Annotated in this window: 33 protein-coding genes (1 of these 33 cut by a window edge); 16 read left to right on the top strand and 17 right to left on the bottom strand. The window is 70.2% G+C overall.

The annotated features are described in order from the left end of the window. The 7 genes in view from ACFW16_RS17090 to ACFW16_RS17120 are tightly spaced (at most 15 nt apart) and all read left to right on the top strand, a layout consistent with a single transcriptional unit that may run on beyond the window. Nucleotides 1-479 carry the end of a sugar ABC transporter ATP-binding protein gene (locus ACFW16_RS17090; RefSeq protein WP_380307061.1) on the top strand. Its footprint begins 1048 nt before the window's first position, so the window shows 479 of its 1527 coding nt (coding positions 1049-1527); the start codon falls outside the window, past its left edge; its stop codon occupies nucleotides 477-479. Then, entirely contained in the window at nucleotides 476-1462 is a 987-nt protein-coding gene (locus tag ACFW16_RS17095; protein WP_380307063.1) for an ABC transporter permease, read from the top strand. The genes ACFW16_RS17090 and ACFW16_RS17095 overlap by 4 nt, the downstream gene beginning before the upstream one ends. 2 nt (nucleotides 1463-1464) lie before the next feature. Beyond that, nucleotides 1465-2184, top strand: a complete 720-nt coding sequence (locus ACFW16_RS17100) for a FadR/GntR family transcriptional regulator (RefSeq protein WP_380307065.1) — start codon at nucleotides 1465-1467, stop codon at nucleotides 2182-2184. Continuing rightward, nucleotides 2181-3227 (top strand): Gfo/Idh/MocA family protein, encoded by a 1047-nt coding sequence (locus ACFW16_RS17105; protein WP_380307067.1) that lies wholly within the window; start codon nucleotides 2181-2183, stop codon nucleotides 3225-3227. The genes ACFW16_RS17100 and ACFW16_RS17105 overlap by 4 nt, the downstream gene beginning before the upstream one ends. A gap of 2 nt (nucleotides 3228-3229) precedes the next feature. After that, the gene (locus ACFW16_RS17110) at nucleotides 3230-4042 is read left to right on the top strand and encodes a sugar phosphate isomerase/epimerase family protein (protein ID WP_380307069.1); all 813 of its coding nucleotides are present in this window, start codon (nucleotides 3230-3232) and stop codon (nucleotides 4040-4042) included. Further along, nucleotides 4039-4803, top strand: coding sequence for an acetoacetate decarboxylase (locus ACFW16_RS17115; protein ID WP_380307071.1), 765 nt, complete (start codon nucleotides 4039-4041; stop codon nucleotides 4801-4803). The genes ACFW16_RS17110 and ACFW16_RS17115 overlap by 4 nt, the downstream gene beginning before the upstream one ends. 15 nt (nucleotides 4804-4818) lie before the next feature. Then, nucleotides 4819-5133, top strand: coding sequence for an L-rhamnose mutarotase (locus tag ACFW16_RS17120; protein ID WP_380307073.1), 315 nt, complete (start codon nucleotides 4819-4821; stop codon nucleotides 5131-5133). Between the two features lie 95 nt (nucleotides 5134-5228). Here ACFW16_RS17120 and ACFW16_RS17125 read toward each other — a convergent pair whose 3' ends face one another. Continuing rightward, complete coding sequence (locus ACFW16_RS17125) at nucleotides 5229-6722, bottom strand: substrate-binding domain-containing protein (RefSeq protein ID WP_380307075.1); 1494 nt, start codon at nucleotides 6720-6722, stop codon at nucleotides 5229-5231. A gap of 38 nt (nucleotides 6723-6760) precedes the next feature. Here ACFW16_RS17125 and ACFW16_RS17130 point away from each other — a divergent pair, with 38 nt between their 5' ends. Further along, a complete protein-coding gene (locus ACFW16_RS17130) occupies nucleotides 6761-6964 on the top strand; it encodes a hypothetical protein (protein WP_380307077.1) in 204 nt (67 codons plus the stop codon). A gap of 120 nt (nucleotides 6965-7084) precedes the next feature. On the opposite strand, the gene ACFW16_RS17135 is transcribed toward ACFW16_RS17130, so the two are convergent. The 14 genes from ACFW16_RS17135 to ACFW16_RS17200 form a co-directional block, all read right to left on the bottom strand. Next, nucleotides 7085-7945, bottom strand: a complete 861-nt coding sequence (locus ACFW16_RS17135; protein ID WP_380307079.1) for a calcium-binding protein — start codon at nucleotides 7943-7945, stop codon at nucleotides 7085-7087. Nucleotides 7946-8199: 254 nt separating this feature from the next. Beyond that, a complete protein-coding gene (locus ACFW16_RS17140; RefSeq protein ID WP_380307081.1) occupies nucleotides 8200-10080 on the bottom strand; it encodes a Gldg family protein in 1881 nt (626 codons plus the stop codon). Nucleotides 10081-10085: 5 nt separating this feature from the next. Then, on the bottom strand, nucleotides 10086-10820 hold the full coding sequence (locus tag ACFW16_RS17145) for an ABC transporter permease subunit (RefSeq protein WP_380307083.1): 735 nt from the start codon (nucleotides 10818-10820) through the stop codon (nucleotides 10086-10088). 1 nt (nucleotide 10821) lies between these two features. Beyond that, nucleotides 10822-11580, bottom strand: coding sequence for an ABC transporter ATP-binding protein (locus ACFW16_RS17150; RefSeq protein ID WP_380307084.1), 759 nt, complete (start codon nucleotides 11578-11580; stop codon nucleotides 10822-10824). A gap of 10 nt (nucleotides 11581-11590) precedes the next feature. Then, a complete protein-coding gene (locus ACFW16_RS17155) occupies nucleotides 11591-11911 on the bottom strand; it encodes a hypothetical protein (RefSeq protein WP_380307086.1) in 321 nt (106 codons plus the stop codon). A 26-nt stretch (nucleotides 11912-11937) separates the two neighbouring features. Further along, nucleotides 11938-12861, bottom strand: a complete 924-nt coding sequence (locus ACFW16_RS17160) for a peptidylprolyl isomerase (RefSeq protein ID WP_380307088.1) — start codon at nucleotides 12859-12861, stop codon at nucleotides 11938-11940. Next, the gene (locus tag ACFW16_RS17165; RefSeq protein ID WP_380307090.1) at nucleotides 12858-13505 is read right to left on the bottom strand and encodes a hypothetical protein; all 648 of its coding nucleotides are present in this window, start codon (nucleotides 13503-13505) and stop codon (nucleotides 12858-12860) included. The genes ACFW16_RS17160 and ACFW16_RS17165 overlap by 4 nt, the downstream gene beginning before the upstream one ends. 11 nt (nucleotides 13506-13516) lie before the next feature. Then, the gene (locus ACFW16_RS17170; RefSeq protein WP_380307091.1) at nucleotides 13517-15127 is read right to left on the bottom strand and encodes a putative porin; all 1611 of its coding nucleotides are present in this window, start codon (nucleotides 15125-15127) and stop codon (nucleotides 13517-13519) included. Nucleotides 15128-15135: 8 nt separating this feature from the next. After that, the gene (locus ACFW16_RS17175; RefSeq protein ID WP_380307093.1) at nucleotides 15136-15873 is read right to left on the bottom strand and encodes an energy transducer TonB; all 738 of its coding nucleotides are present in this window, start codon (nucleotides 15871-15873) and stop codon (nucleotides 15136-15138) included. Nucleotides 15874-15882: 9 nt separating this feature from the next. Next, entirely contained in the window at nucleotides 15883-16290 is a 408-nt protein-coding gene (locus tag ACFW16_RS17180) for an ExbD/TolR family protein (RefSeq protein WP_380307095.1), read from the bottom strand. Between the two features lie 9 nt (nucleotides 16291-16299). After that, nucleotides 16300-18285, bottom strand: a complete 1986-nt coding sequence (locus ACFW16_RS17185; protein ID WP_380307097.1) for a DUF2341 domain-containing protein — start codon at nucleotides 18283-18285, stop codon at nucleotides 16300-16302. A gap of 18 nt (nucleotides 18286-18303) precedes the next feature. Continuing rightward, nucleotides 18304-19941, bottom strand: coding sequence for a ShlB/FhaC/HecB family hemolysin secretion/activation protein (locus ACFW16_RS17190; protein WP_380307098.1), 1638 nt, complete (start codon nucleotides 19939-19941; stop codon nucleotides 18304-18306). A gap of 341 nt (nucleotides 19942-20282) precedes the next feature. Next, nucleotides 20283-21788 (bottom strand): substrate-binding domain-containing protein, encoded by a 1506-nt coding sequence (locus tag ACFW16_RS17195; protein ID WP_380307100.1) that lies wholly within the window; start codon nucleotides 21786-21788, stop codon nucleotides 20283-20285. A 196-nt stretch (nucleotides 21789-21984) separates the two neighbouring features. Then, on the bottom strand, nucleotides 21985-32556 hold the full coding sequence (locus ACFW16_RS17200) for a filamentous haemagglutinin family protein (protein ID WP_380307102.1): 10572 nt from the start codon (nucleotides 32554-32556) through the stop codon (nucleotides 21985-21987). Nucleotides 32557-32905: 349 nt separating this feature from the next. Between ACFW16_RS17200 and ACFW16_RS17205 the strand changes: the two genes are divergently transcribed. Next, entirely contained in the window at nucleotides 32906-37210 is a 4305-nt protein-coding gene (locus ACFW16_RS17205; protein WP_380307104.1) for an Ig-like domain-containing protein, read from the top strand. A 61-nt stretch (nucleotides 37211-37271) separates the two neighbouring features. Here the strand turns inward: ACFW16_RS17205 and ACFW16_RS17210 are convergent, their stop codons facing one another. After that, nucleotides 37272-38159: a LysR family transcriptional regulator gene (locus ACFW16_RS17210; protein ID WP_380307106.1), complete on the bottom strand. Its 888-nt coding sequence runs from the start codon at nucleotides 38157-38159 to the stop codon at nucleotides 37272-37274. Between the two features lie 92 nt (nucleotides 38160-38251). On the opposite strand from ACFW16_RS17210, the gene ACFW16_RS17215 reads away from it, so the two are divergent. Next, nucleotides 38252-39751 (top strand): CoA-acylating methylmalonate-semialdehyde dehydrogenase, encoded by a 1500-nt coding sequence (locus ACFW16_RS17215; protein ID WP_380307108.1) that lies wholly within the window; start codon nucleotides 38252-38254, stop codon nucleotides 39749-39751. 191 nt (nucleotides 39752-39942) lie between these two features. Here the strand turns inward: ACFW16_RS17215 and ACFW16_RS17220 are convergent, their stop codons facing one another. Continuing rightward, a complete protein-coding gene (locus tag ACFW16_RS17220; protein ID WP_380307110.1) occupies nucleotides 39943-40884 on the bottom strand; it encodes a ribose-phosphate diphosphokinase in 942 nt (313 codons plus the stop codon). Between the two features lie 352 nt (nucleotides 40885-41236). Here ACFW16_RS17220 and ACFW16_RS17225 point away from each other — a divergent pair, with 352 nt between their 5' ends. The 6 genes from ACFW16_RS17225 (at nucleotide 41237) to ACFW16_RS17250 (ending at nucleotide 47569) form a co-directional block, all read left to right on the top strand. Then, a complete protein-coding gene (locus ACFW16_RS17225) occupies nucleotides 41237-41635 on the top strand; it encodes a RidA family protein (protein ID WP_380307112.1) in 399 nt (132 codons plus the stop codon). 363 nt (nucleotides 41636-41998) lie between these two features. Beyond that, entirely contained in the window at nucleotides 41999-43024 is a 1026-nt protein-coding gene (locus ACFW16_RS17230; RefSeq protein ID WP_380307114.1) for a substrate-binding domain-containing protein, read from the top strand. A 64-nt stretch (nucleotides 43025-43088) separates the two neighbouring features. Continuing rightward, on the top strand, nucleotides 43089-44639 hold the full coding sequence (locus ACFW16_RS17235; RefSeq protein ID WP_380307116.1) for a sugar ABC transporter ATP-binding protein: 1551 nt from the start codon (nucleotides 43089-43091) through the stop codon (nucleotides 44637-44639). Beyond that, on the top strand, nucleotides 44636-45607 hold the full coding sequence (locus tag ACFW16_RS17240; RefSeq protein ID WP_380307118.1) for an ABC transporter permease: 972 nt from the start codon (nucleotides 44636-44638) through the stop codon (nucleotides 45605-45607). Before ACFW16_RS17235 ends, ACFW16_RS17240 begins: the two co-directional genes overlap by 4 nt. Nucleotides 45608-45612: 5 nt before the next feature. Then, complete coding sequence (locus tag ACFW16_RS17245; protein ID WP_380307120.1) at nucleotides 45613-46593, top strand: sugar-binding transcriptional regulator; 981 nt, start codon at nucleotides 45613-45615, stop codon at nucleotides 46591-46593. Further along, nucleotides 46577-47569: an aldo/keto reductase gene (locus ACFW16_RS17250; RefSeq protein ID WP_380307122.1), complete on the top strand. Its 993-nt coding sequence runs from the start codon at nucleotides 46577-46579 to the stop codon at nucleotides 47567-47569. Before ACFW16_RS17245 ends, ACFW16_RS17250 begins: the two co-directional genes overlap by 17 nt. The last annotated feature ends 172 nt before the right edge of the window (nucleotides 47570-47741 follow it).

A 47741-nucleotide genomic window follows, 5' to 3' on the forward strand; every position in this document is an offset into this window, starting at 1 on the left:
TCGCCGAGCTGACGGTGCGCGAGAACATCGCTTTGCCGTTCCTGGAGCGCTTCCGCGCCGGCCCGTTCATGGATGTGGCGGCGGAGCGGCGGCACGCCGAGGGCTGGATCGATCAGCTCGGCATCCGCACGCGGGGCAGCGAGCAGCGCCTGCGCACCCTGTCCGGCGGCAACCAGCAGAAGGTCTGCATCGCCCGCTGGCTGGTCGACGGCATGCGCCTGCTGATCCTGGAGGAGCCGACCCGGGGCGTCGATGTCGGCGCCCGGCGCGAGATCTATGCCGAGCTGCGGCGGCTGGCCGATGCCGGCCGGGCGATCCTGATCCTGTCCTCCGATGTCGAGGAGGTGGCGGGCCTGTGCGACCGCGCCATCGTGCTCGACCGCGGCCGGGCGGTGGCGGAATTTTCGCGCGGCCGCGAGCCGGCGGAGCTGATGGCTGCGGCCAGCGCGCCAACAGCGGAAGGGGAGCTGAGGGCATGACGACGATCGACACTCCCCGCCGCTCCCGGGGCTTTGCCCGCGGTGCGCTCGGCCGGTCCTGGTCCGGCGTGGTGGTGCTGCTGCTGTTCTACGTGGCGCTGCTGGTCGCCTTCTCGCTGCTGTCGCCCTGGTTCCTGTCCTTCAACAACATGATGAGCATCGGCTCCAACGTCGCCTTCATCGGGCTGATGGCGGCGACCGGCACGCCGCTGATCATCGCCGGCGGGCTCGACCTCTCGGTCGCCGCGGTGGCCGGGCTGACCGGGGTGGTGCTGGCCCTGCTGCACGGGGCTGGGCTCGACATCTGGGGGGCGGCCGTGGCGGCGGTGCTGTGCGGCGCCGCGATCGGCCTGGTCAACGGCATCTTCACCACCGGGCTGCGGCTGAACCCCCTGATCGTCACCCTGGCGACCATGAGCATCATCACCGGCAGCGCCCTGGTGATGACCGGCGGCCTGACCCGGCCGCTGATGGTGCCCGGCTTCAACTGGATCGGCAGCGGCCGGCTGTTCGGCATCCCGGTGCCGCTGATCCTGATGCTGCTGTGCTACGGCGTGCTCTGGGTGGTGCTGGCGAAGTCCCGCTTCGGCCGCTTCGTCTACGCCTCCGGCGGCAATCCGGAGGCGAGCCGCCTGGTCGGCGTGCCGGTGGCGCGCACCCAGATCACGCTCTATGTCCTGTCCGGCATCAGCGGCGCCGTCGCCGGGCTGGTGCTGGCGGCGATGCTGGGTGCGGCGGCGCCGGATGCGGCGGGCAAGCACCTGCTGACCGTGATCGCCGCCATCATCCTCGGCGGCACCAGCCTGTTCGGCGGCCGCGGCAGCGTCTGGGGCACCCTCCTGGCCGTGCTGATCCTGGGCACGCTGAACAACGGGCTGACCCTGCTCGACGTCTCCAGCTTCTGGCAGGACGTGACCCGCGGCATCGTGCTGCTGCTCGCCGTCAGCCTCGACCAGATCCGCAGCCGCGCGGCGGGAGACTGAAGATGGTCGCCGGCCTCGACACTGTCGCCCCGATCGAGCGCCAGTCGGTCGCCGAGCAGGTGGCGAAGAAGCTCATGGAGCTGGTGCGCACCGGCAGCCTGAAGCCGGGCGACCAGCTGCCGCCGGAGCGCGAGCTGGCGCAGATCCTGCAGGTCAGCCGGCCCAGCGTGCGCGAGGCGCTGCGCGGCCTGCAGATCCTCGGCGTGGTCAAGATGCGGCAGGGTGGCGGCGTCTATGTCACGGCGCTGGAGGCGTCGGATCTGCTGGCGCCGCTGCAATTCCTGCTGGAGCTGAATGCGCCGACGGTCGATGCGCTGCACGAGGCGCGGATCCTGGTCGAGGGCACCATCGCCGGGCTGGCGGCGGAGCGGATCGACGCCGCCTCGCGGACCCGGCTGCATGCGCTGCTGGCGGTGCAGCGCGGCCTGCTGCGCGACCCGGTCGGCTTCCGCGTCTCGGACATGGAGTTCCACCGCGTCATCTACACCGCCTCGGGCAACCCGTTCCTGGAGCGGGTCGGCGGCTCGTTCTTCGTGCTGGGCATGGAATACCGCCGCATCGCCTCGGAGACACCGGGCGTGCTGGAGCGCAGCTTCGCCGACCACGAGGCGATCCTGGCGGCGCTCGACGCCCGCGACGCCGTAGCAGCAAGTGAGGCGATGCGGCGCCACATGACCAGCGTCTACGAGACCACGCTGGCGGCGATGGAGAAGGTGCGATGAGCAGGAAGGCACGGATCGCCGTGGTCGGCGCCGGCTGGTGGGCGGCGCAGAACCACATCCCGGTGCTGCAGCGGAATCCCGATTGCGAGCTGGTCGGGGTGAACCGGCTGGGCACGGCGGATCTGGCGGCGCTGCAGCAGCGCTTTGCCATCCCGGAGGGTTCCGAGGATGCCCTCGAGCTTCTGGATCGGGTGAGGCCGGACGGGGTGGTGGTGGCCTCGCCGCATGTGCTGCACCACGAGCACGCCGCCGCGGCGCTCGACCGCGGCTGCCATGTGCTGGTGGAGAAGCCGCTGGCGACCCGCGCCGAGGACGCCCGGGATCTGGTCGCCCGGGCCCGCCGCACCGGCCGCGCCATCCTGGTGCCCTATGGCTGGAACTTCAGCCGCTGGGCGCGCGAGGCCCGGCGGCTGGTCGGGGCAGGGCAGATCGGCAGGGTCGAGCATGTCGTGCTGCAGATGGGCTCGGCGTTGGAGGACCTGTTCGCCGGCCAGCCGATGGCCGAGACCCATGGCCACATGTTCCGGCCGCCGCCGTCGACCTGGGCCGACCCGAAGCGCGCCGGCGGCTATGGCTGGGGCCAGCTGGTGCATGCGCTGGGCCTCTTGTTCCGCATCGCCGATCTGGCGCCGCGCGAGGTCTTCGCCATGACCGGGGCCTCGCCGGCCGGCGTCGACTATTACGACGCCGCCACGGTGCGGTTCGAGGGCGGCGCCACCGCCGCTTTGTCCGGCGCCTCCACCGTGCCGAAGCATCGCGGGCCGCATATCGACCTCAGGATCTACGGCTCCGAAGGCCTGCTGCTGCTCGACATCGAGCGCGAGCGGCTGGAGGTGCGGCGCCGCGACGGCCGCGACACCACCGTGCCGATGGCGCTGGGTGAGGGCGACTACGGCTGCGAACGGCCGGTCGATGTCTTCGTCGACCTCTGCCTCGGCCGCGATGTCGAGAACGACGCGCCGGGCGAGGTCGGCATGCGCGCGGTCGAGGTGCTCGATGCCATGTACCGCTCCGCCACCAGCGGCCACGTCGAGAGGGTGTGACCATGCAGCTTTCGCTCACCTCCTGGTCCCTGCGCGCCTGCTCGCTGCAGGAGGCGGCCGGCATCGCCCGGGCGCTCGGCATCGGTGCGCTCGACCTCGGCTATTTCTACGGCCCGGCCCTCGACAAGGCGGCGCTGCTGGCCGATCCGGACGGGATGGCGGAGACGGTGCGGGCGCTCGGCATCCATGTGCCGAGCTTCTACCACCTGTTCGGCGACAGCCTGTCCGACCGCAACCTGGCCGACCCGCGCCACCGCGACCGCAACATCGCGGATTTTCGCAAGGCGGTGCAGTTCTGCGCACGGGCCGGGATCGACACCATCTTCATCCTGCCCGGCGTGTGCAACCCGGGGCAGGGGCGGGCGCAGGCGCTGGCGGAATCGGCCCGCTCGCTCAACGCCCTGGTGCCGATCGCGCATGACGCGGGGGTGGTGCCGACGATCGAGCCGCATGTCCACTCCTTCCTCGAAACCCCGGCCCTGGTCGAGGAACTGCTGGGCCGGGTCCAGGGGCTGAGGCTGACGCTCGACTACGCCCATTTCGTCTGCCTCGGCTACCGGCAGGAGGAGATCGACCCGCTGGCCGGCCACGCCGCGCATGTCCATCTGCGCCAGGCCCGGCCCGGGGCGCTGCAGGCCAAGGGCTACGAGGGCACGATCAACATCGAGGCCCAGCTGGCCACCCTGCGCGATGCCGGCTTCAAGGGACATCTCGCGCTCGAATACGTGCATCAGGACTACATGGCGACGCTCTACGACGACGTGCTGACCGAGACGATCCGGATGCGCGACCAGGTGCGGGGGTGGCTGGCATGACCGGGCGCCGGCTGACGGTCGAGGAGATCCTGCAAAGCGGCTTCTCGACCCCCTGGGACGCGCCGATGGTGCCGCCCTTTCCGTTCAGCTTCCGCGACGTCGAGGTGCTGACGCTGACCTGGCGCACCGACCCGGAGGCGGTCGAGCGGCTGCTGCCGCCGCCGCTGGAACCGACCAGCGACGTGGTGCTGGCGCATATCTACCGGATGAACGACACCGACTGGCTCGGCCCCTATGGCGAGTCCAACATCATGGTCGGCTGCCGGCTGCCCGGGACCGGCGAGGCCGGGTCCTACTCGCCCTATCTGTTCCTGTCCTCCGACATCGGCGTCGCCCATGGCCGCGAGGTGCACGGCCAGCCGAAGAAATCCGGCATCCCGACCCTGGAGGCGCGCGGCGACGCCTGGGTCGGCACCGTCGCCCGCAACGGCATCGACGTGATCACCGGCACGCTGGCCTACAAGCAGCGGCGCGACCGGATCGAAAGCCTGGCCGCGCATTTCGACTTCGCCACCAACATCAACCTCAAGGCGATCGACCATATCGACGGCCGGCCGGCGATCCGCCAGCTCACCGCCCGCCGCCTGGCCGAGGTGGCGGTGCATGAATGCTGGAGCGGCCCCTGCACGGTCGAGCTGCGGCCCAACATCCAGGCGCCGGTCTACCGGTTGCCGGTCAGGGAGATGCTCGACGGCTTCTACTGGCGTGCCGATTTCACCTTGGCGCCCGGCCGCATCCTGCACGACTACCTCGCCGCCTGACGACGGAGACAGCGAATGACGCAGCACGCCTGGATCCTGGAGATCCGCCCCGGCTATGAGGAGGAGTACAAGCGCCGCCACGACGAGATCTGGCCGGAGATGGTGGCTGCGCTGCAGGCGGCCGGGATCCGCAACTACTCGATCTTCAAGCACGGCCTGACCCTGTTCGGCCATTTCGAGACCGACGACCTCGACCGCACCATCGCCGCCCTGCGGGACGACCCGGTGAACAGGCGCTGGGGCGAATACATGGCGCCGATCATGAAGGTCGAGATCGACAGCCGCACCGGCTTCCCCTTCCTGCTGCCGCTGCAGTGGCACATGGACTGAGGTTCGCCTCGACGAAAAAACCCGCCCCCGTTTGCAGGGGACGGGCCGGGAAGACCGGGGCCGGACCGAAGTCCAGCCCCGCAGGATCAGGTGTATTACGTGCCGGACGCGATGGTGCAGGTGCCGGAGATCGGACCGGTCCGCATGCCGCGAGAGGCGTTGTTGATCCAGTTCCAGACCGCGTCGCTCTGCGTCTGGGTGAGCGCGACGAAGCCGTTATCCTCCGCGAGCTCGTCGGCCTCGGCGCGGGTGATCGTCGCGTGATGGCCGGTGATCCAGGAGACGAACTCCTTGATCACAGCGGTCTCGTTCGCCGGGAAGTAGCAGGTGTAGAAGTCGAGCATGGTGAAGCCGACCATCGGGTAGGCGGACGTGCCCGTCGGATTACGCAGCGCCGCGCTGTCGAGCGCAGTGCTCCAGGCGGAAGCGGTCTGGCCGGCAACGGTGGCGGGCGGCGCCGTGAAGCTCACGATGCCGGCCCGGGTGTTGGTGATCGACGGCTGGGCCCCCGTGTGAGTGGCAGAGGCGAACCTGGCCTGATTCTGCAGGACGGCCACCTGCGGGTTCGCGACGGCGGCATGCGTCACCGGGTCTTCCAGCGGCACCGGATTCGCGATCATGAGGGTGAAGTCCGGGCTGACGTAGCCGATGGCGCCGACCGTCTGGGAGACGACGCGGGCGACACCCTCGCTGCCAGCGGCCGAGACGAAGGTGCCCGTGGTCGGCCAGGTCACGGTGGTGGCGGCGCCGCCGGTCCAGTCGGCGAGGTTGCCGGCAGCAGTGCCGGTGTGGTTGTTGTTGCTGGAGGCACCGTCGAACCCGCCGTTGCAGACCTGCTCCAGATGGCGCGAGAGCAGGAAGGTCGTGCCGCTGCTGTCGGAACGGCGAACGACCGTGATCGGCCGGTTGGCGTGGTACTGCACGCCGTTGTTGTCCTGGGTCAGGACCGGGTCGTTCCAGTTGGTGATGGTGCCGGTGAAGATGCCGCAATAGGCCTTGCGCGACAGATAGACGCCGGAGGCGCCGCCGGCCGGATCCGCCCGGCTGATGGTGAGGCCGGTGGTGTTGACCGGGATCGTGACCGGGGTGCCGACGCTCGGGACCTGGATGGCCGGGCCGCGGGCGGCCAGCGCGCCGGTCGTGGTGTTGGCGTAACCGCCGGTCCCGGTGCCGAGATTCGCGGCGGTCAGCGTCCCGTCACTGCCCGAGAAATCCCAGAAGTTGGGGCCCGTGCCGTAGCCGGTGGTGCCCTCGGCGTAGGGGATGCTGGCGGTCTCGTACGGCGTGCTGCTCGGCGTGGCGGTCACCGAGGTCTGGCCGATCAGAGCGTTGACGCCGGCGCCGCTGCCCACCGGGGCGTAGGCGATGACATCCGCGCCGTCGGCCGGATAGCCCTTGGCCGCGGTGCAGGTCGCGGGGCGCGGGCCCACCAGCGGGGCGTAGAAGCAGTCGAACCACTGGCGGTAGAGCTGGAACGGCAGGGTCGCGCCGCCGGAGTAGATGGTCTCGGCCGAGGCCGGGGCGGCGGCAAGGAACATGCCGCCCGCGACGAGCGCGAGCAGGCTGCAAGACTTCAGACGGATAGACAAGAGTCGTCTCCTTCCTGACGTGTGGACGAGTCAAGGCTATGGCCGCCGGAACGGCGGTCACGCCGAAGGGAAAGGGACGAAGCCCGGCTCAGACCCATCCCCCTTCCGATTTCTTCCGTTCTGGAAGATCAAAGGTGGGTTATGACCAAAAAGGCTTTCTCCCCTCTTCCGAAGAGATAATCGCAGATGTTTCTGATGAATCGATTATTGATTCATTTAATATTCGTGAACTTCAATATTGAAACAATTTGGGATAAATATTGAATCTGTACATAAATTAAAACTTGTCGAGACGGGGCATGGATATTCGCGCTCCCGTCTCGACAGAACTGAAGGTCTTTATCAGAAGAACTGAGATCTCGTTAGAGAACGAAGTCGCCGGCGACCAGGGTCAGCGACTCGATCCCGTGCACCTCGATCACGAAATCCGCAGTGCGGTCGCCGTTCACATCCGCCTGGACCAGCACCGTCGCGGCATCGACCTGTTCGGCCCGCAACTGCCCGGCATGGCCCGAGAAGGCGTCGGCGCCGATGAAGGCGAAGGTCTGGTTGCCGCCCTTCGTGGTGTTGGCGTCGATGCACGACAGGTCGATGAGGTCGTGGTCCGCCGAGGTGAAGTCGGTCACGACGTCGGGCAGGGCCGGCGCGCTCTCCGAGGTGCTGGTGAAGGCGAAGACGTCCGCGCCGGCGCCGCCGGTGATGGTGTCGAACCCGGCGCCGCCGCTGAGGACGTCGTCGCCGTCGCCCCCGTCGATCTGGTCGTCATCGTTGCCCGCGGCGATCATGTCGTTGCCGTCCTCGCCGAGCAGCAAATCGGCGCCGGCGCCGCCGATCACGACATCGTTGCCGGAATTGGCGGTGATGATGTCGCCGCCATCGTTGCCGATCAGCAGGTCGTCGTTTCCGCCGGCGCTGATGAAATCGTCGCCCGCGCCGCCGTCGGCCGTGTTGGAACCGTCGCCGGTGTTGATCGTGTCGTCCCCGGCGCCGCCAAGCAGGATATCGTCACCCGCGTTGCCATAGATCGTGTCGTTGCCGGCGTTACCCTGCACGAGATCATTGCCGTTCCCGGCAGTGATCTGATCGTCGCCGTCGCCCGCCGTCACCAAGTCGTTGCCATCCCCGGCAACGATCTCGTCATTGCCTGCGAGGCCGTTGATGAAATCGCTGCCCGTGGTGCCGGCCAGGACGTCGTCACCCGTGGTTCCAGTGATCAAGCTCATGATTTTTCCCCCGGTTGAGGTTTGGAGTGTGCCTGCCGGGACGACCCCGACGGTCTGGCGAAGCCTGATGGGTCGCCCATTCCGCCTTGTGGAAATGCCAAGCAGATGCCGAGATATTACAGAAAATCTATTGCAGTCATGAGACTCTGTTGTGAATAAATCAAGCTATCATCAGTTTTTATATTTAAAAACACAACGAATCTCGTGAACTTGATTCGCGAGTCGCGAGATAAGCAAGAGTCAATACTGTGGCCTTATCGCGGCATGCGAAACCTCCTTCGGAATGGTCGGATGGCCATGATCATGAAGGTGAGGAGAAGGATTGTGGCTGGGATGGCCGCGACATTGAGCCAGATCAAGGCTCTCTCGATCGTCTCGACATCGGCGCGCAGCGCCTGCCGGACCTCGCGCAGCTCCTGCCGGGTGCCGACCACCTTGGCGCGCAGATCTTCGATCGCCTGGAGCGACGGCTCGGCGCCGCCCTCGGCGCCCTGGGCCGCAGCCATGTCGCGCTGGAACCAGGCCAGCCGCTCGGTCAGTGCCGCCTCGCTGTCCTGCAGCCGCGCCGCCGCGGCACGGCCGATCTCGGCGATCCGGGTGAAAGGCCGTGCGCCGGCGGCCCGGTTGCGCAGGGCCGACAGGTCCTGCGTCCCGGACAGCTCCTCCAGCAGCGCCAGCAGGAAGTCGCCATTGGCGGCGAAAGCCCGGGCCGGCTGCCCGGGCTGGCCGCGGGCGACCCAGAAGCGGTCGTCGAGGATGTCGGTGTCCGCGATCACCACGAGATCGAGCGCGTCGGTCTCGACCTTCCGCGTCGCGGCAGCGTCGGCCGGCACGCCGTCCGGCGGCTGGTCGGCGAAGGCGCTGCGGGCATGGCCGCCGACCCGCGCCGCCAGCACCAGCCGCTCGTTGCCGGACGTGTGGGCGGCCCACAGCGCCTGCGGATCGGCGCGCGGTACGATCTCGCCGACATCGACCGGCGTGCCGTGGTCGCTGGTGAACAGCAGCGGCGAGAAGCTCGTGGTCGCACCCATCAGCGGCCGCAGGATGCCGGCGGTGCCGACCGTGATCGGGCCCAGCCCGGCGAAGGCCGGATCCGCGGCGTCGCGGTTCCGCTCGCCGAGCGTCAGCCACACCAGGTGCTGCAGCTGCAGCGGCCGGCCGTCGTCCCGTCGCACGGTGATGCTGGAGGCGAGGGCGCGATCGCCGGCGACCCGGCCGATGTCGAGCGCCAGGCCCCAGCTCGTCCCGAACAGGCCGAGGGCGGAGAAGGAGGCGCCGCGCGCGGCCTGATCCGGCAGCCGCTCCGCCGCCGCCTCGGACAGCGGGTCGACCAGCACCAGGGCGCGGCCGCCGGCCATCAGGAACTGGTCGATCGCATATTGCGCCGTCGGCGGCAGGTCGCGCGGATGCACCAGCAGCAGCACGTCGATCTCGGCGGGGTCCAGCGCCGCAGTGCCCTTGGCCGCCAGGTCGTTGATCGCGATCGGCCGCAGGTCGAAATCCGCCTGCATGTCGCGATAGGCGGTGAAGGCCGGCAGCACCCGGCCGCCGAAGGCCAGCGCGCCGCCGAGCGGCAAGGTGCTGACCACCGCCACCTGGCGCCGGTCCGGCGACGCCAGCCGCGCGATCATGCGGGTCAGCTGCAGATCCAGCGTCGGCTCCTCCTCCGGCCGCAGGAAGGGGATGGCGACCCGGTCGGCGGTGCTGCTGCCGGCCAGGCCGAAATAGATCGGGTCGCCGCCCTTGGTCAGCGGCAGGCCCAGCAGCCCGTCCTGCACGGCGCGGTCCTCGGCATCGCTGAACGGCTCCGGGGCCTCGCGCCGCAGCGTCAGCCGGTCGCCGGCGGCGGCGGCATAGTCCTCCAGCCGCGCCTCGACCCGGCGGGCGTATCCGGCCAGGGCGGGGGACGCGGCGGCGAGCTGGTCGGACACCACCAGCCGCAGCGTCACCGGTTGGCTCAAGCCCCCGAGCACCGCGCGGGTGGCGGCGTCCAGGGCGTGGCGCCGGTCCTCGCTGAGGTCGATCCGGTGCCCGCGCAGGGCGCCGTCGGCCCAGAGATTGACGCCGACCGTGGCCGCCAGCGCGAGGGCCAGGGCGGCGAGGCCGGTCAGGCGGTGCCGGAGCGGTTGCCGCATCGCCGTCACCCCGCCCGCCGCAGGCCGAGTGCCACCGACGCCGCGAACAGGAAGAAGGCGGTGACGGTGGCGAAGAAGATCAGGTCGCGCAGGTCGATCACGCCGCGCGCCATCGGCCGGACATGCGGCAGCACGCCGAACACCGCGACCGCGTCGGCGATCCCGGCCGGCAGCCGGTCGCCCAGCAGCCCGGCCAGCGCCGGCGCGCCGGGGATGGTGACGAGCAGGCAGAGGGCGACACCGAGGATGAAGGCCACCACCTGGTTGCGGGTCACGGCGCTGGCGGCGGAGGCGACGGCGAGATAGAGGCCGGCGACCAGCAGGCTGCCGGCGTAGCCGGCGGCGATCACCCGGTGGTCGGGGTCGCCCAGCCAGGCGACGGTCAGCCACATCGGGAAGGTCAGGGCCAGGGCCAGCGCCATCACCGCCCAGCCGGCCAGGAACTTGGCCAGCACGGCCGTGCCGGGGCCGATCGGCAGGGTGAACAGCAGCTCGACCGTGCCAGTGCGCGCCTCCTCCGCCCACAGCCGCATGGCGATGGCGGGGGCCAGCAGCAGGTAGAGCCAGGGCAGGAAGGCGAAGAACGGCTCCAGGTCGGCCTCGCCGCGGCCGAAGAAGTCGCCGGCATAGATCGGCAGCGCCCCGGCCAGGACCAGGAAGACGATGACGAAGACGGCGGCGATCGGCGTGGCGAAATAGCCCGCCAGCTCGCGCCGGAACAGGGCGAGGCCGGCCCGCATCTCAGGCCGCCTCCGCCGGGCGCCGCACGTCCGGCAGGGGCTGTGCATCCGGCAGCGTCAGGGTCCGGAACAGCCCGGCCAGCCGGCCGTCGGGCGAGCGCCTGGCCAGGGTGGCCGGGGTGTCGTCGGCGCGGATCCGGCCGGCGGCCAGGATCACGGCGCGGCCGCACATCGCCTCGACCTCCTCCAGCACATGGGTCGAGACCAGGATCGCCTTGTCCCGGCCCATCTTGCGGATGGTGTCGTGCATCTGCTGCTTCTGGTTGGGGTCGAGCCCGTCGGTCGGCTCGTCCAGGATCAGGATCGGCGGGTCCGGCAGCAGGGCCGCGGCCAGGGCGGTGCGCCGGCGGTAGCCCTTGGACAGGGTCTCGATCGGCCGGTGCAGCACGGGCCCCAGCTCGACCCGCTCGGCCGCCGCCGCCACCGCCGCGCGCCGCGCCCGGCCGACCAGCCCGTGCACGCCGGCGACGAAGCCGAGCAGGCCGGACGGCGTCATCTCGGGATAGAGCGGCGCGCCCTCCGGCAGGTAGCCGAGCCGCCGCCGCGCCGCGATCGGGCGCCGCCGGACATCGATCCCGTCCAGCGACGCGGTGCCGGCATCCGGCTCGAGATACCCGGCCAGCATGCGCAGCAGCGTCGACTTGCCGGCGCCGTTGGGGCCCAGGAGGCCGACCACCTCGCCGCGCCCGATCTCGAGCGAGACGTCGACCACCGCGATCACGGGGCCGAAACGGCGATGCAGGCGGTCGGCGCGGATCACGCCCGGTCCTCTAGGCCGCGGCCGGGGCGTCGGCCCCGTTCGGGATGTCGGCGATCGGCCCGAAGGTCCGCTCGTACGACGCCACGGTCTCGGCCAGCTTGCGCGCCAGGTCCTTCATCGTCACCGGGCTCATTGCCAGGCTGACCAGCCATTCCGTGGCCATCGGCTCGGCCGAGGGCGACGGGCCAGCCCCGACGACGATGCGGGCGCGGCCGACCAGCAGCTGCGCTTCCGCCGCATTGGCGGTCAGGTGGAACAGCGAGAAGTAGCGGGTGTCGGGGGAGAAGCGCTCCCCGGTTCCGTTCGCCGCGCCGGTCTGCTGCGTGGTCATGCTCGTCTCCATCGGTTCTGCTCGGGTCACTGGGACGGGGCGGTGGATGCCGCGGGCGCCAGGCGGGACAGGATCTCCGTCACCGCGATCTCGTTGATCGCCGGCGGTGCGGCGCCGACCAGGCCTTCGATGTACTGGCGACGCAGCTCCGCCGCCTGCTGCCGGTGCACCGCTTCGACCAGCAGCGGCCGGACCTCGTCGAAGCCCTGCACCCGCGACGCCTTGCGGTCGACCAGCCGGATCAGATGCCAGCCGGCCTGGCTGCGGATCGGCGTGCTGACGGCGCCTTTCTCCAGCCCGGCCACCGCCTCGCGGATCTCGGGGATCAGCGCGTCCTCCGACAGCCAGCCCATGTCGCCACCCTTGTCGGCGCTGTCCTTGTGCTGCGAGGCCTGCCGCGCCAGCGCGGCGAAATCGGCGCCGCGGGCCCGGGCGCGTCGGCGCAGCTCGCCGATCCGGTCCTCCGCCGCCTTGGTCTCGGCCTCCGAGGCGCCGGGGGGCACCGGCAGGAAGATCTGCGCCAGACGCATCTCCGCCGGGGCGACGAAGCGGGCGGTGTTGTCGTCGTAGATCCTGCGCAGATCGGCGTCCGGCGGGTCTCCGGCCGGCGGCTCGGACCTGGCGGCGAGCCAGGTGTCGACGATCACCTGCCGCCGCGCCTGCTCGATCCGGGCCGCGACCTCGGGCCGGTCGGCCCAGCCGGCCTTGGCCGCCTCGGCGACCACCGCCCGGCGCGTCAGCTCGGCCCGGATCAGCCCGTCCAGCGCCTCGCGGCTGGCCGCTGCCTGGGCCAGCACCTGCGGATCGAGTCCGCGCAGGAAAGCCTCGATCTCGGCCGGAGACAGGCCGATCGCGCCCATGCGGGCCACCGGCTCGGCCGGCGGCTGCTGCGCCGCCACCGGCGCGGTGCCGAGCGCGAGCAGCGCAAGAAGGACCGGCACGCGCCTCATTTCGCCGGCCTCCGGTAGCGGGCGTCGGTCAGCTTGTCCTGGAGGTCCTGGATGATGGTTTCCATCTCGACGCTCTTGAGCTGGGTGAACGGCTCGTTCTGCGCCAGCACGTCGCCGAGATCCTTGCCGTCATAGGCGGCCAGCACCTCGCGGCCGACCTTGTAGAGCTGGTCGTTGGCGGCCTCGCAGGCCTTGAAGAAGCCCGAGGTCTGCTCCAGTCCGGCCTGGGCCGTCGCCCGCCGGCCCTCGGTGTCGCGCAGCTGCCCCTGGGTCCGGCCGAGGCTGCGCCGGGTCTGGTCCAGCTCGCCGCGCGTCGTCTCCAGGGTTGCGGCGGCGGTGTCAAGCTCGGCCTGCAGCCCGTCGGCCTTTTCGGTCGCGGCGTCGAGCCGGCCCTGCAGCTGGCCGATCTGGGTGCGCAGCTGCTTGGCCTCGGCATCGCGGGTGGCGATGGTCTGCTGCGCCTGGCTCAGCTGCGACTGCAGCGCCGTGGCCTGGTTCTGGGCCGTGCGCAGGTCGACCGTGGCCCGGCGCAGCGCCTCGCGCAGCCGGCCGACATCGCTCTCCTCCTGCGCCGCCGCCGCCGGGGCGGCAAGCAGGAGTGCGAGGCAGAGAGCCGGGATCGTCCGATGGCGGATCGCGTGCATCGGTCCCTCCGTCAGAAGCGGGCGTTGATGTCGAGCATCAGCGTGTCGACCGAGAATTTCGGGCCGCTGATCGCGTCGCTGCTCAGCCAGCGCAGCCCCAGCCAGACGTCGTCGACGACGCCGTAGTTGCCGGCCAGGATGTAGCCCTTGGCGTTGGTGCCGCCATTGTGGAAGTCGCTGTCGGTGAAGGCGTCCATCACCGCGTCCGATTCCAGGTATTTGTAGGTGAAGCTGGCGTTCCAGTCGTTGCCGTGCCGGATCTCGGGATGGCCGACCAGGATGCGGGCGAGGTAGCCCATGTTGCCGCTCTTGCGCCCCGCCTCGCCGACGCGGGCGTCCACCTTGTCCTTGTCGTAGCCGAGATTGGCCACCAGGTCGCCGGTCAGCACGACATGGATCGGGTCGAACATCGACAGGTCGAGCGAGGCGGTGACGTTCAGCTCCTGGAACTTCGAGGCCAGGCCGAAGGCGACGAGGTCGTCGCTGTCGATGGCGGGATTGCCCTTGTCGCCGACGTCCCACAGGCTGTTGCCCTTCTGCAGGAAGGACGGGATCGAGGTGTTGCGGCGACGGTCGTTGGCGTCGATCGCCCGCGGGTCGCCGAGCACGTTCTGGAAGTCGTAATAGGCGACGCCGAGCTTCAGCGAGGCGTCGTCATAGGGGCGCCAATCGACGCCGAGCTGGCCGCCATAGAGCACCTGGTCGCGCGAGGAGAAGGCCATCTCCTTCAGCGGGAACAGGCCGACCGCCCCCCAGGCGTCCAGCTGGTCCAGCACCGGCTGGCGGTAGCCGACGGCGAGGCCGTCGAAATTGACGTCCTCGTCCCACACCAGGTCGGTCGAATAGAACGGATTGGCGAAGCGGCCGGCGTCGACCTTGAGGGCGCCGCCGGTGTCCAGCGCATCGCCCTCGTACTGGATATAGGCGCGGTCGAGGTTGAAGTTCTTGTTGCCGAGCGACATGGACATGTCGGCATTGGTCGAGACCGGGTCGAGGTCGTTGCCGGTGGCGATGCGGACATTGGTGGTGAAGCCGTAGCCGAGATCGGCCTCGACGCCGAGCCGGGCGCGGATCTGGCCGCGATAGCGGTCCTCGCGGGTGTTCAAGGTCGGCGGGAAGGCTTGCGCGTCGTCCAGAAGCGTGCCGTAGCCGTCGTCGTTGAGCTTCTGGAAATCGAGGAACTCGGCGTTGTTCGGGTCGTAGTAGTCGGCCCGGCCGCGCACCCGGACGTCGCCATACAGCTTCACCTTGTCGAGCCAGGCCGGCAGCGTGCCGGGGTCGCCCCAGCGCTCGGTCTTGGCCTGGGCCAGCACCTCCTGCTTGACCTGGTCGCGGATCTGGTTGCGCACCACCTCCGGCACATAGGGCACCCGCACCGTGCCCGGCGGGGTGCCGGGCGGCACCGCTTGGCCGCTGGCCGCCTGGTTGGCCTCCGCCGCCCGCGCCTCCTGCTCGGCCTGGGTCAGCAGCACCTGCGCCTTGTCGCGCGACAGGATGCCTTCCTGGACCAGCAGCCGGATCAGGGCCAGGGTCGTCGACTGCTCGGTCGGCGGGGTCTGGCCGAAGGCCGTGCCGACAGCGAGAACGCTGATCGCGGCGGCGAGGCCGGTGCGCTTGAACATCAGATCCCTCATGCCCTGGACTGCTGGATGTTGAGCTGGATGCGCAGCGTCACCGGCGTGCCGCTGGGTGGTGCCTGGCGGAACGAGCCGAGCCTGCGGACCGCCTCCACCACGGCGTTGTCGACCGACGGGTCGCCGCAGGATTGCGCCAGGCGGACTTGGCCGATCCGCCCGTCCGACCCGACCGAGATCGCCAGCACCACCGAGGCGCGGCGGCCGCGCACCGTATCGCTGCCGTCGACGGCGCGGCGCAGGGCCGCGTCGCGCTGGGCGGCACGCTGGGATTCGACGAAGGCGTACTGGCCGTAGCCGCCGCCACCGCCGCCGCCCCCGCCGGTGCCGAGGCCGGTGCCGCCCCTGCGCGCGGTCAGGCAGGCGGCGCCCGAACAGGCCTCGCCCTCGGCGTCCAGCGCATCGTCGCCCGGCGCCTTGTCCTTCGGTCCCGGATCCGGCTTCGCCTCTTCCTCCGGCTTGGGCTCCTCCGCCTTCGGTTCCGGCACCGGCTCGGGCTCCTTGATCTCGGGGGTCTCGACCGGCTCCGGCGGCTTGATCTCGGGCTCCGGCGGCGGGGGAGGGGGCGGCGGTGGCGGCGGCAGCTCGACCATCTGGATCGGCGGCGGCTGGCGCGGCGCCTGCACCGGCTTGCCGCGCAGCACGGCCGCGCCCAGCACGATCACGGCCGCGACCAGGGCCAGGCCCATGCCTGCCCAGGCGATCCGCCGGATCCAGTTGGGGCGCTCTTCCATCGGACCGGCTCAGCTCGTCGCCGGGCGCTGCGAGACCAGCCCGACCTGCTGCACGCCGACGCGGCGCAGCAGGTCGAGCACGTCCATCACCCGGGCGTACTGCACCGCCTGGTCGGCCTTGATCACCACCGGGAAGTCGGGGACGGTCGCCTTGATCTGGGCAATCCGGCTCTCCAGCTCCGGCATCGTCACCGGGATGGTGTCGAGATAGACCTGCCCCTGGTTGTCGATCGAGATCGCCCGCATCTGCGGCTGCGACATGCTGGCGGCGGCGCTGGCCTTCGGCAGGTTCACCTCGATGCCCTGCACCGCCGCCGTGGTCATGATGATGAAGATCAGCAGCAGCACATAGGCGAGGTCGAGCATCGGCGTGACGTTGATGTCGTCATACGGCTTGTTCTCTTGCTGCACCTGCATGACGGATCCTCAGCGCGCATAGAATTCGGCCATCTTCGTCGTGAACTCATCGACGAAGACCTGCATGTCGGCGGTGATGTCGCGGATCCGGCTGGCCAGGTAGTTGTAGCCGAACAGGGCCGGGATCGCGACGGCGAGGCCGGCGACGGTGGCGACCAGCGCGCCGGCGATGCCGGGGGCGATCGAGTTGATGTTGACCTGGCCGGATTCGGCGATGGCGGCGAAGGTGATCATGACGCCGACCACGGTGCCGAGCAGCCCGAGGAACGGCCCGCCGGAGATGGCGATGGTCAGCACCACCATCAGCCGGTTGGCGCGCTGGATCTCGCGCGTCAGGGTGGCGTCGAGCGTGGCGCGGATCGCCGCGATCGATTCCGGCGACAGCACCAGCCGGCCCGGCTTGCCGCGCGCCGCCTTGGCCCGGTGGGTGATCTCCTCGGCGCCGACATGGTAGAGCCGGTACAGCGAGGCGTTGCGGTAGGTCTTCGCCTCGCTGCCGCCGGCGAGGCGGGCCGGCGCGGTGGCGTCGTCCGGGTCGCCCTGGTCGAGCGCGGCGAGATCGGCCACCAGCCGGCGGAACGGCACCAGGAAGCGCTTGTTGGCGCCGTCGACCCGGTTGACGTAGCCGATCTTCGACACCATCACCGCCCAGCTCAGCACCAGCATCAGGCCCAAGAACCCGATCACCGCCCAGCCGTCGACCGTGACCGAGGCGAGGATCGCGTTGAAATGGCCGAGGTCGAAGCCCGAGCCCTCTTCGTCGATGCCGAAGGCCAGCAGCCGGCTGTCGGCCGCGGCGCTCCGGGCGGCCAGCAGGATCGCCGGACCCGGCCGCGCCACCGTGGCGATCTCCAGCTCGTCCAGCTCGCCGACGTAATGGGCGAAGACCGGGGCGGGCGGAGCGGCAGGGGCCGCGGGTTCGGGTTCGGCCGCAGGAGCCGCGGACTCGGCCGGCGGGGTGCCGGGGGCGGGCGCGGCGCCCGGCACCGCTTCGGCCGGTGGCGGTGCGACCGGCTCGGGGGGCGGCGGGCGGACGAAGGGGCCACCCAGCACCGCGGCACCGGCCAGCGCCGGCACGGCGACGGCCCCGGTCCCGGCCGGGCGGCCGTCGACATAGAGCGTCACCTGCCCGGCGGCGACGGTGACGGCGAGATGGGTCCAGGTCCCGGCCGCCACCGGCGCCGAGGCCGCGATCCGCTGCGGCCCGGCGCCGCCGTCGACGCTGACGAAGGGCGTGGCCTGGTCGAGGCCGATGGCCAGGCCGCCGGACTGGATCAGGCCGGCGGCGGCCTCCTTCTCGTAGATCACGGCGTTGGGCTGCAGCGTGCCGGGCTTGATCCAGGCCGACCAGGTGAAGGCGCCGCCCTGCGGCACCGCCAGGCTGGGCGTCGCCGGCAGCATCACCGTGCCGGTGCCGTTGAAGCCGATGCCGCCGGCGATGAAGGAGGCGTCGACTTTCGCCGCGGTCGACTGCGCCGCATTGTTGGCGTAGCCGGTGGAATCGAGCGGCAGGGCCCCGGGCTCGGTGAAGTGCCAGACCAGGGCCTGGGCGGCGTCGTAGCCGGCCTTGGCGTTGCCGGTGCCGGCCGCCTTGTCGTTGCCCCAGTACAGCCAGATCGTCTGCGGCTTGTCGGCCGTCGCGTTCGGCAGGTCGACCCAGACCAGGCCCATCTCGAACAGGTTGTCGAACTTCTCGATGTGGAAGTTCAGCGGCGTCTTGTCGTCCTCGGCGATGACGCGGAGGTCGGAGCCGTCATCCTTGGCGGCCAGGAAGTTGAAGTTGGCGGCGGACAGGCGGATCAGCACCTGCGCCCGCCCGGCCATGCCGGGGGCCGCGCCGGCATTCGCGCCGAGATCGACGGTGATCGGCTTGCGCAGCGTCCATTCGCTGTTCCACCAGGCCGAGGCGGCCTGGGGCGTCAGCAGCAGCGCCAGCAGGGCGGCCAGCAGCAGCCGGACGGTCGGAAGCGGTCGGGTCGGGAGGAAGCGTCTCATGCTCGCATCGGTCCGGGGTCAGAGGCTGGCGCCGAGGGTGAACAGGATGCGGATGTCGTTCGCCTTGGTGTCGCTGGCATCGATCAGCGGCACCGCGAGGTCGACCGACCCGGTGAGGTGGTTCAGCAGCTTGACCCGCGAGCCGAAGCCGAGGCTGGCGAGCCGGAACTCGTCGTCCTGGCCGGGATTGGCGTCCTGCAGCCACAGCTCGGCGACGTCGCCATAGGCGTAGACCCGCCAGTCCTCGACCACCGACGGGTCGATCCACTGGCCGAGATTGGGCGTCGACAGGCGCAGCGCGGCGATCCAGCCATTGTCGCCGAGCTCCTCGGATTCGAGGTAGCCCGGCACGCTGGAGACGCCGCCGGCGCTGAACTGCTCGTTGCTGATCAGCGGCTGGCTGGCCAGCTGGCCGTCGAGCCGGGCCGTCAGCTCGAACTCGGCGGGCAGGATCTGCTGCCGCTCCAGCCCGGCGCGGAAATAGGCGAAGTCGGCCGAGGCGCCGGTGCGCTTCTGCTCGAACTTGTCGTCCGGGTCGCCCAGGCCGCGCAGCCCGAAGGTGGCGGACAGGCTGGCCGAGGTCGTGCCCTGGGTGTCCGGCCGGGTGGCGTTGTACTCGATCGTCGCCGTGGTGTAGGTGATCGGCGTCTCGGATTCGTCGGCGCCGAACAGCTGGCGCTCGCCGAAATCCTTCCAGTCCAGGCCCAGCATCAGCGTGTGGTAGAAATCCGGCAGGCCGGGCAGGGGCAGCACGCCGCGGCCGCCGACGATGGTGCCGTCGCCGATCACGTTCACCCCGCCCAGCGTCGCCACGTTGGAGGAGGAGGTGATGCCGTACAGCACCAGGCTCTCCTTCCACTCCGGGATGCGGAAGGTGTAGGTCGCGGCCACCGCCGAGGTCTGCTCCGGGTCCTCCGGCGCGGTGGTGTATTGCAGCGACACCGAATGGCCGAGCTGCCAGAGATTGTCGTAGCCGACCGAGCCGGACACCCGCAGCGGCTTGGTGTTGGCGCTGTACTGGTTGTTCAGCTCGACCGAGGCCTGGAACGGCGATTCGTCCTCGACATTGAGGTCGGCGTCGACCGTCCCCGGCTCCGCCCCCGCCTTCAGCTGCGGCGTCACGGTGCGGCCGGGCAGCCGGTTCAGCACCTCCGAATCGCGCTGGATCCCGGCCAGCTGCGGCACCGTGCCCTCGGCCAGCGACGGCGCCGCGCCCTTGATCCGGCCCAGCGAATAGTAGCGCGAGTTGCGCACCCGGAGCCGGCCGACCCGCGCCTCCACCACCTCGAGCTGGACGACGCCTTCGCGCACCGTCTGCTCCGGGATATTGACGGCGACGGTGATGTAGCCGGCATCGGCGTAGCGCTTCTCCAGCGCGGCGCGGGCGCCCTCGACGTCGTCGATCGTCCTGTCCGGCCCGAGGAAGGGGTAGATCGCCTCCTCGATCTGGACCACCGGCAGCACGGTGTTGCCCTGGACCTGGTACTCCATGATGTCGAAGCGGTTGGCAGGGGCGGGCGCGGATGCCGGCTCACCCGGCGCCGCCGCGGGGGCGGCCGGCGCCTCGGGCACCGCCGCCTGGGCGGCGGCGGCCAGCAGCGGCGCACACGCCGCCCAGCCGGCCACGACCAGCCTCGACCCCCTCCTCGGCCACATGGATTCCCCCTCCGCTGGCGCGGGCCCCGACACGGGCAAAAATGCAATAAAAACGCCACACATACGCCGTTCTGCAAATTCAGAAAGGCGAATGTTTCGATCATTTGTCTAGAAATCTGACTAGCACATACATACAGATACGTTCAATCACCGATCGCAAAGTTAGGAAGCATTTCGTGTGGACAAATCTTTGGTTGTTAACGAAAATGTAACATCGGATTATATGCATTTATACAGATAGATATCTGTGTAAATCTGTCATTGTATTGTCACGATTCCGGAGGGCGGCGACGCCCGGCGAGAGAATCCGCCGGGCGTGCCCGAGCCGCGCCTGCTGCCGGTCAGGTGCCGGAGCTGATGGTGCAGGTGCCGGGGATCGGGCCGGTCTTGAGGCCGAGGGTGGCGTCGTTGACAAAGGCCCAGACCCCGTCCTTGACCGTCTGGGGCAGCGGCACGAGGCCGCGGTTCCGGGCGATCTGGTCCGGCACGGCGGCGGACACCGTCGGATGGTGGCCGGTGTACCAGGAGACGAGGCCCTTCAGCGTCGCGGTCTCCGCTGCCGGGAAGTAGCAGGCGTAGAAGTCGAGTATGGTGAAGCCGACGATCGGGTAGGCGCCCGCGGCCATCGGGTTGCGCAGCGCCGCGGTGTCGAGCGATCTGCTCCAAAGTTCGGTGTTATAATAGGGGGGAAACGTCGGTCTGGGGGGGATGGGACCCCAGGGCGGCAAAACGAAGCCGGCGAGCGCGGCGGCGGTGTTGGCGACCGACGGCTGAGACCCGGTGTGCGTGGCAGAGATGAACCTGCTGTAATTTTGCAGGACGGCCACCTGCGGGTTCGGAACGGAGGCATGCGTCACCGGGTCTTCCAGCGGCACCGGATTCGCGATCATCCGGGTGAAATCCGGGCTGACGTAGCCGATGGCGCCGAGCGTCTGGGAGACGGTGCGGGCGACGCCGGCGTCGCCTGCGGCCGAGACGAAGGTGCCCGTGGTCGGCCAGGTCACGGCGGGGGCGGCGCCGCCTTTCCAGTAGGCGAGGTTGCCGAGAGCAGCGCCGGTGTGGTTGGTGTTGCTGCCGTCGCCGTCGAACCCGCCGTTGCAGACCGTCGTCAGATGGCGCGAGAGCAGGTAGGTCATGCCGTTGCCGTTGGAACGGACGACCGTGATCCGCCGGTTGGCATGGTACTGCACGCCGTTGTTGTCCTGGGTCAGGACCGGATCGTTCCAGTTGGTGATATAGCCGGTGAAGATGCCGCAATAGGCCTTGCGCGACAGGTAGACGCCGGAGGCACCGCCGGCCGGATCCGCCCGGCTGATGGTGAGGCCGGTTGTATTGACCGGGATCGTGACCGGGATGCCGGCGCTCGGGATCTGGATAGCCGGGCCGCGGGCCGCCAGTGCGCCGGTGGTGGGGTTGGTGTAACCGCCGGCTTCCGCGCCGGTCAGCGGCGTCGTACTGCCCGAGAAGTCCCAGAAGTTGGGGCCCGTGCCGTAGCCGGTGGTGCCCTCGGCGTAGGGGATGCTGGCGGTCTCGTACGGTGTGCTGCTCGGCACGGAGGTCGCCGACGTCTGGCGGATCAAAGCCTGGATGCCGGCGTAGCTGCCCACCGGGGCATAGGCGAACAGCGCGGTGCCGTCGACCGGATAGCCGGCCGCGGCGGTGCACAGCGCGTTGCGTGGCCAAGCATTCGGATCGAAGACGCGGCCGTAGCAGTCGAACCAGCTGCGGTAGAGGCCGAAGGCGGCGGTCGACCCGCCGCCGTAGATGGTCTCGGCCGAGGCCGGGGCGGCGGCGAGCAGGCCGCCCGCGGCCAGGGCGGCGAGGCCCAGGTGTGACAATCGCTTCATGGAAATATTCCCCTTCGATGCAATGGCTGGTCTTGCTATTTCGAGGAGGGGCGTGGAGCGGCGCCCCTTCTTCCCGGACCGTCATTCCCGCGAAAGCGGGAATCTCTTGCCGGTTCGCAGCGTGACGAGATCCCCGCTTTCGCGGGGATGACGGGAGTGAAGTTGGACGACCTCCGCCCGGCCCGGGCCGCTCCTCCTATCCCCCCTCGTAGCCGAGGAAGGAGCCGGTGATCAGCAGCGGCGGCGGTTCGTCATTGGGCCTGGCGTTGCGCTCCGCCTGGTCGCGCACCGACTGCTCGATCGCCCGCGTCGCCTGGGCGGCGACGTCGCTGACGCCGGAGATCGAGGCCGGGTTCACCGGCGCGCTCGGCAGGCCCACCGTCTGGCCGCCGACCTGGATGTTGTCGGCGTTCAGCACCTGCAGCGCGAAGACGTTGAAGTTGCCGGCGACGCGGATGCCGCCCTCGCCGGCATTGACCACGCCGTTCGGGGCATAGAGATCCACATCGCCCGGCGGCCGCAGCGCGCCGATGCCGCTGCCGCTGATCACGCCGCCGGGTTCGACCTGCAGCGTGCCGTTCAGGCTCAGGCGCACGATCGGCGGCGCGGTCGACACCGCGGCGCGCGAGCCGATGCCGGCGTCGATGTCGCCGAAGGAGGACCAGAACAGGATGTCGCCGCCGTTGGCGGTGAGGGCGCGAGAGGAGCGGATCAGGATGTCGTCGTCGGCGAACACCCGGATGTCGCCGCCCAGAACCGTCCACAGTCCGGAATCATTGGCGTTCTTCGGGTCCACGCCCGCCACGACGGATGTGGTCCCGAGCTGGATGCCGCCGCCGGGGATCAGGATCGAGATGTCGCCGCCGCGCGCCGTCTTGATCTGGCTGTCCAGCATGGTGATGCCGCCGGCGGCATAGCCTTCGCCGGGGAACATCACGTCGATAGCGGCATAGCCGCGGTCGGTGGCGCCGAAGCGTGGGCTGGAGGCGTCGTTGGCCTCGCGGCCGGAGGCGCGCAGCTCGGCGTAGAAGATGTCCTGCACCAGCGGGTCCTGCCGGTCCGCCGGCATCGCCCGGAACAGGGCGAAGGCGGTGGGGGCATCCAGACCGGTGCGGCCGCTCAGCCCCTCGACATAGGCGATCATCTGCGCGGTGTAGATCGACGATCCGTCCCCGGCCTGCAGATAGTCCTGCAACTCGGCATAGTGCGCCGGGTCCAGGTAGCGGGCCAGGAAGGCGGTGCGGTCCTGCTGCTGGTGGCCGCCGAGCCCGGCGAGGACGGTGATGTCCGCCCCCTGCTCCGGCAGGGCCAGGCTGCGCAGATTGCCGTCGGTGACGATGCCGCGGCCGAAGCCGAGATCGATGGTGCCGCCGGCCGAAACGACCAGCCGGCCCGGCCCGCCGAGCGTGACCCCCGCCCCGGCAGTGGATTCGAAGCCGCCACCCTGCGCCGTGAAATCGATGTTGCCGCCGGCCTGGATCAGGCTGACGTCGTCGGCGTTGGTGTTGGTGACTTCGAACGCCAGGTCGGCGACGTCGCCGCCGGCCCGCAGGTCCAGGCTCTTCGGCAGGACGATCGCTGTTGCGGTACCACCGGCCCCGGCGACCGGGGGATCTGCGCGGACATCGCCCTCCGCCGCATAGATCCGCACCGGGTCGGTGTCGCCGATATGGCGGCCGAAGCGCCGGTCCCCCTGTCCGCGGGTGCTGACGAAGTACTGATAGATGAGGTCATCGGCTACACCGGCCTCGGTCGGACGGGCGACATTGCTGATCGGGCTTGTCGGCGTCGGCGTCACTGCCGGATCGGCATCGGCCATGGCCAGGACGCTGAGCGGGGACACCGCCCGCCTGAACGCCATCAGCACGTCCTGGTCGGCGAGGAGTTCCAGGGTCCCGCGATCGGTGGCCGCCAGGACCATGCCGCCGTCGATCCGGATATCGCCGCTGAGCGCCGTGGCGCGGACCGTTCCGGGATACAGGGTAGCCAACCACGCATTGGCGGCGAATTCTATGGGCTGATAGCCGAGATCGGGGCGGACCATGAGGGCGGCCACCGCCGCCGCCGCATTGGAAAGCCGTATGTCGCCGCCAGTCGAGTCGAGACGGACCGAGCTTTCGGCTGTATAGGACATAAATCCCGGTTGCGAGACAAGGAAGTAATTGTATTCCTCGGCTCCCACGGGAACCAACATCGGGTCGAGCGCGGTCTCGATCGTCAGGTCGCCACGGCTGCGCAAGCTGAATTGCGCATCGCCGACCGCGAGGATGGTGTGCAGCGGCAATGTCTGGCCGCTCGGGTTGAAGACGTTTTCCGTGATGCTGGCCCCGCTCGTGATCGCCCCGCCGGCCTCGATCACCGCGTCGCCGCGGCCGACATAGTAGACGCCGCCGAGGATGTCGCCGAGCGCGTCGATCCGCAGGCTGCCGCCGTTGCGTATGTCGGTCTGCCCGGAGGAGGTGACCCAGCCGACCGTCGGGATCGCCGCCGAGAGGTTGGAGATGTCGTCGCCGGCCCGCAGCGTGACGTTGCCGCCCGCCAGCGCCCCCACGCCCTGCCGGAAGGTGTCGACATTGATCCACCAGCTGCCTGGCATGCCGATGGAGGGATTCGCTTGGCGCCAGACATAGCCGGTGACGATCTGCGACGTGGGCACGCCGTAGAGGCTGTCGCGGGCGGCGACCGTGATGTCGCCCCCGCCGGTCGGATAGGTGCTGACGACGCCCTCCGGCAGGAGGAAGCCGTCGTCGGACAGCTCGCGCGGATCGATCGGCCGGCCCGCGGTGTAGATCATGGCCGGCTGGACGCTGCCGGTGCCGGGATTATAGGTCGTGGCGACCCGGGCGCCGAGCACCACGTCCACGCCGGCGGCGACATCGATGTCGCCGGTGCCGGTGCGGATATGAAGCGGCCGGCGGGCCCTCACCGTATCGACCACGACGCTTCCCCTGGGGCGTCCGGCGGCCGGGTCGGGCAGCAGGTCGGCCTCGGCGCGCAGCGCCAGCGGGTCGGCGCCCGCCGCATCGGCACCGGCGACCAGGCGGTAGGACCAGCTGTCGCCGTCCTGCAGGAGGCTGATGGGGCCGCCCGTCAGCGGATCGGTTCCGGTGACGAAGCCGTCGCTGAGATTGCCGCGGAGGGTCAGGTCCCCGGCGGCGCGCAGCGTCAGCACGCCGACCATCCCGTCCTTGCTGAGAGTCCGCAGGTCCCAATTCGTGTTCAGCACCATGTCGCCGGTGCTGCGCAGCTCCACGCCCGCCTGGACGGTCACATTGCCGCCCAGCCGATCCTCGATGGCGCTGGCGCGGTTGGCGAAGGCCCGGACATCGGCCGCCACCTGATTGATCACGGTCTGGTTGATCGTCGATACGCCGTCGAACACCCTGTACGCCTCGACCGTTACCTGCCGTGCGCCGTCGATCCCGCTGCCGATCCGGTCGATCGCGACATCGGTGCCGCCGTTGGTCCGCGGCGCGCGCAGATGCACGGTGCCGGTGTCGCCGCCGGCGCCGACCGAGATGGCCGACCCGGACTGCAGGTCGAGCCGGCCGCCGTCCCCGGCCGCGAGCAGCACCGAGCCGCCCTTGCCGGCGGCGTCGGCCGCGACGCCGGAGGCGTTCAGCACCGCCCCGTTCGCCAGGGTCAGGGTCTTGCCCGCTGCCAGGCGGATGTCGCCGCCGGTGGCACCAACGGCGTCGATGCGGCCGCCGATGGCGAGGTTGCCGCCATCCGCCGACAGCGCGAATTCGCGGGCGGTGATGGTCCGGCCGGCGCTGAGCGCGACGTCGCCGGTGCGGATGCGCAGCCGCTGCGCCTCGGCGAAGCCGGCGGCCGCCAGCTTGCCCGCCAGCGTGTCGAAGCTGTCGTCGAGCGCCAGGACGTCGAGGTCGACCGCGCCCTGGCGGCTGCCGTCCGCCGCTGTGGCCTCGATCGTGCCGTTGGCCAGGAACCGGCCCTTGGCGGCATCGACGATCAGCCGGCCGGCATCGCCGCCCCGCTCCTGCCCGTCGATGGTGGCGCGGGCACCGCCGAGGGCGATGCTCGATCCGGCCTGCAGATCGACATTGCCGGTCGCGGAGGACAGCCTGACCACGCCGCCAGGTGCGAAACGGGTCTGGTCGAAGAAGCGGCTCGCCGTGCCGGAGGCATCGATCACCGTGCCGCCGGCGATGACGAGATCGCCGGCGTCCGCCGTCGCCTCCAGGATGCCGGCCCGGGCCTCGATCCGGCCGGCCAGCGTGACCGTGCCGCCCGACAGGCGCAGGCGGCCGCCGATCTCGTCGAAGCCCGGCAGGTTCGGCCCGGCCCGGCCCTGGAAGCTCAAGGGCCCGCCGGCCTCGATCGCGTTGTCCGATCCGGCGCCGGCCGACAGCGCGGCGGCACTCAGCTCCAGGGATCCATCCACTTGCAGCCGGTTCGGCCGGTCCTCGGTGCCGCTGCCGGAGGCCAGGTCGGTCGCGCTGCCGAGGCCGCTGGTGCCGACGATCCGCTCGTCGGCCCTCAGCGAAGCGGCGCCGAAGCCGGCAATCCGCACCGGGCCGTCGGCCAGGTCGATCCGGCCGCTGCCGGCGACCGGCTGGCCATCGTCGATTCGCGTCGTGGCGTTGATCGTCAGGCTGCCGCCGGCGGGGGTCACCGCCTGGGTGAGCGCGGAGCCGGTGTTGCGCAGCCGCACCGCGCCGGCGTTGATGGCGACGTTGCCGCCATGGCCGATCAGGGCCTGGCTGTCGAGTGACAGCGTCTTCAGCGCCGCGCCCTCGCCGGTGCCGATGGTGAGGTCGCCGTAGAAGTCGATGCTGCCGTAGCTGTGCAGGGTCAGGGTCTCGGTCTGCGCCAGCACGCCGAGCGTGCCGCCGCGGAACACCAGGCCCCCGTCAGGCGCGCCGTCGCCGAAGCTGATCTGCCGGGCGGCGGCGTCGATCGCCCGCCCGCCGGCGATCTGGCTGGTGGCCAGGATGGTGTCGCCGCTCGAATCGAGGGTCAGGCTGCCCGAGGCCAGGACGGCCGCTCCCTCCTGGATCGTCAGGGTGCCGGCCCCGCCGGTGGCTGCGCGCACGACATCCACCCGGTCGCCGGTGGACAGGCGCAGCAACGCGCCGCCGCCGCTGAAGCGCAGCGTGTCGCTTTGGCCGGCGTCGGCCCCGGCGGTGCGGATCACGCTGCCCGATTCGACCGTCACCGTCTTGCTCGCGGCCAGCAGGATCTCCGCCCCCTCCAGCGCGGTGCCCGGGCTGCGGACCACCACGTCGCTGGCCGAGACCGATACCTGGGTGCCGCCCCGCGGATCATCGGTCGTGACCTGGGCGGGGCTGCGCTCGCCGCCCAGCATCAGGCTGCCGACGCCGAAATCGTTCAACTGCTCGGCCTGCAGCAGCAGATAGCCCTGGGCGACCAAGTCCTGCGCGTCCGCCCCGGCGGACACCACCGCGACCTTCGACGCGGCGACGTCGAAACGGCCCAACTGTCCGCCCTCGGCCGGCGCGAACAGGCCGGTGCCGTCCAGCCGCAGCGTCTCGGTGGCATTGGCCACCAGTGTGCCGCCGTCGATCGGCAGGGTCGGCCGCATGACGGTCCTGCCGTCGGTCTGCTGCCGCTGCCGGAAGGCGTCGGACACGAAGAAGCTGTTGGCCTGGTACGCGTCATACTGCGCCCGCTGGCGCAGCACCTCGCCCGATTCGATGTGGAAGCCGGTCCAACGCGCGTCGGAGATGCCGGTGTTGAGCACCGAGCGGCGGCCGGCGACATAGGCGCTGCCGTCCGGCGCCCGACCGTTCATCGCCGGCAGCATGTCGAGGATGCCGTCGAAGGCACGGACGCGATAGGCCCCGGGCATCAACGCGTAGCGCGCCGGCAGCAGCACATAGGTGCCGGCCGGCAGGCCGCCGCCGCCCGACAGATAGATCCGGTCGCCGACCCGCAGCCCGGTGTTGGCGCCCTGCTGCAGATACTGGCCGCTGACCGTCGCGGTGCCGGTCACCACCGGCACGTCGGCGTTGAAATCGAGGGTGCCGACACCGGCCGGCCGAGACCCGCTCATATACCGGTCCCACGCCGCGTAGCCCTCATAGTCCGGGATCACGGCGAAGCTGTCGGGGTCGTTCAGCACATCGGCCGGCCCGCCCTGGCCGGGAACGAACTCGCTGGCCAGCAGCTCGCCGCCGCCCTGCACGTCGATCACGGCCCCATCGTCCACGGCCACCTGGTCGCCGCGCAGCCGCACCTCCTTCTCCGGCGGGGTGTTGATCTGCTCGCCGCTCGGATCAAACCAGACAGAGCCGTTCTGGATGAAGCCGAAAGGCACGGTCAGCCCGTCGGCCGAAACCGAGGTGATGCTGCCGGGGCCCAGCGTCACCGTGCTGATGCCCTCCAGGCCGCCGTCCCGGCCCAGGACGATCCTGCCCAGCGGTGCGCGGATGGTGCCGTTCTGCACGATGTCCGGGGAATCGATCGTCAGCTCGCCGCCGATCGACCACGGCGCCTCGGCCTTGCCGTTCGGCTCCACCGTGACCCGGCCCAGCGCTCCGACGGTGAACTTCTGTCCGCTCAGCGGATACAGCTGCGCCGTCCGGAACACCAGGTCGCCGGCGCTGTCCAGCCGCCCCGGACTGACGCCGCTGCTGGTCGATCCGCCGACGCGGATGTCGCCGCGGCTCTCGAACGTGGCGATCGTGAAGCCGCCGAATGTCTTCGTCGTCGTCGGCAGAGAGGTGTCCGGGTCGGTGAACTGATAGGTACCGCCAAGGCGAACGCCGCCTTGGATGTCGATCAGGTCCGCCAGGATCGAGAGCTGGGTCGCCGGGCTGACGAGCCGGTCGCGCAGGGCCGAGCCGGTGCCGTCCTGCACCAGCTCGCTCGATCCGCTGGTGAACGCCACCCGCGGCGCCTCCAGCACCACGGTGGAGCCGGGCGTCGCGGTGATGGTATAGGCCGAGATCTGGATCTCGCGGCCCAGCTTCACCGCAACGTCGCCGTCGAAATTGACGACGTTGTCGGAGCCCATCACCCAGGTGTCGAAGCCGCCGCCCATCGCCGTGTCGGCGGCGACGAAGCCCTGCCCGGCATGGGTGCGCAGCATGTCGGCGCCATAGCTGCCGCCGGCGGCCGGCGACAGGCCGGACTGCCGGATATTGAGCACCCGCAGGAGGTCGTCCGGCAGGCCGGGACGGTTGCTGCCGGCAAGGCCCGGCTTTGCGACCATTTCGGTGACCAGCGTGCCGCCCTCGGCGCCGGCGCCGCCGCCACGGCCCAGCAGGGTGCCGTCGACGAACAGGCCTTCGCTGCCCGCCAGCCGGATCGTACCGCCGTTGCTGGCAATGGTCTGCGGCCGCAGCCTCAGCCCGTACATGGTCATGCTGCGCAGGTCGATGTCGGTCGAGACGCCGGACACGTCCAGCAGGGCGCCGTTCTCGACGATCACCGCGCCATTGTACGAGACCAACGTGATGGTGCCGCCGTCCAGCACCGTGCCGCGGCGGGTTCCGTCGGTCGTCGGGTCCAGCTTGACGGCGCCACGGGCCAGCAGCTGGCCGGTGCGGCCGATGCGGACCCCGGCCTCCGGATCGTATGCGGTCGTCTCGCCCGTGGGGTCGCTCGTGACGCCGCCGGACAGCGTGATCGTCCCGGCCGGGGTCTCGATCGTGCCGTCGACCCGCACCATGCGCGCAGCCACCGCGGTGACCGATCCGCCCAGGCCCATCCGGACCAGCGAGCCCTCGCCGAAGACGACGTTGCCGTCCGCCAGATCGGTATCCAGGGTCGGGCTGCTGTCGCGGGCGATCAGGGTCAGCGATCCGGCCGGGCGCAGCTCCTCGGGCAGCAGCTCCAGGCCGGCGAAGCCGAACACGTCGCTGCCGCCGGTGCGCCACAGGTAGTCCGGGTTCAGCCGCAGCGACGCCGCTGTCGGCGTCACCACGGCGCCCGGCGCAATGGTGACGCCGCGATAGCCCTGCAGCGTCACATCGCTGAAGCCGCCGCGGCCCAGGAAACCGGGATCCAGCACCAGCGCACCCTCCGGCGCCAGCCCGCCGCCGATCCAGATCCGCTCGGTGCGTATGGTCAGCGTGCCGCCGCGATCCAGCCCATAGCCCCGGATCTCGCCGCCGAGGACGAGCCTGCTGCCGCTGATGCCGCCGAGGCTTGGGTCGAAATGGCGGCCGGAGGTCAACACCACGGCGCCGCCATTGCCCTTGATCAGCGACCCGTCGGTCGCGACCCAGCCGCCGGCCGAGACGTCGATCAGGCTGCCGCCCTCGAGCGTCAGGTCCCCTGCGGCGCCCAGGCTGATCGTGCCGCCATCGGGCAGGGCGGCGCCGGCCGGGCCCGACCCGCCGGGATACGGGTTGCCGTTTGCGTCGATCCGGTCGTTCACCCATTGCCCGCGCGCCGCCAGCCGCGCCCCGGACGCCAGGGTGATGTTCCGGCCGCCCAGGCTGATGGTGCCCGACGGCGTCTCGATCGCGCCGGCGACGAGGACGTCGCCGGCCTCTTCGGGAGTCAGGGGGTCTCCGCGGAGGTATCTCGATTCCAGACGGACCGAGCCGCCGGGGGCCGTCCGCAGAGTGACACCGCTCGGCACCTCGATGTTGCCGCCGGTGGTCGTGACCGCGATCTGGTTCACCCCCCCGGCGCCGACCTGGGACGGGTCCAGCGTCAGCCGGTCGCGCAGGTCGTCCGGCAGCGCGTCGCCCGGCCCGAACCCGTCCGGCAGCCGGGCGCCACCGGCGCCGAAGGTGACGTCGACCGGGCCGCTCAGATTGAGCGCGAGGCTGCCCAGCCTCGGCAGCTGGTCGCGCGCCCGTTGCCGCGCCCCGGCCGTGGTCCGGCCGGTGATCTGCCCGTCGAGCACTGCGGCGCCGGTGGCGATGGTGACCGAGCCGGCGTCCATGCCGTCGGTGTAGCCGGCCTCCCAGCGCGGACCGTAGATCTTCTGCTGGCCGAAGCGCTGCTCGGCGAAGGCGACATACTGGATGTCCGGCGTCGCCTCGCCGATGTCGTAGATCCGGCCGTCGGCACCCACCAGCTGGGTGGTGTCGAGCCAGCCGCCGCGATAGCGCACCTGGCCGCCGGAGACGTCGATGACGGCGCCGTCCCGGATCACCACCTCGCCGGTCCGAGTCGTGGTGTTCGAGGCGATCGACACGGTGCCGCCGGCCGCGCTGCGCTCCACCGCCGTGCGGCCGATGCTCCCGAGATAGCCGTCGATGCTGCCGATCGGCGAGCCCTCGCGGACATCGACATTCACCGTCTTGCCGAACAGGAAGCCGTCGCGCTGCAGCGGCGAGTTCAGCTCGTTGTTGCGCAGGGTGATCGAGACCTGGTTGCGCTCCATCGCCACCTCGGTCGAGGTGGTGCCGGACACGTCGATCCGGCTGCCCCGCTCCATGGTGAAGCGCCCGCCGCCGGGAAGGATGACGACGTCGCCGGCCGGCGCGTGGATCAGCGCTCCCCGCTGCATGACACCGCCGCCGCCGATGCCGACGAACGAATGCTGGAAGGCCTCGTTGTCGGTGATGGTGTCGCTGCTGTCCTCCGGCAGGACCTCGGTCACGCTGCCGCGATCGAAGGTCACCTCCGCGGCATCCCTGATGATGATCGAGCCGCCGGCGCGGACCGAGGTCGTCGCCGACAGGCGCCCCATTTGGTCGACCTTGTTGCCGGCGATGGTGATGTTGCCCCGGGGGGTTTCGATCAGGCCGGTGTTGACGACCCGTGCCTCGGGGTCGGGCGCGCCGCCGCCATCAACGCTGCCGTCGACCCGGACCACGACGCCACGAACCGTACGCTCCTTGCTGTGCAATTGTCCGTTGGGGCTTTGCGTATCGAAAGCGGTTGGGTCGTCGGTCGGATTCGCGAGCGCGACGAGGCGACCGGCGGCCATCACCACTTGGCCGGCCCGGGCTCGGATCGTTCCTTCGTTGACCACCGAGCCACCGAGAAGAATGACGCTGTTGTTGTCAGGCCCCTCGATCACTGCCCCGCGTTCGACGTGGATTCGGCCGGCCGTGTAGGATTGGCCGGTATCGTCCACGGCCTGGAAGTCGCTTGGCCGCTCCCTTTGGTTAGTAGTATCGGCTACGTTCTCCAGGATCCCCTTCGTGAACCGCTCGGTGCTGATGTTCAGCGACGACGCCACCAGGTTGCGGACATTGACCCTAGAGCCCTTGCCGAAGATCACGCCGTTCTGGTTGATCAGGTAGACATGGCCGTCGGCCTTCAGCGCGCCGTCGATCCGCGACGGGTCGGCCTGGCCGATCCGGTTCAGCACCGCCCAGTCGCGATTGCCCTTCTGGTCGAACTTCACCGTCTCGCCGCCGGCGATGTTGAACCGGTCCCAGTTGATGACGGCCTTCGGCTTCAGCTGCTCGATGGTCATCAGCTTGTTGGTGGCGTCGATCACCGGGTTCCTGGCGCCGGCATCCTCGATCCGGTTCAGCCGCATGCCGTCGAACAGCGCGCGCGGCTGGCCGGCCGAGGATGCCCGCGCCAGCGCGCCGGCCACGATGCTGTTGCCGCCGCCGCCGTTGCCGCCGCCGCCGTTGCCGCCGCCGCCGCCGCTCGCGGCGGTGCCGGAGCCGTCGCCGCGGACCAGCCGCATGCCGACGATCTTGGCGCCGTCGGCCCGGGCGGGGGGCACCGCCACCGTCAGGGCCGCCAGCCCGGCGAGAAGGGCCAGGGCGCTGCAGCCGAGGCGCAGCCGCCCCGACAGGATGCCGGATGCGGCGGACCCGAATCGGGTGGCGGTGGGAATCGGGGCGCCAATGCCGGCCATATGGGCAGCTCCAGGCTCGAAAAAGGACTGTCCGCGCTCTCTCCCCAGCGCGCCTATCCTTGCTGTCCTATCGAACCGGCCGGCTTCGCCACCACCGCGCGACTGTGAAATTTTCATGAAGCGGCGTCGGGTCCGCGTCGGCCGGTCGGCCAGGCGGGGCACCGGCAGCGTCGCCCCTGCCGGCTCTTCGCCGAGGGCTGTGGAAGAGAAAATTTGAAAGATATTTCAATACTTGAGATTTATTGACACGACATTGGGGACGCTTCATCGTCGCCAGGACTGGACGCGTATACCGCTCGCCAGAGAGGCCGCTGCTTCGACGGTAGAGCCAAGGAAGAAGGGGGAGAAAATGAACGCCTGTCGACTGGCCCTCCTGGCCGGCCTGGTCTCCGTGTCTCTGGCCCCCGGCCTGCCGGCCTCCGCCCAGGACCCTCTTCCTCTCGAAGGGCCGGGCCTCGGGAATCTCACCTACACCGATGCCGAGCTGTTCCGCGAGATTTCGACGATCAAGTGGAACACCGCCACCAACACCAACGGCATCCCGGTCATCCAGTACACCATCCCCGGCAACACCAGCCCGCAGAAGCCCTACGGCACCAATGTCGGGGTCATGCACAACGGCTATTTCCTGACCATGTTCGCGCCGGACAGCGGCGAGGCGACCGGCGGTTTCCTGCTGTACGACGTCAGCAACCCGCGCGACATCAAGCTGGTCAAGACCATCTACGAGCCGGACGGGCGGACCAAGGAGTTCCGCGAGCCGCACGCCTTCGGCCAGGCCACGATCGGCGGCAAGGACTACATCGCCGTGCCCAGCATCTATGGCGTCGAGTTCTGGGACTTCACCGACATCAACGACATCAAGCAGGTCAAGAAACTCGTATTGCCGGGGGTGAATGCCGGCGACTACGAGAACGTGAACTGGCAGATGTGGTGGCAGGCCCCGTATCTCTACGTGGCGTCGGCCAGCCGGGGCATGTTCATCGTCGACGCCAGCGATCCGGCCAATGCCAGGATCGCCGACCGCGGCAACGGCCGGTCCAACCCGGTGCCTTTGGGCGAGCTGGGCGGCTTCCGCGCCGGCCCGGTCTTCGCCATGGGCAACGAGATGGTGCTGACCTCGATGGAGACCACGTCGGGCTTCGCCAGCCTGGACATCTCCGACCCGCTCAACCCGACCCTGATCGGCGGCAAGACCACCCTGCCGAACTACTACGCCACCTGCTTCAACGGCCGGAAGCTCTACACCTCCGGCCGGAACGGCGACGGCAAGATGGCCGGCTACGACCTCTCGAACCCGCGCGAGGTCAAGATCGAGAACGAAAACACCCTGATCGAGGAAGGGCTGTACTGCGCCGCCCAGGACGACCATCTGATCGTCGGGGCGCAGCGCTACATCTTCAAGCTGGACGTCACCAACCCCGCCTCCTACCCGGAGATCGGCCGGTCCGAGCGGGTGCCGGACAACGCCACCGTCCCGCCGCGCGGCAACCGCGACCCGGATCTCGGCCAGGTCGCGATGCTCGGCAATCTGGTCTTCGTCGGCAGCGACCACGGCACCAACACCGCGTTCCGGCCGCACCAGAAGGCGCCGGACACGACACCGCCGGCGGTCCTGACGGTCTCGCCTGGCAGCGGCATGCTGCGCCAGGCGACGACGTCCCGCGTCGGCCTGGCGCTGTCCGACAGCATCCTGCCGGAGACGGTCAACGCCGGCACCTTCATCGTCCGCCCCAAGGGCGGGACGGCGCTGGCCGGCACCTACAGCGTGCAGCTGGGCATCGTCAACTTCTCCCCGGCCCAGCCGCTGCAGCTCAACACCGAATACGAGGTCGTGCTGACCGCCGGCGGGGTGAAGGACTACGCCGGCAACGGCCTCGCCACGGAGTTCACCTCCAGCTTCACCACCGGCAGCCAGGCGGTCCCGACCACCTATGTCAATCGCTGGCCGCTCGCCAGCACGCTGACCGACGTGGCCGGCGGCAATGACGGCAAGGCCGGGAGCCAGGACAGCTACGCCGAGGGCGGGCTGGACTTCACGCCGCGCACCACCGGCGTCGAGCTGGAGAGCGACGCCATCGCCGAGGCCCTGGGCGGCACCGCGACCGTCAGCTTCCGCATCAAGACCAGCCAGATCGGCAACAGCAATCCGTGGCAGGCCCCGGGCATCTTCGGGCGCGACCAGGTCGGCGGCGCCAACGACGTGTTCTGGGGCTGGATCGACAATGCCGGCTATCTGAACCTGTCGGTCGGCGACCGGAGCGCGACCAATCCGGTCACCCGGTCCGGCGCGCCGATCAATGACGGGCAATGGCACCAGGTCGCCATGACCCGCGACGCCGTGACCGGCGCCCAGGCCATGTTCGTCGACGGCGCCAAGGTCACGTCGACCGGCATCGCAGGGGTGCTGGGGCTGTTCGACAAGCTGCAGATGCTGGGGCAGATCCAGGGCAATCCGGTCGCCTTCAAGGGCATCCTGTCGGATGTCCGGGTCTACAAGCGGGTGCTGACCGACGCCGAGGTGGACGGCATCTTCAACCCCCGCCCGGCGGTGCTGCCGCAGCAGCAGGTCGCCAAGGCGGTCGCGCTCGACCCGGCCGCGCTGGGCCTCAGCGGGGCGAAGTACATCTGGAACTTCGGCGACGGCAGCGCGCCGGTCACCACCACGGCGGCCAGCCCGATCGCGCGCTACACCTATGGCACGCCGGGCAACTACACCGTCTCGGTGACGGTGGTGACCGAGGACGGCACGGAGACCTCGTTCTCCTTCCTGCAGAGCGTGATCCACCCGGTCACCGCCGCGGCCCCGACCCACACCAGCAACATCGTCGGCAACTCCACCGCGGTCTACGCCCTCGACCCGGATGCCGGGACCATCGCCGCGATCGACGCCGCCACCCTGGCCAAGTCCTGGCAGCTGGCGGCCGGCAAGGAGCCGAAGACCCTGGCCCTCGGGCCCGGCGGCAAGCTGTGGGTCGCGGTGCAGGGCGACGACAAGCTGCTGCGCATCGACCCCCTGACCAAGGCCGTCAGCACCTTCACGCTGGATTACGGCAGTGCGCCCTACGGCGTGGTCTTCACCCCGGACGGCACCAAGGGCCTGCTGACCCTGGCCGGCAAGTCGGCGCTGGCGGTGTTCAACCCGTCCACCGGGGCGATCACCGGGCGGGTGACGCTGCCGGGCGCCGGCGACGTGCGCGGCATCGCGGTCAGCGCGGACTCCAGGACGGCCTATGTCACCCGCTTCCGCTCGAAGATGACGCAGGGCGAGGTCTACAAGGTCAACCTCGCCACCCTCGGCACCCCGGCCGTGATCGCGCTGCCGGTCGACACCACGACGCCGGCCACCGAGGCCGCGGCGCCCGGCGTCGCCAACTATGTGAACCAGGTCGTGATCTCCCCGGACGGGCGGCGCGCCGTCCTGCCGTCGAAGAAGGACAACATCGTCCAGGGGCGCTACCGCAAGCAGATCGACCTGAAGGCCGACACCACCGTGCGCTCGATCCTGTCCCAGATCGACCTGGCGCAGGGCAGGGAGGTGTTCGCCGAGCAGATCGACTTCAACAACCGGGGGCCGGCGCGCGCCGCGATCTTCGCGCCTTCCGGCAACTACCTCTTCGTCGCCGAGATGGAATCGAACAGCGTGGAGATCGTCGATCCCTACCGCCGCGCGGTGGTGGGGTCGGTCGCCGGCATCGGCCGGACGCCGCACGGCCTCTATCTCGACGCCAGCCGGAAGCGCCTGTTCGTCAACGCCTTCCTCGACCGCCGCGTCACCGTCCACGACATCGGCAAGGTGCTGACCGGCGAGGATTTCATCACGCCGGCCCCGACGGTGATCGCCACCGTAGCGACCGAACCGCTGCCGGCCACCGTGCTGGCGGGCAAGCGGATCTTCTACAATGCCGCCGACCCGCGGATGAGCAGCGAGAGCTACATCTCCTGCGCCAGCTGCCATGTCGACGGCGACAGCGACGGCATGGTCTGGGACTTCACCCAGCGCGGCGAAGGCCTGCGCCGCACCATCTCGCTGCAGGGGCGGCAGGGCGTCGGGCCGGCCATGGGCAAGCTGCACTGGACGGCCAATTTCGACGAGCTGCAGGATTTCGAGAAGGACATCCGCGACGAGTTCGAGGGCGCCGGCTTCATGAGCGACGCCGACTACGCCGCCGCCATCGACCCGCTGGGCCCGAAGAAGGCCGGGAAGAGCGCCGACCTCGACGCCCTGGCGGCCTATGTCTCGTCGCTGAAGACCTTCCCGCGCAGCCCGTACCGGACGGCGCAGGGATGTCTGACGGCGGATGCCAAGCGGGGCGAGCAGGTGTTCCAGACGGCGAGCTGCACCACCTGCCACGGCACCGCGGTCAGCCAGGACAACCAGCGGCACGACGTGGGGACGGTCCAGCCGTCTTCCGGCACCGGGTCGGGCCAGCCGCTGCCCGGCACCGGCTTCGACACCCCGACCCTGCACGGCCTGTGGCAGTCGTCCTCGTACTTCCACAACGGCCAGGCGGCGACGCTGGCGGATGTGTTCCGCCCGAACCTCAGCGCGGTGCATGGCGGCAAGATCGGGGCCGGCAATGTCGCGGCCTTGACCGCCTATCTGCGGTCGCTGGACGGCCAGAACGCCTGCGCCGGGGTGGCCAGCCGCTAGTCGGCCCACCCGGTCCTCCGGACAGGCTGCGGTGGGGCAGCCTGTCCGGATCCCTTTTCGGTCATGCCGGCAGGAAGCGCCGGCGCTCCTCCTCGAAGCGGCGGGCGATGAACTGCCGGCACAGCGCCACCCGCCGCAGCCCGGCGCTGTCCGGATGCGACAGCATGAAGTAGCTGCGGCGGAAGGCGACCTCCGGCAGGATCCGCACCAGCCCGGGCACGCCCGCTGCGGCGAAGTCGTGCAGCACGCCGATGCCGACCCCGGCCCGCACCGCCTCCATCTGCCCGGTGACGCTGGCGCAGCGGAAGCGGCGGAGAGACCGGTCCTCCAGCGCCCAGGCATAGTCCAGCGCCGGGGCGTAGGCGTAGTCCTCCACCCCCGTCACCACCACATGCTCGGCCAGCCCGTCGGCATCCTTCGGCGTGCCGGCGGCGGCGAGATAGTCGGCCGCGGCATAAACCCCGAGGCTGTAATCGGTCAGCCGCGACACGATCAGCCGGCCCTCCACCGGCCGGTCCAGGCCGATCGCCAGGTCGGCCTCGCGCCGCGACAGCGAGAAGCTGCGGGGCAGGGGCACCAGCTCGATCGTCAGGCTGGGGTATTGCCGGGCGAAGCGCCCCAGCTCCCGCGCCAGGAAATGGTTGCCGAGGCCGTCCGGGGCGCCGATGCGCACCGTGCCCGACACCTCCGCCTCGTCGCTGCGCAGCCCCTCCGCCGCGCCCAGCAGCGCCGTCTCGATGCCCTCGGCCACCGGCAGCAGCCGCTCGCCGGCCTGGGTCAGCACCGACCCCGCCGGCCGCCGGTCGAACAGCACCGTGCCCAGATCGGCCTCCAGCGCATCCAGCCGGCGCGCCACCGTGGCGTGGTTCAGCCCCAGCTTGCGCGACGCGGCCAGCAGCTGGCCGTGCCGGGCGACCGCCAGGAAGACGCGCAGATGGTCCCAGTCCATGGCTTCAATTCCCGCACAACGGTTGCTCGATCCTGTGCGTTGATGCGCGCCGGGTAAAGCGGGAAGGTGCCGGCAGCAGAGGAGGAGACGAGATGCCGACCGAGATCCATCATTTCATCGCCGGCCGCCGGGCCCCGGGCAGCAGCGGGCGCACCGCCCCGGTCTTCAACCCGGCCACCGGCCAGCAGAGCGGCAGCGTGGCCCTGGCCTCGGCCGACGACGTCCGCGCCGCGGTCGTTGCAGCGAGGCAGGCGTTCCCCGGCTGGGCCGGCACCACGCCGCTGCGCCGCGCCCGCATCCTGAACCGCTTCCTGCGCATCCTGGAGGAGCGCACCGACGAGCTGGCAGCCGCCATCACCGCCGAGCACGGCAAGGTGCTGAGCGACGCCCGCGGCGAGGTCCAGCGCGGCATCGAGGTGGTCGAGTTCGCGACCGCCGCGCCGCAGCTGCTGAAGGGCGAGTTCACGGAGAATGTCGGCACCCGCGTCGATAGCCACGCGATGCGCCAGCCGCTCGGCGTCGTCGCCGGCATCACCCCGTTCAACTTCCCGGCCATGGTGCCGATGTGGATGTTCCCGGTGGCGCTGGCCTGCGGCAACTGCTTCATCCTGAAGCCGTCGGAGCGCGACCCCTCGGCCTCGCTGCTGCTGGCCGATTGGCTGAAGGAGGCCGGCCTGCCCGACGGCGTGTTCAGCGTCGTCCATGGCGACAAACAGGCGGTGGACGCGCTGCTGTTCGACCCCGACATCGCCGCGATCAGCTTCGTCGGCTCGACCCCGATCGCGCGCTATATCTACGAGACCGCGGCGCGCACCGGCAAGCGCTGCCAGGCGCTGGGCGGCGCCAAGAACCACATGATCGTGATGCCGGACGCCGATCTCGACCAGGCGGTCGACGCGCTGATGGGCGCCGCCTACGGCTCGGCCGGCGAGCGCTGCATGGCGATCTCGGTCGCGGTGCCGGTCGGCGAGAAGACCGCCGAGGCCCTGCTGGCGCGGCTGGAGCCGAGGGTCCGCGCTTTGGCCATCGGCCCCGGCACCGACCCGGAGGCCGAGATGGGGCCGCTGGTCACCCGCCAGCATCTCGACAAGGTGCGCGGCTACATCGACTCCGGCGTCGCCGAAGGGGCGAAGCTGGTGGTCGACGGGCGCGACTTCCGCCGCCAGGGCTATGAGGACGGCTATTTCATCGGCGGCACGCTGTTCGACCATGTCACCACCGACATGAAGATCTACCGCGAGGAGATCTTCGGCCCGGTGCTGTCGATCGCCCGCGCGCCGGACTACGAGACGGCGGCCGGCTGGATCAACGGCCATGAATTCGCCAACGGCACGGCGATCTTCACCCGCGACGGCGACGCCGCGCGCGAGTTCGCGCACCAGATCCAGGTCGGCATGATCGGCATCAACGTGCCGATCCCGGTGCCGATGGCCTTCCACTCCTTCGGCGGCTGGAAGTCGTCGCTGTTCGGCGACCACCACATGCATGGGCCGGAGGGCGTGCGCTTCTACACCCGGCTGAAGACCATCACCACCCGCTGGCCCACCGGCATCCGCGCCGGCGCCGAATTCGTGATGCCGACGATGAAGTAGGCGCATCTCGCGCTTGAACTCCGCAGACCGAGACATCGAGGGGCGTGCCATCCGGTGCGCCCCTCGTTTCTGTCCGGCCCTCCGCAAACCGCCTGATGTGCCGGGGCTGGCGGATGAGTTCAGGCCGGCCTGCTCGATCCAGGCGGTGACCGCGGCCTTGCGGCGGGCGCGCTCGGCCCGGATCATGGGAGCTAGGCGTGAAACAGCTCGCTGACGGACTCTCCCGCGTGAATCCGGCGCATCGCCTCGGCCAGGGCGGGAGCGATGGAGAGGACCACGAGCTTGGGATGGCGCTCGGCTCCGTCCACCGGAATCGTGTTGGTGCAGACGATCTCCAGCACGTCGTCCTGGGCGCCGAGACGCTCCAGCGCGCCGCCGCAGAAGAGGCCGTGCGTGCAGGCCACGCGGATCGACCGCGCGCCCTGGCGGCGGAGATGGCCCAGCAGCTCCAGCACCGTGCTGCCCTTGGCGATCTCGTCGTCGATGACGATGACGTCCTTGCCGCGGACCTCGCCGATGACGGTGCTGATCTCCACGCGGTCGTTCTCGTAGCGCTGCTTGGCGCCCATGGCGACGCCGGCGCCCAGCAGCCGCGCGAAGGCGGAAGCCTCCTTCGCATAGCCGAGGTCCGGCGAAACCACGACGGCGTTGGAGAGGTCGTACCGGCGGAAATGGCCGGCGAGCTCGCCGAGGGCGTGGAGATGGTCCACCGGCACGCTGAAGAAGCCATGGACCTGGGGCGAGTGCAGGGCGACCGTCAGGATCCGATCGGCCCCCGCCGCGGTCAGCAGATCCGCCACCAGCCGGCCGCCGATCGAGATGCGCGGCGCATCCTTCTTGTCCGATCGGGCATAGGCGTAGTGCGGCATGACCACGGTGATCCGCGAGGCCGATGCGCCGCGGGCCGCGTTGATCATCAGGAGCAGCTCGACCAGATGCTCCTGCACCGGAGGATTGAGGGGCTGGACCAGGAAGACGTCGCGTTCGCGGCAATTCGCCTGCAGCTGGACCTGCAGGCAGTCATTGGCGAAGCGCTGCACCCTGGACGGCCGGAGCGGCACGCCCAGGGCGGCGCAGATCTCCGCCGCCAGGCCGGGATGCGCGGTTCCGGAGAAAACAGCTAGATCCGCCATTGGTCCCCCTGGGCGCCCGGGTCTTCGGAACGGCGCCACGCTAGAGGCGGCGAGTGGCCTTGTCCACGGCAGGACCTTGCCTCCCCACGGGCATCGGCAATGCTGGAAAAGCGCAGGCGCCGAGCGGCTCGGGACGGTATTCCATCAGATCTTGCGGGCTGGCCGACCCGATTCACTCCATTCCAAAGAAGCATACGCCGCGTATGCGTATTGACATACGCGGCGTATGTTCCGATATGGCGGCATACGGGACGTATGTGAATGACCGTCCCGGTCAGCGGACCTGAACCCTGAAGCCGGGCGGTCGTCGCGACGGCGGGGTGGTCCGTCTTGTCCGCACAGGAGTGAAACGATGGCCAGACGCGATGCGATCTTCCCTGCCGGCCGGCAGGCGCTGTACGAGATCAACCGCTATTCGGCGGCGATCCGGTCGGGCGATCTGCTGTTCGTCTCGGGCCAGGTCGGCAGCCGCGAGGACGGGTCGCCCGAGCCGGACTTCGGCAAGCAGGTCCAGCTCGCCTTCGACAATCTCGCGGCCGTGCTGAAGGCGGCCGGCTGCACCTTCGACGACGTCGTCGACGTCACCACCTTCCACACCGACCCGGCCGCGCAGTGGGAGACGATCGCCCCGATCCGGCTGAAGGCGATCGGCGAGCCGCCCTATCCGAACTGGACCGCGGTCGGCGTGAACTGGCTGGCGGGCTTCGATTTCGAGATCAAGGTCATCGCGCGCATTCCGCAGGCCGCCTGATCGCTCCAGGGCAATCGGGTGAAGAAGTATTTTGCCTGTTTCATTGTCATGCCCGGGCTTGACCCGGGCATCCAGAGACTGTCGACATCTTCTGGATTGCCGGGTCAAGCCCGGCAATGACAGAAAAATAGCAAGTATAACGCGGTCCAGCCTCTTCGACCGATTGCACAGCTGATCGTCCATCCTCATCGACCCCATGGGGGCGCGCCGGTTCCGTCGGCGCGCCCCTTTTTCTTTGCCCTCGACAAACCGCTTGACGCCATCGGCAAAGCCCGCTTTCTTGGACGGAAGAAATTTCAGTTGTTGAAATATACATCAACAACCGGTCGCGGATACCGCTGCCGGAGCTAGGGAGGATGAGAGATGACGAAGTTGCGTACCCGGATCCTGGCGGGCGCCGCCCTTGGCGCGCTGCTGTCCGCCGCCCCGGCCGGCGCGGCCGAGCCGTTCCGCTGCGCGCCGGGCGAGCTCTACGCCATGAACGTGATGGTCTCGGGCGTCGAGTACTGGTTCCCGGTCTACGAGATGTTCAAGCAGGCCGGCAAACAGATGGGCTGCGAGACCATCTACACCGGCACGCCCGACTACGACGTCACCAAGCAGATCGCCAGCTTCGACCAGATCCTGGCGCGCCAGCCCAAGGGCATCCTGGTGCATCCGATGAACTCGGACCCGTTCATCGAGCCGATCAACCGCGCGATCGACCAGGGCACGGCGATCGTCACCTTCGCGGCGGATTCGCCGAACTCGAACCGCACCGCCTTCATCACCTCGAACAACGACCTCGAGGGCAAGGGCGCCGCCGACGCCGTGGCCGAGGCGATGGGTGGCAAGGGCGAATACGGCGTGCTGGAGAATCCGGGCCAGGACAACCACGACCGCCGCGTCGCCGCCTTCATCAAGCGGATGGAGGAGAAGTGGCCGGACATGAAGCTGGTCGCCCGCGCCGCCTCGAACCAGGACCCGAACAAGGCCTACCAGGCCGTGCTGTCGATGGCCCAGGCCAACCCGAATCTCGGCGCGCTGTTCATGCCGGAGGCGAACTCGGCCCTCGGCGCCGCCCAGGCCAGCGTCGAGCTCGGCGGCAAGATCAAGGTCATGACCGCCGACGTGAACGCCAAGATCCTCGACATGATCAAGGCCGGCCAGGTGTTCGGCTCGGTCAACCCGAACCAGGGCATGCAGGGCTATATGGGCTTCATGGCGCTGTACCTCGCCGCCCATCCCGACCTGATCGACCCGATGAACGACGCCAAGGGCGCCGGCCGGAACCCGATGGCGATCCCGTTCATCGACAACGGCTACGCGGTGGTCACGGCCGCCAATGCCGACGACTTCTACTGGGACAAGTATCTGAAGCGCCGCGGCACCAAGGGCATCGACGAGTAATCGCCGATCCGACTGCCGGCCGGGACCGTCCCGGCCGGCCTCCGCGACCATGAAAGCCTTCGACGTGTCCCTGCTCTCCGTCCACGACATCGCTAAGAGCTTCGGCCCGGTCCGCGCGCTGTCCGGCGTGCGGTTCGAGCTGAAGGCCGGCGAGGTGCACGCCCTGATGGGCGAGAACGGCGCCGGCAAGTCGACGCTGATGAACGTCCTGGGCGGCGTGCACCAGCCCGACCGCGGCACGGTCAGCCTTGACGGCAAGCCGGTGCGGATCCCCAGCCCGGCCGCGGCCCAGGCGTTGGGCATCGGGCTGGTGCACCAGGAGATCGCGCTCTGCCCCGATGCCACCGTGGCCGAGAACATCTTCATGGCCGAGACCAATGGCCGCCGCGGCCTCAGGCGCGGCCTGTGGCTGGACACGCGCGACCTGAAGCGGCGGGCCGAGGCGGTGCTGGCCAGCCTGCATCCGGTGCCGGTGGACGTGCGGGCCGGCGAGCTGCCGATCGCCAGCCAGCAGATCGTCGAGATCGCCAAGGCGCTGACCCTGAACTGCCGGGTGCTGATCCTCGACGAGCCGACGGCGGCGCTGACCGAGGCGGAGGCCGAGGCGCTGTTCGCCATCATCCGCGGCCTGCAGGCACGCGGCATCGGCATCATCTATATCAGCCATCGGATGGCCGAGATCTTCGCCATCGCCGACCGCATCACCGTGTTCCGCGACGGCGCCTATGTCGAGACGCTGCAGACCGCGGCGACGACGCCGGAGCAGGTGGCGGCGAAGATGGTCGGCCGGCCGCTCCTGGACCTGTACCCGCCGCGCCGCGGCCCGGCCACCGGCGCGCCGCTGCTGCGGGTCGAGGGCCTGTCGGACGGCGGCATTGTCCGCGATGTCGGCTTCGAGGTCCGGCCGGGCGAGATCGTCGGCTTGGGCGGGCTGATCGGCTCCGGCCGCACCGAGACGGTGCAGGCGATCTGCGGCCTCACCCGGTGCGCTTCCGGCCGCATCACCTGCGACGGGGCCGAGGTGCCGCCGGGGGACTATCCCGCCGCGATCCGGCAGGGGCTGGTCTATCTCAGCGAGGACCGCAAGGGCAACGGCGTCTTCCTCGACCTGTCGATCGCCCAGAATGTCTCGTCGCTGGACCTGCGGCTGGTGTCGGGCCCGGTCATGGTCAGCCGCCGGCGCGAGGCGGCGCTGGCCGAGGCGATGCGCCAGCGCCTGGGCATCCGCTGCGCCGGCGTGCAGCAGCCGGTGGCGACGCTGAGCGGCGGCAACCAGCAGAAGGTGGCGCTGGCCCGGCTGCTGGCGGTCAATCCGCGCATCCTGTTCGTCGACGAGCCGACGCGCGGCGTCGACATCGGCGCCAAGGCGCAGATCTACGCCATTCTCCGCGAGCTCGCCGACCAGGGCGCCGGCATCGTCGCGATCTCGTCCGAGCTGCCGGAGCTGATCGGCATCAGCGACCGTATCCTGGTCCTGCATGAGGGCCGCCTGGCCGGCGAGCTCGGGCCGGACGAGATGACCGAGGAGGCGATCATGCACCTGGCCTCGGGCCTCGGGTTCCAGGACCACCGGCAGGGCGCGCCGCGTCGTGCCGCCATGGGAGACATCAGATGAGCATGGCCGCCGTGACGCCGATGATGCGCGTCGTCCGGGTCCGCGAATTCGGCCTCCTGGCCATCATCGCCCTGCTGTTCGTGGCGATGAGCTTCGCCTCGCCCTATTTCCTGACCCTGTCGAACATGCGCGCGATCCTGCTGTCCTTCTCGATCGAGGGGATCGTGGTCATCGGCATGACCATCCTCCTGATCGTCGGCGGCATCGACCTGTCGGTCGGGTCGGTGGTCTGCCTGTCGATGGTGATCGGCGGCACGCTGTTCCTGGCCGGGCTCGACCCCTGGTCCGCCAGCCTGATCGCGGTCGCTTGCTGCGGCGCCATCGGCTTCCTGATGGGGCTGTGCGTCACCCGGATCGGGCTGCACTTCTTCATCGTGTCGCTGGCCTTCATGGTGATCACCCGCGGCCTCAGCCTGCTCCTGACCCAGGGCACGCCGCAGTCGCTGTTCTCGCTGCCGAAGGAATTCAAGTTCGTCGGCCAGGGCAGCCTCGGCGGCCTGCCCTTCGTGATCCTGATCTTCCTGTTGCTGATCGCCCTGTTCGACGTGCTGCTGCGCAAATCGGTGCTGTTCCGGCGGGTCTACTACACCGGCAGCAACGAAAAGGCGGCCCGCTTCTCCGGCATCGATACGAAGCGCACCAAGATCATCTGCGCCACGCTGTGCAGCACCCTGGCCGGCATCGCCGGGGTGATCTACATGGCCCGGTTCGGCGCGGCCACCCCGCAATTCGGCGTCGGCATGGAGCTCAGCGTCATCGCCGCCGCGGTGATCGGCGGGGCCAGCCTGAACGGCGGGTCCGGCACCATCGCCGGCGCGGTGCTGGGGGCGGCCCTGCTGTCGCTGGTCACGTCGTCGCTGATCCTGCTGAACGTGCCGGTGTACTGGCAGGACATCATCCGCGGCGCCATCCTGCTGGTGGCGGTGACGATCGATCACCTCCTCAACATGAACAAAGCCCGGGGCTGAGACCGATGCCGCGCCCGCTCTACAGCGAATCCGAACGACTGCGAAACATCCACCGCGTCCTGGTCATGTTCTACCAGGAGCACCGCTCCCAGGCGGACATCGCGGCGGAGATCGGCATCTCGCCGGCCAGCGTCAACCGCATGATCCGCGAGGGGCATGAGCGCGGGCTGGTCGACATCCGCATCCGCTCGCCCTTCGACGCGGAGGAGGGGCTGTCGGCGACGCTGAAGCGCCTCGGCGGCCTCGATTCGGCCGTGGCGGTGGCCGCGGTCTCGACCGATCCGGCGATCGTGCTGAAGGCGGCGGCCGAGGCGGCGGCGACGACGCTGCTGGAAGGCCTGGCCGACGGCATGACCATCGCCGTCTCCGGCGGCGTCGCCCTCTGCGCCACGATCGAGGCGCTGGCGCCGCCGCGGGCCTACGACGTCCGCGTCGTGCCGGCGACCGGCGGGGTCCAGGGCAAGTTCCGCACCGACGTCAACCACGTCGCCGTCGCCCTGGCCGAGAAGCTGGGCGGCAAGGCCTACCAGCTGCACGCCCCGATCTTTGCGGCGAACGAGGCGGAGCGGGCGGCCCTGCTGTCGGTGTCGACCATCCGCAGCGTGCTCGACATGGCGCGCGCCGCCGATGTCGCGCTGTTCGGCATCGGCTCGGTGCGCGACGAGCACGCCACCTACCTGACCCTGTCGGACACGGCCGACCGCGGCGCGATCGAGCGCGTCGGGGCCGAGGCGGAACTGCTGGCCCATCTGGTCGACCGCGACGGCCGGCCCTGCGACCACCCGTCGAACCGCCGGCTGGTGGCGCTGACGCTGGACGAGCTGGCGGGGATCCCGCGGCGCATCGCGGTCGCGTCGGGCGAGCGCAAGGTCGGGGCCATCGCCGCGGTGCTGCGCGGCGGCGCGCTGGGCCATTTGATCACGGACGACCGGACGGCGCGTGCGGTCGTCGAAAAGCTGGAGGGCAAGGATGCAGATGCAGCGTGAGATCGGGGCCAGCGGGATCCCTGCCAGCGCGGTGGGGCTCGGCACCTGGGCCATGGGCGGCTGGCTGTGGGGCGGCGGCGACGACGACGCCTCGGTGGCGGCGATCCGGGCCGCGCTGGATGCCGGCGTCACCCTGATCGACACCGCCCCGGCCTACGGCCTCGGCCGGGCCGAGCAGCTGGTCGGCCGGGCGGTCGAGGGGCGGCGCGACGAGGTGGTGCTGGTCACCAAATGCGGCCTGGTCTGGGACACCGACAAGGGCCGCCCCTTCGTCGGCCAGGACGACAAGACCATCCACCGCTATCTCGGCGCGGACTCGGTGCGGCAGGAGCTGGAGGCCAGCCTGCGCCGCCTGCGCACCGACCATGTCGACGTGCTGATCACCCATTGGCAGGACCCCACGACCCCGATCGCCGAGACCATGGAGGCCCTCTTGGCGCTGAAGGCCGAGGGCAAGACCCGCGCCATCGGCATCAGCAACGCCAGCGTCGAGGACCTCGCCGCCTACCGCGCGGCCGGGCCGGTCGACTGCGTGCAGGAGGCCTACAACATGCTCGACCGCGGGCTGGAGCAGACGCTGATCCCGCCCTGCCGCCAGGCCGGCATCGCCGTGATCAGCTATTCCAGCCTGGCGCTCGGGTTGCTGACCGGCCGGATCGGGCCGGATCGGAGCTTCGACGGCGACGACCTGCGCCGCACCAATCCGCGCTTCTCGGCCGAGAACCGCCGCCTGGTGGCCGCCTTCGCCGCGGACCTCGGCGGCATCGCCCGCGACCATGGCGTGGCGGTCGCCGATGTGGTGATCGCCTGGACCCTGGCGCAGCCCGGCATCACCTTCGCCCTGTGCGGCGCGCGCAACGCCGAGCAGGCCCGGGCGAATGCGCGGGCGGGAGAGCTGCGCCTGGCGGCGGACGAGCTGGCGGCGATCGACCGCGCCATCGCCACCCATCTCGGCCCGGTCGCGGCGGCTGCTTAGGTTCCAGGTTCGGGAATGATCAACTCACACATTGCCCCTTTTGAGTCCCCCCTCCCCTTGCGGGAGGGGGGCAGGGGGAGGGGTTCTGCGCGCGTCCGCGCGCGAATGGGCAGGGCACCCAATTCGCCGTCCGCGCCGATTTGCGATAGTCCGAGCCGGCTCGATCCGAGAG

It is taken from the genome of Inquilinus sp. NPDC058860, from assembly GCF_042743185.1.
Taxonomy (GTDB): Bacteria; Pseudomonadota; Alphaproteobacteria; order DSM-16000; family Inquilinaceae; genus Inquilinus.

Coding starts and splice junctions, on each gene's coding strand:
- ACFW16_RS17095 (WP_380307063.1), top strand. CDS start 476: ATGACGACGATCGACACTCCCCGCCGCTCCCGGGGCTTTGCCCGCGGT.
- ACFW16_RS17100 (WP_380307065.1), top strand. CDS start 1,465: ATGGTCGCCGGCCTCGACACTGTCGCCCCGATCGAGCGCCAGTCGGTC.
- ACFW16_RS17105 (WP_380307067.1), top strand. CDS start 2,181: ATGAGCAGGAAGGCACGGATCGCCGTGGTCGGCGCCGGCTGGTGGGCG.
- ACFW16_RS17110 (WP_380307069.1), top strand. CDS start 3,230: ATGCAGCTTTCGCTCACCTCCTGGTCCCTGCGCGCCTGCTCGCTGCAG.
- ACFW16_RS17115 (WP_380307071.1), top strand. CDS start 4,039: ATGACCGGGCGCCGGCTGACGGTCGAGGAGATCCTGCAAAGCGGCTTC.
- ACFW16_RS17120 (WP_380307073.1), top strand. CDS start 4,819: ATGACGCAGCACGCCTGGATCCTGGAGATCCGCCCCGGCTATGAGGAG.
- ACFW16_RS17130 (WP_380307077.1), top strand. CDS start 6,761: ATGGCCGCCGGAACGGCGGTCACGCCGAAGGGAAAGGGACGAAGCCCG.
- ACFW16_RS17135 (WP_380307079.1), bottom strand. CDS start 7,945: ATGAGCTTGATCACTGGAACCACGGGTGACGACGTCCTGGCCGGCACC.
- ACFW16_RS17140 (WP_380307081.1), bottom strand. CDS start 10,080: ATGCGGCAACCGCTCCGGCACCGCCTGACCGGCCTCGCCGCCCTGGCC.
- ACFW16_RS17145 (WP_380307083.1), bottom strand. CDS start 10,820: ATGCGGGCCGGCCTCGCCCTGTTCCGGCGCGAGCTGGCGGGCTATTTC.
- ACFW16_RS17155 (WP_380307086.1), bottom strand. CDS start 11,911: ATGACCACGCAGCAGACCGGCGCGGCGAACGGAACCGGGGAGCGCTTC.
- ACFW16_RS17160 (WP_380307088.1), bottom strand. CDS start 12,861: ATGAGGCGCGTGCCGGTCCTTCTTGCGCTGCTCGCGCTCGGCACCGCG.
- ACFW16_RS17165 (WP_380307090.1), bottom strand. CDS start 13,505: ATGCACGCGATCCGCCATCGGACGATCCCGGCTCTCTGCCTCGCACTC.
- ACFW16_RS17170 (WP_380307091.1), bottom strand. CDS start 15,127: ATGTTCAAGCGCACCGGCCTCGCCGCCGCGATCAGCGTTCTCGCTGTC.
- ACFW16_RS17175 (WP_380307093.1), bottom strand. CDS start 15,873: ATGGAAGAGCGCCCCAACTGGATCCGGCGGATCGCCTGGGCAGGCATG.
- ACFW16_RS17180 (WP_380307095.1), bottom strand. CDS start 16,290: ATGCAGGTGCAGCAAGAGAACAAGCCGTATGACGACATCAACGTCACG.
- ACFW16_RS17185 (WP_380307097.1), bottom strand. CDS start 18,285: ATGAGACGCTTCCTCCCGACCCGACCGCTTCCGACCGTCCGGCTGCTG.
- ACFW16_RS17190 (WP_380307098.1), bottom strand. CDS start 19,941: ATGTGGCCGAGGAGGGGGTCGAGGCTGGTCGTGGCCGGCTGGGCGGCG.
- ACFW16_RS17195 (WP_380307100.1), bottom strand. CDS start 21,788: ATGAAGCGATTGTCACACCTGGGCCTCGCCGCCCTGGCCGCGGGCGGC.
- ACFW16_RS17200 (WP_380307102.1), bottom strand. CDS start 32,556: ATGGCCGGCATTGGCGCCCCGATTCCCACCGCCACCCGATTCGGGTCC.
- ACFW16_RS17205 (WP_380307104.1), top strand. CDS start 32,906: ATGAACGCCTGTCGACTGGCCCTCCTGGCCGGCCTGGTCTCCGTGTCT.
- ACFW16_RS17210 (WP_380307106.1), bottom strand. CDS start 38,159: ATGGACTGGGACCATCTGCGCGTCTTCCTGGCGGTCGCCCGGCACGGC.
- ACFW16_RS17215 (WP_380307108.1), top strand. CDS start 38,252: ATGCCGACCGAGATCCATCATTTCATCGCCGGCCGCCGGGCCCCGGGC.
- ACFW16_RS17220 (WP_380307110.1), bottom strand. CDS start 40,884: ATGGCGGATCTAGCTGTTTTCTCCGGAACCGCGCATCCCGGCCTGGCG.
- ACFW16_RS17225 (WP_380307112.1), top strand. CDS start 41,237: ATGGCCAGACGCGATGCGATCTTCCCTGCCGGCCGGCAGGCGCTGTAC.
- ACFW16_RS17230 (WP_380307114.1), top strand. CDS start 41,999: ATGACGAAGTTGCGTACCCGGATCCTGGCGGGCGCCGCCCTTGGCGCG.
- ACFW16_RS17240 (WP_380307118.1), top strand. CDS start 44,636: ATGAGCATGGCCGCCGTGACGCCGATGATGCGCGTCGTCCGGGTCCGC.
- ACFW16_RS17245 (WP_380307120.1), top strand. CDS start 45,613: ATGCCGCGCCCGCTCTACAGCGAATCCGAACGACTGCGAAACATCCAC.
- ACFW16_RS17250 (WP_380307122.1), top strand. CDS start 46,577: ATGCAGATGCAGCGTGAGATCGGGGCCAGCGGGATCCCTGCCAGCGCG.